Source organism: Ramlibacter sp. MAHUQ-53 (assembly GCF_052600055.1).
Genome location: NZ_JBQWTS010000005.1, coordinates 215,899 through 270,494, shown reverse-complemented (window position 1 = coordinate 270,494; position 54,596 = coordinate 215,899). Strand labels below are relative to the sequence as shown.

The following is a 54,596-nucleotide window of genomic DNA, read 5'->3' as shown; positions in this document are numbered from 1 at the left end:
CTGGTCGATCGGCATGGCAGCCTCAGCGCTGGTCCAGGAAGTTCTTCAGCATCGCGTGCCCGTGCTCGGTGAGGATGGACTCGGGATGGAACTGCACGCCCTGGATGGGGAGCTCGCGATGGCGCACGCCCATGATCTCGCCGTCTTCGGTCCAGGCGGTGGTCACCAGCTCCTTGGGGCAGGTGCTGCGCTCGATGGCCAGCGAGTGGTAGCGGTTCACGGTGAAGCGCGCCGGCAGGTCGGCGAAGACGCCTTCCTGCGTGGTCGTGATCTCGCTGGTCTTGCCGTGCATCAGCTGCTGCGCGCGAATGATGTTGCCGCCGAAGGCCGCGCCGATGCTCTGGTGGCCCAGGCACACGCCCAGGATCGGCAGCCTGCCGGCGAAGTGCCGGATCGCCTCGACCGAGATGCCGGCCTCGGCGGGCGAGCAGGGCCCGGGGGAGATCACGAGGCGGTCGGCGCCGCGCGCCGCGACGCCCTCGAGGGTGATCTCGTCGTTGCGGAACACCTCCACCTGCGCGCCGAGTTCGCCGAAGTACTGCACCAGGTTGTAGGTGAAGCTGTCGTAGTTGTCGATCATCACGAGCTTCATGGCGTCACTCCAGTCCTTCTTCCACCAGCTCCGAGGCGCGCAATAGCGCCCTCGCCTTGGCCTCGGTCTCCTTCCACTCCAGCTCGGGGACGGAGTCGGCGACGACGCCGGCGGCGGCCTGCACGTAGAGGGTCTGGTCCTTGACGATGCCGGTGCGGATCGCGATGGCCACGTCCATGTCGCCCGCGAAACTGAGGTAGCCGCAGGCGCCGCCATACAGGCCGCGCTTGCTCGGCTCGAGCTGGTCGATCAGCTCCATCGCGTGCACCTTGGGCGCGCCGGTGAGCGTGCCCGCGGGGAAGGTGGCGCGCAGCACGTCCATGTTGCTCATGCCGTCATTGAGCAGGCCCTCGACGTTGCTCACGATGTGCATCACGTGGCTGTACCGCTCGACGACGAAAGCCTCGGTGACCTTGACGCTGCCGGTCTTGGCGATGCGGCCGATGTCGTTGCGGGCCAGGTCGATCAGCATGACGTGCTCGGCACGCTCCTTGGGGTCGGCCAGCAGCTCGATCTCGGTGGCCTTGTCGGCCTCGGGCGTGGCGCCGCGCGGGCGGGTGCCGGCCAGCGGGCGGATGGTGACCTTCTGCCCCTCGGGCACCTGCTCCTGGCGCACCAGGATCTCGGGCGAGGCGCCGACCACGTGGAAGTCGCCGCCCTGGCCGTCGTAGCCCGTGAAGTTGTAGTAGTACATGTACGGGCTGGGATTGAGCGAGCGCAGCGCGCGGTACAGCGACAGCGGCGACTCGGTGTAGCGCTTCTTCAGGCGCTGGCCCACCTGCACCTGCATGAAGTCGCCGGCGGCGATCAGCTCCTTGGAGCGCTCCACGGCCGCCAGGTAGTCGGCCTTGGCGAACTCGCGCTCGACGGGGTAGGACTGGGTCTGCTTCACCGTGGGCGCGCTGACCGAGTACTTCAGCAGGTCCTTCAGCTCGCGCAGGCGCTTCTTGCCGTTGGCGTAGGCCTCGCCCTGCGACGGGTCGGCGTAGACGATCAGGTACAGCTTGCCCGAGAGGTTGTCGATGACCGCCAGTTCCTCGCACTGCAGCAGCAGGATGTCGGGGCAGTGCAGCGTGTCGGGCGGACAGGTGGCCGCGAGCTTCTTCTCGATGTGGCGCACCGTGTCGTAGCCGAAGTAGCCAGCCAGGCCGCCGCAGAAACGCGGCAGTCCGGGGCGCAGGGCCACCTTGAAGCGCTGCTGGTAGGCCTCGATGAAGTCCAGCGGGTTGCCGCGGTTCGTCTCGATGACGATGCCGTCGCGCACCACCTCGGTCTTCGCCTCGGCGCCGAAGCCGCTGGCGCGCAACAGGGTGCGCGCGGGCAGGCCGATGAAGCTGTAGCGGCCGAAGCGCTCGCCGCCGACGACGGACTCCAGCAGGAAGGACAGGCGCCCGTCGCCCTTGGCATGGGCCAGCTTCAGGTACAGGGACAGGGGGGTTTCCAGGTCCGCGAAGGCCTCGGCGATGAGGGGGATGCGGTTGAAGCCTTGCTGGGCCAGGCTTTTGAACTCGAGTTCAGTGATCATGGGTGAGCCTCCACAAGCTCGGCGGCACGGGGCCGCGGATTCGATCGGTGTGCCCCGCGCATGGCAACGACGCGGGGCGCGGGGGCACGGGTGGCCCCGTGCAATCAGGCGCGCACGTTCACTGGCTTACGCCAGGGCCAGGCTCCCCGGTCGGAGCAACCTGTGATCGTGGTGCGGTGGATGAACATGACGGGCCAGTGTAGCAAACGGCCGTGGCGCGCGGACCACGGCCAGTCAAAGCTGGTCGATCGCGTCGACCCAGGCGTCGGCATCGACCGCGGTCACCGGCTCGCCGTGGTTGTAGCCGTAGGTGACGAGGGCCACCGGGCATCCGGCGGCGCGCGCGGCCTGGGCATCGTTGCTCGAATCGCCCACCATCAGCGTGCGCGCCGGCTCGCTGCCCAGCGCGCGGCAGGCCATGAGCAATGGCAGCGGGTCGGGCTTCTTGCGCTCGAAAGCGTCGCCGCCGAAGACCTGCTCGAACGGCTCGAGCAGTCCCTTGGCCTCCAGCAGGTCACGGGCGAAGCGGCCCGGCTTGTTGGTGACGCAGGCCAGGCGCAGGCCGGCCTCGCGCAGGCGCCGCAGGCCCTCGGCGGCGCCGGGGTAGACCTCGGCATGGCGGCCGTTGGTGGCGTCGTAATGGCGCTGGTAGGCCTCCCAGGCGTCGCGGAAGCGGTCAGCGTGCGCACCGACGGCATGCAGGGCGCTGCGAATCAGGTGCTCGGAACCCTTGCCGACCATGCGCTCGATGGCGGCGCGCTCCAGCGTGGGCAGGGCGAGTTCGGCGAGGGTGCCGTTGAGGGCGACGGTGAAGTCGCCGAGGGTATCGACCAGGGTGCCGTCGAGGTCGACGATGGCAGCCTGGAAGGAGGACAGCGGGGGAAGGCTCATGCGCCGAGTGTGCCCGAGCCCGAGGGGGGACTCACCCCCGCGGCCTCAGGGCGCCACGGGCTCCATGCCCTTGGCCCGCACCGTCGCAGCCGCCTGCGGGGCGGCCAGTTCGGCCAGGAAGGCGCGGGCCGCCGCGGGCACCGCGGTGCGGGCGCTGACCGCGCCGGCGTAGGTGGTGTAGTTCTGGATCGCCTCGGGCAGCGTGCCGACCAGGCGGGCCTCGGGCACGGCCAGGATCTCGCTGACCTGGTGGATCGCCAGGTCGGCCTCGCCGGTGACCAGGCGCTGCGCCACCAGGCCGCCCGGCACCAGGACGGCCTTGGCCCGCACCGCCTCGGCCAGGCCCATGCGCTGGAACAGGCCGTCGAGGTAGATGCCGCTGGAGCCGCCGGCGGCCGGGTCGATGTAGGCGACGCGCCGCGCCGCCAGCACGGCCTGCCGGAACTCGTCGACCGTGCCGAGCGCGGGCGCAGGATCGCCGGCCTTGACCGCGACACCGATGGCCACGCGCGCCAGCGGCCGGATGCTGGCCGCCTCCACCCGGCCCTCGGCCCCCAGCGGCTGCAGGCCGGCGGGGGTGAGCACCAGCACGTCGAAACCCTCGCCCCCGGCGATGCGGCGGATGATGGCGCCCGCCGTGTCGTTCACGACCTCGACGCGGTGGCCGGTGCGGGCCTCGAAGGCCGGCACCAGCGCACTGACCACGGGCTTGAAGGCCCCGGTGGTCAGGACCTTGACCGTATCGGCATGGACGGCGGCGGACAGCGCGAGGAGCGCGGTCGCCAGGAGGCGGGCGGGCAGGGACATGGCGCGACTTCCGGGAAGTGGAAACCGCGCCATCTTAGGGGCCACGCGCGGCCCCTTGCCGGTGCCGGCCTTCAGCGGTTGCGGTCGCTGCCTCCCTGGCCGCCCTGGCTGCCGCCGCGGTTGCCGCCGCCGCTGGCCTCGCCGCCCTTGCGTCCGGCCTCGCGCGCCTCCTCGGAGGTGAACTCGTGGGCAGTACCCTTTTCATGGGCGGCCTTGCCGCCCTTGCTGCCGGCCTCGCGCGCCTCCTCCGGCGTGAATTCGTGGGCCGTGCCCTTCTCGTGGGCAGCCTTGCCGCCCTGGCTGGCGATCTCGCGCTGGCGGTCGGGATCCATGGAGGCAAAGCCGCGGTTGGAGCCGCCCTGCTCGTTCTGGCTGGCCTGTCCGCCTTGCTGGCCCTGCTTGCCTTGGTTGCCTTGGTTGCCTTGATTTCCCTGGTTGCTGGATGCCATGGTGATGCTCCTGTGGATGCAGGCGGCCGGCCCCATGCCGGCCCCATGGGCGCCATTGGGAGCCGCGGGCGCCGCAACGTGCGTCGGCACGACGGCGCAGCCCGCGTAGGAGGGGGCGGGCGCCGAGCCGGCGGCCGGCACCAGGCTCAGGCCGGTACGGCCTCGGCCCCGGGCCGTCCCCAGTGCCGGTGCCGGGCGATCGCCTGCATGAACTCCTGCGCCATCGGCAGCCGGGTGGCCGGGTCGTTGCGGCCGGTGACCACGCCGGGGGCGGAGGCGGCCTCCCCGCCCGGCGCCCGCAGCAGTTGGGCCCCCTCGCCGATCAGGCACAGGGCCTTGCCGTGGCGGAAGGCCTCGAGCACGAAATGCACCGCGTCGCCGCTGGCCGCGAGCGCCTGCGCGCTGGACGCGCCGGCGGGGACCATGACCGCGTCGAACAGCACCGAGGGCGCGGCGGCCAGGGCGTGGTCGACCGCCAGCTGCTGCCCCGAGGAGGTGGAGACGAAGCCCAGGTGCGCGGCGACCACCCGCGTGACCGCGCCGGCGTCGTGCAGGGCCTGCTGCAACACCCGCATGGCGCCGATCTCCACCCCGTGCGCGACGAGGATGGCGATGCGCCGGCTCGCGATGCCCGGGGCCGGCGCGTCCAGGCTCAGGGAGGGCGAGCGCTCCAGCGGCTCGCCGCGCGCGGGCGGCGCCTCGCGGAAGCCGGCGCGGCCTGCGGCGGCGCGCGGGTCGGGGGTGCCCAGCCCCAGGGGCTCGGCCACCTTGCGGGCCAGGCGGGCGTCGACATGGGCCAGGTTGTCGACCACGCGCTGGCGGATCGCCACCGCCTCCACCTGGGCCAGCTCCCACTGGAAGGCGGCGACGAGCTGCTCCCTCTCCATCGGGCTCAGGCTGTTCCAGAGCAGGGTGGCCTGGCTGAAATGGTCGTCGAAGCTGGCCGGGCGGCACCGCAGCTTGGCGGCGCCCGCGACGGCATCGGCGCCGCGGAACCCCTGCTGCCCGCCGTCGACCCGGAACTCGCCGCCCTGGGCCAGGGTGTTGGGCTCGTAGTGCGCCACGCCCTGCGCGATGGAGATCCGGCCGGCGCCATCGCGGTGCAGCGCATGGACCGGGCACACCGGCCGGTTGACCGGCAGCTCGCTGCCGTTGGGCCCGCCGAGGCGCGAGACCTGCGCGCCGGTGTAGGCCGCCAGCCGCCCCTGCAGCAGCGGGTCGTGGCTGAAGTCGATGCCGGGCACCAGGTGGCCGGGGTGGAAGGCCACCTGCTCGGCCTCGGCGAAGAAGTTGTCCGGGTTGCGATGCAGCACCAGCTTGCCCACGGCCTGCACAGGCAGCACCTCCTCGGGCACCAGCTTGGTGGGGTCGAGCAGGTCGATGCCCAGGCCGCCGGCGCGGTCCTCCTCGATCAGCTGCAGGCCCAGTTCCCACTCGGGCTGCGGGCCGCGCGCCACCGCCTCCCACAGGTCGCGGCGCAGGAAGTCGGGGTCGCGACCGGCGATGCGGCGCGCCTCGTCCGCACCGAGCGCGTGGCGGCCCAGGCGCGGGCGCCAGTGGAACTTGGCGAAGTGCGGGGTGCCATGCGCGTTCACCAGGCGGAAGGTGTGCACGCCGTAGCCGGCCATCATGCGCAGGCTGCGGGGCAGCGCGTGCCCCGACATCAGCCACATCAGCGCATGGGTGGTCTCCGGCATCAGCGAGCAGAAGTCCCAGAAGCCGTCATGCGCGCTGGACGCCTGCGGCATGCCGTGGTGAGGCGCGGGCTTGAGGGCGTGGGCGAAGTCGGGGAACTTCATGGCGTCCTGCACGAAGGCCACCGGGAAGCTGGCGCCCACCAGGTCGAAGTTGCCCTCACGCGTGTAGAACTTCACCGCGAAGCCGCGCAGGTCGCGGACGGTGTCGGCCGAGCCGCGCTCGCCGGTGAGGTTGGAGAAGCGCACGAACACCGGCGTTCGCCCTCCCGGCTCCTGCAGGAAGTCGGCGCGGGTGAAGGCCGAGAGGCTGCGGTAGGTCTCGAACCAGCCATGGGCGGCGCATCCCCGCGCGAACACCACCCGCTCGGGGATGCGCTCGTGCTCGAAGTGCGCGAGCTTCTCGCGCAGGATGAAGTCCTCGAGCAGGGTGGGGCCGCGCTCGCCGGCGCGAAGCGAGCCGTGGTTGTCGGGGATGACCACGCCCTGGTCGGTGGTGAGCGGCCCCTCGGGGGCGGCGCTGAAGGCGTCGAGCTGGCGCTGGCGCGCGGCGACCGCATCGGCCGGCCGGGCCTTGCGCGGGAGGTCGGGGCGGGCCTGCGGCATCCCGGGCCTCAGGCGCGGTCCAGGTCCAGCCTGGCCTCGACCAGGTAGACCACGACCGCCACGACGAGGATGCCGCCGGCGCTCGCGGCGCACCACACCAGCCACTCGGGCCAGCCAACGAGCTCGGCCAGCATGTGCATGTCGATGTCCCTCCCTGCCTTGGATCCGGTTGCAGCCGGCAAGGGTAGGAAAGCTCATGGGCGTGACCCGTCATCGCCCGGCGGGCCCGCGTGTGGGAGCAGACGGCCGGGCCGGGTAGGAGGGCACCGACGGCGGCCGCGGTGATGTCCGATGGCGGGCGCGGCACGCGGCGCGCACGCTGGCCGCATCATGCGCATCCGACGACGTGGACATGTCCCCGGGGTCTCCGGGCCCGCGGCGCCCGCGCAGGGCGAGACCTCGCCGGCGCAGGGAGAGACCCAGCAGCCGGTGCCTCGGCTGCCGCACGAGCGGGACGAATCAAGCGACGATCAGGCCCCCCGCAGCCCCTCGATGGAGCGGGTCGGGCGGCAGGCCCACGAGGACCTGGAACGGGGCGTCCCCGATACCTCGCGCAGCGTCGAGACCGACGCGACCTACCACCGGCTGCGCGAGCCGGCGCCGCCCGGCGAGGTGGAGCGCGAGGAGAAAGCCGGGGGAAGAACCGGGGAGGACGGCGAGGCGAAGCCGGTCAGCCCGCCAGCGCCGCCCGCATCGCGTCAATGACGCCGCGGTAGTCGGGCTTGCCGAAGATGGCGCTGCCAGCCACGAAGGTGTCGGCGCCGGCGGCGGCGACGCGGGCGATGTTGTCGGCCTTGATGCCGCCGTCCACCTCGAGGCGGATGTCACGGCCGCTGGCGTCGATGCGCTTGCGCGCCTGCTCGATCTTGCGCAGGGCCGAATCGATGAAGCCCTGGCCGCCGAAGCCGGGGTTGACGCTCATGATCAGGATCAGGTCGATCTCATCGATCATGTGATCCAGCACCTCGAGGGACGAGGCCGGGTTGAACACCAGGCCGGCCTTGCAGCCGCGCGCCTTGATCGCCTGCACGCTGCGGTGCACGTGGGTCGAGGCGTCGGGGTGGAAGCTGATGAAATCGGCGCCGGCGTCTGCGAAGAGCTGGGCCAGCGCGTCGACCGGCTGCACCATCAGGTGGACGTCGATGGGCACGGGCGTGCCGTCGGGCTTCTTCGCGTGCGGCTTGAGCGCCTGGCACACCATCGGGCCGAAGGTGAGGTTCGGCACGTAGTGGTTGTCCATCACGTCGAAGTGGATCCAGTCCGCGCCGGCGGTGATCACGTTGCGCACTTCCTCGCCCAGGCGGGCGAAGTCGGCCGACAGGATGGAGGGGGCGATGCGATGGGTTTGGGTCATCGCGCGATTCTCGCAAATCGCGCGGGCGCTACCATCGGCCCATGGCCAAGTACCAGTTCCAGGTGGAAGCGCAGCCCGAATACCTGCCCGACGAGTCCGACCCGTCGCATGGCGTCTACAGCTTCGCCTACACCATCACCCTCACCAACACCGGCGAGGTGCCGGCGCAGCTGATCTCGCGGCACTGGCACATCACCGATGCCACCGGCCAGGTCGAACAGGTCCGCGGGCTCGGCGTGGTGGGCCACCAGCCCCTGCTCAAGCCGGGCGAGTCGTTCCAGTACGCCAGCGGCTGCCGCCTGCGCACGCCCACCGGCACCATGCACGGCGCGTACTTCTTCGTGGCCGAGGACGGCGAGCGCTTCGAGTGCGAGATCCCGCTGTTCGTGCTCGACGACGGCTCGCGCCGCGTCCTGCACTGAGACGGCATCCGGGCGCGGCTCAGCCCCAGTCCTACAGACTCATCAGGAGGTCGTCGATAAAGTCCCGCAACGGGAACTCTGCATGATCGACGTCCTGTACGCCTTGCGCGACGCACTGCGCGACACCTTCGACCTCACCCTCCTCCAATGGCCGCTGCTGCTGGCGCTGGCGGCCGCCGCCGGCCACCTGGTGCAGCGGCGACTGGGCCTGCCCCAGGTGGTGGGCTACTCCGTGGTGGGCGCCGTCGCCGGCCTGGCGGGCTTTTCGGGGGCGGTCTGGCCGCTCGAGGGCACGGGCCTGCTGCTGCTGCAGCTGGGCGTGGCGATCGTGCTGTTCGAGGCCGGCGGGCGCATCGCGCTGCGCTGGTTCCGGCACAACCCGATGGTGCTGCTGCAAAGCCTGCTCGAGGCCACGCTCACCTTCGCCCTCGTCTACTTCACCATGCGCAAGCTGGGGATGGCCGCCACCGTCAGCGAGGCGCTGGCCGCGATCGCGGTGACGGGTTCGCCCGCACTCCTGAACCGGGTGGTGCGCGACACCCGCGCCACCGGCGCCGTGACCGAACGCGCCCTGGTGCTCACCACGCTGGGGGCGCTCTACGCGCTGGCGCTGGTCAGCGCGCGCACCCACGTGATCCACCGCCACCGCGAGACGCTGGGGGACACGCTGTGGCCGATCCTGCTCGTGCTGGGCCTGTCGGTGCTGGTGGGCCTGGGCCTGGCGCTGGCGCTGCGGGCGGCGCTGCGCGTGATGAGCCCGACCAGCGAGAACACCTCGATCGTCCTGATCTGCGGCATCGCCGCCAGCGCCGTGCTGGTCGACGACCTCGGCGGCTCGGCGCCGCTCGCTGCGCTGCTCGGGGGCATCTTCCTCAAGCAGATGCACCCGCGCCCCTGGTCCTGGCCGAACCAGCTGGGGACCGCGGCGTCGTTGCTGGTCATGTTGAATTTCGTCCTGGTGGCGGTGGTGGCGGCGCAGGCGCCCTGGAACCCCGCCGTCGCCGGCCTGGTGCTGGCGCTGCTCGCCGCGCGCATGGCCGGCAAGGTGCTGGGCGTGGGCCTGGCCAACGCGGGCAGCGGCCTGGGCTGGCGGCAGGCGCTGTGGACCGCCTGCGCCATGTCGCCGATGGCCTCGGTGGCGCTGCTGCTGGTGTCCGAGTTCGCGGCGGCCTCCCCCAGCCTCGGCCCCCCGGTGGCCAGCGTGGCCCTGCCCGCCATCCTGCTGATGGAGGTGGTGGGCGCCATCGTCGCCACCTTCGCGATCTACCGCGCCGGCGAGACCTCGCGCGAGGCGGCGACCGAGGCACGGGAGCGCCATGCCTGAAGCCCTCTCTCTGGAGCCTTTCAGCCGGTCCGACGCCCTGACGCTGGGCGTGGAGCTGGAGCTGCAGCTGGTCAACACCCACGATTACGACCTCGCGCCCTACGCCGAGGAGATGCTACGGCTGATGCAGCGCCACGCCATCCCGGGCAGCGCGGTGCCGGAGATCACCTCCAGCATGATCGAGGTCTCCACCGGCATCTGCCGCAGCGCGCGCGAGGTGGCCGCGCAGCTGCGCGTGACGCGCGACGCCCTGGTGCACTGCGCCGACCGCCTCAACATCGCGGTGGTGGGCGGCGGCACCCACCCGTTCCAGCGCTGGCACGAGCAGCGCATCTACGACAAGCCGCGCTTCCGGCAGCTCTCCGACCTGTACGGCTACCTGAGCAAGCAGTTCACCATCTTCGGCCAGCACGTGCATGTGGGCTGCCCGGACGCCGACGCGGCGCTGCTGATGCTGCATCGCATGTCGCGCTACATCCCGCACTTCATCGCGCTGTCGGCCTCCTCGCCCTTCGTGCAGGGACAGGACACGCAGTTCGACTCGGCGCGCCTGAACTCGGTGTTCGCCTTCCCGATGTCGGGGCGCGCGCCGTTCACGCTGTCGTGGACGGAGTTCGAGGCCTACTTCGCCAAGACCACCCGTACCGGGGTGATCCGCAGCATGAAGGACTTCTACTGGGACATCCGGCCCAAGCCGGAGTTCGGCACCATCGAGATCCGGGTGTTCGACACGCCGCTGTCGATCGAGCGCGCCGCGGCCCTGGCGGGGCTGGTGCAGTCGCTGGCCGCCTGGTTCCTGAAGGAGTCGCCGTTCATGCCCGCGGAGGACGACTACCTCGTCTACACCTACAACCGCTTCCAGGCCTGCCGCTTCGGCCTGGAAGCGGTGTACGTCGAGCCCACCACCGGCGAGCACCTGCCGCTGCGGGACCACATCGCGCTGACGCTGGAGCGCATCGCCGACCATGGCATGGACCTGGGGGCCGACGCCGGCCTCGCCCTGCTCGCCGACGAGGCCGCGCGCGGCCGCAACGACGCGCGCTGGCTGCGCGAGAGCCAGGCCCGCGAGCGGCTGCTGGCGGAGACCGTGCGCCAGGCCGCCGGCCGCCTGAGGGGATCGGCCTAGGGGCCCGGCGCGCGGGCGCTATGCTCGGCGCTCCATGGGTGAATTCGACCTGATCGACCGCTTCTTCAAGCGCCCCGCGCGCCGCAGCCCGCTGGGCGTGGGTGACGACTGCGCGCTGCTCGCGCCCGCTCCCGGCATGCAGCTGGCCGTTTCCAGCGACATGCTGGTCGAGGGCCGCCATTTCCTGTCCACCGTGGACGCGCGCCGCCTGGGCCACAAGTGCCTGGCCGTCAACCTCAGCGACCTGGCCGCGTGCGGCGCCCGCCCGCTGGCCTTCACCCTGGCGCTGTCGCTGCCGCAGGCCGACGCGCGCTGGCTCGAGCCGTTCTCGCAGGGCCTGCTGGCCCTGGCCGACGCGCACGACTGCGAGCTGGTGGGCGGCGACACCACGCGCGGCCCCCTGAACATCTGCATCACCGTCTTCGGCGAGGTGCCGGCGGGGCAGGCCCTGCTGCGGTCCGGCGCGCGCGCCGGCGACGAGCTCTGGGTCAGCGGCCACACCGGCGACGCGCGCCTCGCGCTGGAGGTGTTCCGCGGCCGCCTCTCGGTGCCGCAGGCCGCCTTCGACGCGGCGCGCGAGCGGATGGAGCTGCCGACGCCGCGGGTGGCGCTGGGCCAGGCCCTGCGCGGCATCGCCACGGCGGCCGTGGACATCAGCGACGGCCTGCTCGGCGACCTTGGCCACATCCTCAGGCAGTCCGGCCTGGGGGCGGTGATCGACACCGACGCCGCTGCCACCCTGCCGGCCACCGGCGCAGCGCTCACGCCGGCGCAGCGGCTGGAGCTGGCGCTGGCCGGCGGCGACGACTACGAGCTGGCCTTCACCGCGCCCGCCACGCGGCGCGAGGCGGTCCTGGCCGCGGCCCGCACCGCCGGTACGCGCGTGACCTGCATCGGCCACACCGAGGCCGCGGCGGGCCTGCGCCTGGTCGACGGCCAGGGCCGCGCCGTCGAGGGCCGCTTCGCCTCCTGGGACCATTTCGCCTGAACCCCGCATGACCCCACCTTTGCTGCGGCCCAGCGTCCGCTTCACGTTCTCGCACCCGGCGCATGCCATCGCGCTGGGCTTCGGCACCGGCCTGTCGCCGTTGGCCCCGGGCACTGCCGGCACGCTGTGGGCCTGGCTGGCCTGGCTGGTGCTGCAGCTGTGGCTGCCGGCCGACGCGCTGGGCTGGGTGATCGCCGCCGCCCTGGTGGTGGGCTGGTGGGCCTGCACCCGCACCGCCGACCACCTGGGCCAGCTCGATCCCGGCAACATCGTGTGGGACGAGGTGGTGGCCTTCTGGATCGTGCTGTGGCTGGTGATGCCGGCCGGCTTCTGGGCGCAGCTCGCGGCCTTCGGCCTGTTCCGCTTTTTCGACGCGGCCAAGCCCGGTCCGGTGGGCTGGGCCGACCGCCTGTTCAAGGGCTTCGGCTGGCGCGGCGGCCTGGGCATCCTGCTGGACGACCTGGTGGCCGCGTTCTGCACCCTGTTCGTGATCGCACTGTGGAGGTTCTTCGCATGACAGAGGACGTCACCCGCCTGTCCCGGCTGCTGCTCGATCGCGGCTGGATGCTGACCACCGCCGAGAGCTGCACCGGCGGCCTGGTCGCCGCGGCCTGCACCGAGATGGCCGGCTCGAGCGACTGGTTCGACCGCGGCTTCGTCACCTACTCCAACGAGGCCAAGGCCGACATGCTGGGCGTGGACCCGGCGCAGATCGAGGCCCATGGCGCCGTGAGCGAGATCGTGGCCCGGGCCATGGCCCACGGCGCGGCGCGGCGCTCGCGCGCCCGCGTCGCCGTGGCCGTGACCGGCATCGCCGGCCCCACCGGCGGCAGCGCCGCCAAGCCGGTGGGCACGGTGTGGTTCGGGTTCATGGTGGACGGGCGCCTGTCCAGCCAGATGCTGAAGTTCGACGGCGACCGCGCCGCGGTGCGCGCCGCCACCGTGCGCCACGCGCTGCAGCGGCTGGCGCAGCTGGTGGAAGCCACCGAGGAATGACACCCGTGAAGGAGGAATCCATGGGCTGGTTCGACGGATTCGAGCAGGGCCGCTTCCCGGTCGGCGGCGGCATCGAGATCTTTGCCCGCTTCGGCGGCGACCGCGGCAAGCCGCCGCTGTTGCTGCTGCACGGCTTCCCGCAGACACATGCGATGTGGCACCGCGTGGCGCGGCAGCTGGCCACGCACTACCGGCTGGTGATACCCGACCTGCGCGGGTACGGCGATTCGTCGAAGCCGCCCGGCCTGCCGGACCATGCGAACTACAGCAAGCGGGAGATGGCGCGCGACCTGGTGGCGCTGATGACGGCCCTGGGCCACCCGCAGTTCTTCGTGTGCGGCCACGACCGCGGCGGGCGCGTCGCGCACCGCCTCGCACTGGACCACCCGCAGCGGGTACAGCGCCTGTGCGTGGTCGACATCGCGCCGACGCTGGACATGTTCGCGGCCACCGACATGGCCTTCGCCCGCGGCTACTACCACTGGTTCCACCTGATCCAGCCCTCGCCGTTGCCCGAGACCATGATCGGCGGCGCGCCGCGGCCGTACCTGCATGCCAAGCTGGGCGGCTGGGGCGCGGGCGGCCTGGGCCACATCGAGCCGCAGGCCCTGGCCGAATACGAACGCTGCTTCATGCGCCCCGAGGCGATCCATGCCGCCTGCGAGGACTACCGCGCCGCCGCCTCGATCGACCTGGACCACGACCGCGAGAGCCGCTCGCGCGGCGAGCAGGTCGCCTGCGACCTGCTGGTGCTGTGGGGCGAGCGCGGGCTGGTGCACCGGATGTTCAAGCCGCTGGACCTGTGGCAGGCCCAGTGCGCCGGCCATGTGAGCGGGCAGGCGATGCCCGCCGGCCACTTCATCCCGGAGGAGCTGCCGCAGGAGACGGCGGACGCCCTCTGGTCGTTCTTCCGCTGAGGGGCAGGGGCGTCAGGCCCCGTGGCACTTCTTGTATTTCTTGCCGCTGCCGCAGGGGCAGGGATCGTTGCGCCCGGGTTCCGGCGCCTTGCGCACGGCCTCCACGCGCGGGCCCAGGCTGCGCCAGATCTGGCGGATGTCGTAGACCGACCAGATCGCCTCACCGAAGTCGTTCAGGCGCGCGTCGCTCACGCTGGGCGGGCCGTCCTCGGTGTGCATGTTGATCTCGGGCTTGCCGGTGTCGGGCGAGGCGAGCTGCTCGATCGACTCGATAGCATCGGCCAGCATCTCGGCCACCTCCTTGTCGCGCGGGGGCGCCCAGTCCTCCTCCCAGGCCTGCATCGCATAGAGGAAGCCGTGGGCCCAGGTCTCGGCGAAGGACGGCAGGTCCTCGAGGTCGCCGTCGCCGCGCTCGCCCTCGGGCAGGGCCAGCACCGCGCCGCGCACGTCCAGCACCTCGGGCTGGTAGGCGCGCTCGTCCTCGAGCGTGTCGACCTCGGCGTCGAGGCCGTCGGCGATCTCCTGCCAGCGGCGCTTCCAGCGCCAGACGAACTCCATGTGCTCCATGGGGTTGAACTTCTCCCCCAGGAGCACAGGCCAGTATTCCTGCGGCGGGATCTCGCGGCGGCAGCACACCAGCGCGGCGAGGAAGCCCTCGCAGAACTCCCAGTCGGGCGTGTCCTCGTCCTGCTCGCGCAGCTGGTCGAGGACGGCGTCGAGCGCGTCGAAATCGTCGGAACCCAGGGGGGCGTCGGTCTTGAGGGGGTCGGTCATGGCATCAGGCGTTTTCAAGGGCGGGCTGGGCGCGCACGGACCAGGCGGCCAGGCGCTTCTTCATGGAGAGCACCGCGCGGTCCTTGCTCAGAAGCAGGGCCTGGCGGGCGACGGCGAGGTCGATGAACTTCTGGTCGTCGGGGTCGCTGCAGGTGACGGGGGCCTTGGCGGGCGCCTCGACCAGCGCGGCGTGGCGGTCGAAGCGGGCCAGCACGTCGGCCGGCTGCAGGCCGTAGTGCGCCAGGCGCGGCACGATCTGCGGATAGGCCAGCACGCGCTCGAGCTCCTCGCGCATGGCGGCGGTGGCCAGCCACTGCAGGCGGCCGGCCTCCAGCGCGGGCAGCAGCGGGCGGGCGGCCTCGTCGGCGAAGACGAAGGCGTCCAGCACGATGTTGGTGTCGAGGACGACGGCGGTCATGCGGCGGGCGGAGTCGGAGCCGGGGACGCGGGCGCGCGCTCGCGCGCCGAGCCGGCCACCATGTCGAAACGGAACAGGCGGCACTCGATCGGGCCGTTCCACATCGGGATGCGACGCGACTCCTTCAGGCGCATGCGCGAGGGCAGCTTGAGGTCGGGCGTGAGCACCCAGGCGGTCCAGCCGGGGTAGTGCTTCTTCCAGTGCGCCGAGAGCTGGGCGAAGAAGTCGCCCGCCTCCTCGACCTGGGCGCGCTCGCGGCCGCCCTGGTGGCGGCCGGCCACGCCCGCGGTCTCGATGCGCTCGCCATAGGGCGGGTTCACCAGCAGGATGCCGGGCTGCTCGCTGGGCGGCATGCGTTGCAGCGCGTCGCCGCCGCGGAACTGCACGACGCCGGCCACGCCCGCGCGCTGCGCGTTGCGGTTGGCGAAGTCGACCATCCGGAAGGCCACGTCGGAGCCGTACACCGTGACCTGCGCGGGCTTGCGCAGCGCCTCGGCCTCGGCCTTGACCTGCGACCACACATGCGCCTGGTACGGCAGCAGCTTCTCGAAGCCGAAGCGCCGCAGCAGCCCGGGCGCGATGCCGCAGGCCACCTGCGCCGCCTCGATGGCGATGGTGCCGCTGCCGCAGCACGGGTCGTACAGCGGCACGCTGCCGTCCCAGCCGCTGGCGGCGATCATGGCCGCGGCCAGGGTCTCCTTGAGCGGCGCGTCGCCCTTGTCCTCGCGCCAGCCGCGCTTGAACAGCGGCTCGCCCGAGGTGTCGATGTACAGCGTGCAGTGGCTGGCGGTGAGGTGCACGTAGACGCGCACGTCGGGCCACTGCGTCTCGACGCTGGGGCGCACGCCGGCCTTGTGGCGGAAGCGGTCGGCGATGGCGTCCTTCACCTTGAGCGCGGCGAAGTTCAGGCTCTTGAGCGGGCTGTGCTGCGCGGTGATCTCGATCTTGAAGGTCTGGCGCGGGGTGAACCAGATCTCCCAGGCCACGGCGGCGGCGGCCTCGTAGATGTCGGCCTCGTTGCGATAGGGCGTGTGCGACAGCTGCACCAGCACGCGCTGCGCGAGGCGGCTGTGGAGGTTCAGGCGCAGGGCCTCGCGCCAGGAGGCGGTGGCGACCACGCCGCCGCGGCCCACCATCAGGTCGTGGCCGGCCAGGCCGGTGAGGCGGTGCACCTCGTCGGCCAGCAGGTCTTCGACGCCCGCGGCGCAAGGCAGGAACAGCTGCAGCGAATTCATGGAAAGAGGAAGGTCAGAGCGCCTTGCGCAGGTTCGCCGGCGCGATGCGCAGGGCCTCGCGGTACTTGGCGACGGTGCGGCGGGCGCATTCGATGCCCTGCTCCTTGAGCAGGTCGGAAATCTGGCTGTCGGACAGCGGCTTCTTGGGGCTCTCGGCCGACACCAGCTGTCGAATGAGTGCGCGCACCGCGGTGCTCGAGGCGTTGCCGCCGGTCTCGGTGCCCAGCGCCGAGCCGAAGAAGTACTTCAGCTCGAAGGTGCCGAAGGGCGTGGACATGTACTTGGCCGTGGTCACGCGCGAGATGGTGGACTCGTGCAGGCCGAGCTCGTCGGCGATCTCGCGCAGCACCAGCGGGCGCATGGCCAGCTCGCCGTGGATGAAGAAGTTCTTCTGGCGCTCGACGATGGCGTTGGACACGCGCAGGATGGTGTCGAAGCGCTGCTGGATGTTCTTGATGAACCAGCGCGCCTCCTGCAGCCGCTGCTGCAGCGCCTGGTGGCCCTCGCCCTTGTGCGCCTTGAGGGCGCCGGCGTAGATGTCGTGCACGCGCAGGCGCGGCATGACATCGGGATTGAGCTGCACGCGGAAACGCGGCTGGCCGGCGCGCACGACGCGGGTGACGATCACGTCGGGCACGACGATGTTGCGCTCCACGTCGACGAAGCGGCGGCCCGGCTTGGGCTCGAGCCGCGCGATCAGGCCGATGGCCGCCTTGATGGCGGCTTCGCCCTCGCCCGTGAGCTGCACCAGGCGCTTGACGTCGCGCTTGGCGAGCAGCTCCATCGGGTGGCGCAGGATGGCCAGGGCGGCCGAGACCGGCGAATCGCGCTCGCCACCACGGGCCTCGGCCATCGCCTGCAGCTGCAGGGTGAGGCATTCGGCCAGGCTGCGCGCGCCGACGCCGGCGGGCTCCAGGTGGTGCAGCAGGCGCAGGGCCACGGTGAAGTGGTGGACCAGGTCCTCCTGCTGCTCGAAGTCGCCGGGCGCGAGGGACTCGGCCAGGGATTCCAGCGAGTCCTCGAGGTAGCCGTCGTCGTTGAGGTTCTCGATCAGGAAGCGCAGCGCCGCCGCGTCCTCGTCGCACAGGCGCAGCGCCAGGGCCTGGCGGTGCAGGTGCATCTGCAGCGACTCGGTGCCGCGGGCCAGCTCGGTGGCGTCGGCCTCGTCGCCGTCGCCGGCGTTGCTGCTGGTGTGGTTGCGGGCGGGAGCGTCGCCGCCCCATTCGCCGTCGTCGGGCACGACCTCGGTGGTGCCGTCGCCCTCCCAGTCGGAGGGGCCGGCCTCGGCGGGCGGGCCGTCGCCGGCGTCGCTGCCCTCGGAGGAGGCGCGCACGTCGGAGACGCCGCCGAAGTCACCGCTGAAGCCGTCGCCGGCCTCGGCGGCATCCGCCGCCACCGGCGCGTCGGATTGCGCCAGGCCGAACTCCTCGCGCGCGGCGCTGTCGTCGGTGACCTCGAGGAACGGGTTGTCGCCCAGCATCTGCTCGACTTCCTGCGACAGCTCGAGCGTCGACAGCTGCAGCAGGCGGATCGACTGCTGCAGCTGCGGCGTGAGCGCCAGGTGCTGCGAGACGCGGAGCGAGAGGCCTTGTTTCACCGGGCCCGCCTTACATGCGGAAATGCTCGCCGAGGTAGACGCGGCGCACGTCGGCGTTGTTCACGATCTCGTGCGGCGTGCCCTGCGCCAGCACATGGCCGTCGCTGATGATGTACGCGTGGTCGCAGATGCCCAGGGTCTCGCGCACGTTGTGGTCCGTGATCAGGACCCCGATGCCGCGGGACTTGAGGAAGCTGATGATGCGCTGGATCTCGATGACCGCGATCGGGTCGATGCCGGCGAAGGGCTCGTCCAGCAGGATGAAGCGCGGTTGCGTAGCCAGTGCGCGGGCGATCTCCACCCGCCGGCGCTCGCCACCGGACAGGGCGATGGAGGGCGAGTCGCGCAGGTGGTCGACCCGCAGGTCCTGCAGCAGCTCGGTCAGGCGCTCCTCGACGGCGCGGCGGCCCAGGGGCCTGCCGTGTTCGTCGAGCTGCAGCTCCAGCACCGCGCGCACGTTGTCCGCCACATTCAGCTTGCGGAAGATCGAGGCCTCCTGCGGCAGGTAGGACAGGCCCAGCCGCGAGCGGCGGTGGATCGGCATGTGCTCGACGGACTGGCCGTCGATGGTGATGGTGCCGCCGTCGGCGCGCACCAGGCCCACGATCATGTAGAAGGAGGTGGTCTTGCCCGCGCCGTTGGGGCCCAGCAGGCCGACGACCTCGCCCTTGGACACGCCCAGGGAGACGTCCTTGACGACCTTGCGGCTGCCGTAGCTCTTTTGCAGGTGCAGCGCTTCGAGCCGGCTCGGCTTCGCGCCGGCCACGGGAGCCTCCACCCGGTCCGCGGCTTCCATCACCGCCGTCACTTGCGCTCCCCGCCCAGCGTGGTGGAGGGACGCAGCGGCGCTGCCGGCGCGGCGGGCGCCGAGGCCGCGCCGCGCGGCGCCAGCACCGCCCGCACGCGGCCGCCGGGGTTGCCGGCCTGGGCCTGGCGGTTGCCGAGGGGCGCGCCGTCCACGGTGAAGACGTCGGTGGTGTTCTCGTAGGTGATCACGCTGCCCTGGGTCTCGTCGGCCAGGACGGCACCGCGGTAGCGGCGCAGCTCCGCCCGGCCGTTGAAGCGCACGCGGTCGGCCTTGCCGTCGTATTCGATGGTGTCGCCCTCGCCTTCGACGTATTCGTCCACGCCCTCGCGCTTCTGGCGCCAGAACGCGCGCTTGCCGGGCTCGGCGGTGACCACGCCGTACTGGTAGCCCTCGGCGTCCTGGCGAACCTCCATGCGGGCGCCGCGAATGACGATGGTGCCCTTGGTGGCGACCACCTGGCCGGTGAACACGCTGACCTGCTTGAGGTCGTCATGGCGCAGGGTGTCGGCCTCGATGTTCATCGGCTTGCTGCGGTCGGCCCGCTCGGCCGAGGCGCTCCCCGCCACGAGCAGGGCCACGAGGGTCAGCGAGAGGGACAGGATGGGGCGCTTCATAGAGGCATGAATCTTGCGAGCATTGTACGCCCCGGATCCGGGTCAACCCGGCGGTGGGGGCGGGAACATCGGGCCGGCCCCGCACCCCGAGCGGGGTCAGCGCCCCTGGCGGACCTGGGCGACCAGGGCGTCGACGATCTGCAGGGCGCGGCCCATGTTGCCGGCGCTCTCGCCGTCCACATAGAAGCGGCCGGCCACGCCCAGGGCGGGCACGCCCTCGACGCGGTAGGCATCCTGCAGCTGCGAGGCGCGGCGGGCCTTGGTCTGCACCGAGAACGACGCGTACAGCTCCTGGAACTTCGCGCGGTCCAGGCCGGACTTCTGCGCCCAGGCCAGGATGGTGTCGTCGCGGTTCAGGGGCTGGCGCTCCTTGTGGATCGCGTCGAAGACCTTGCCGTGCAGGTCCAGGCGGTTCATCGCCTCCAGCGTGTAGAACAGGCGCTGCTGCGGCACGAAGTCGTCGCGGAAGGCCACCGGCACGCGGCGCAGGACCACGTCGGCGGGCAGCTTCTTCGACCAGGCCTCGAGCTGCGGCTCGAAGGCGTTGCAGTGCGGGCAGCTGTACCAGAAGAACTCCACCACCTCGATCTTGCCGGCAGGCGCCTCCACGGGCGCGGACTGCGACAGCACGCGGTAGTCGGTGCCAGCCTTCTGGGCGAAGGCGGCGGGAGCCAGGGACAGGGCGCCGGCGGCCAGCAGGCCGGCGGAGAAATCGCGTCGTTGGATCATGGGGTGGTGAGAGGTTGGGGATTCAGCGCTGCACGCGCACCAGGGCCGCCTCGAAGCCGCCGGACTCCAGCCGCGCCTTGCTGCGGTCGGCATCATCCTTCTTGTCGAAAGGCCCCACGCGCACGCGGAACACCTGGCGGCCGGACTGGTCACGCTCGCTCACGCGGGCCTCCAGGCCCATCAGCGAGAGCTTGGCGCGCTGGGCCTCGGCATCCTCCGGGGTGCGGAAGGCGCCGGCCTGCACGTAGTAGATGAAGGGGTCGGCGCCCGCCGCGGCCGGGGCGTTGGCGCGGGCCGCCGCGAGGTCGCCCAGCGGGTCGGCCGACTTGCCGGCGGGCTTGCTGGCCGCAGCGGCCGGCGCAGGCACCGGGGCGACCGAGCCGCCCAGCGAGGGCAAGGCCGGTGGCGCCGGGGTCGCGGCGGGGGCGGGCGCGCCGGCGGGAGCCGGCGCCGAGGCCGCGCCTTCCGCCGGCGGCTTCACCGGGTTCTTGCCGTACAGGGGGGCGTTGGGATCCCAGTTCTGGTTCTTCTTCGTCTCGGCGGCGTCCTGCTCGGGCGTGCGGGTCTGGGTCTTGTTGACGAATGGGATCGGCACCTTGGTGACGTAGACCGCCACCGCCAGGGCCGCACCCAGGCCCAGCACCAGGCCGATGACGATGCCCACGAGGGTGTTGCCGCGCTGTTGATTCATCTCTGGGATTCCCTGGCTGTCACATCTTCTGCGGGGCACCGACGCCCAGCATGGCCAGGCCATTGTGCAGCACCTGCGCACACGCAGCCACCAGGGCCAGGCGGGCCTTCTTCACGCCCTCGTCGTCGACCAGGATGCGCTCGGCGTCGTAGTACGAGTGGTAGGCCGCGGCCAGCTCGCGCAGGTAGAAGGTGACGTCGTGCGGCGCGAAGTCCTTGGCGGCGGCGGTGAGCATCTCGGGGTACTTGGCCAGCACCAGCATCAGCGCCTGGGCCGCGGGCGAGTCCAGCGGCGACAGGTCGGCGTCCTTCAGGCTGGCGGAGTCGCCGCCCCAGGCCGCCAGCACCGAGCAGATGCGGGCATGGGCGTACTGCACGTAGTAGACCGGGTTGTCGTTGTTCTGGGCGATCGCCAGGTCGACGTCGAAGGTGTACTCGGTGTCGGGCTTGCGAGAGAGCAGGAAGAAGCGGACCGCGTCCTTGCTGGTCCACTCGATCAGGTCACGCAGGGTGACGTAGCTGCCGGCGCGCTTGGAGATCTTCACCTCCTCGCCGCCTCGCACCACGCGCACCATGGTGTGCAGCACGTAGTCGGGGAAGCCCTGCGGGATGCCCAGGCCCACCGCCTGCAGGCCGGCGCGAACGCGGGCGATGGTGCCGTGGTGGTCCGTGCCCTGGATGTTGATGGCCTTGGTGAAGCCGCGCTCGAACTTGGTGATGTGGTAGGCCACGTCCGGCACGAAGTAGGTGTAGGAGCCATCGCCCTTGCGCATGACGCGGTCCTTGTCGTCGCCGTACTCGGTGGACTTGAGCCACAGCGCGCCGTCGTGCTCGTAGGTCTTGCCGGCGTCGCGCAGGCGCTGCACCGCGGCGTCGACCTTGCCGCTGGTGTAGAGGCTGGACTCGAGGTAGTAGTGGTCGAAGCGCACGTCGAAGGCGCGCAGGTCCAGGTCCTGCTCGTGGCGCAGGTAGGCCACGGCGAACAGGCGGATGCCGTCGAGGTCGTCGGGGTCGCCGGAGGCGGTGAACTCGCGGTCGTCGGACTTGACGGTCTTCTTCGCGAGGAAGTCGTTGGCGATGTCCTGGATGTAGTCGCCGTTGTAGGCGGCCTCGGGCCACTCGGCGTCGCCGGGCTTGAAGCCCTTGATCCGGAGCTGGGTCGAGGTGGCCAGGGTGCCGATCTGCACGCCGGCGTCGTTGTAGTAGAACTCGCGGTGCACGCTCCAGCCCTGGCTGGCGTAGAGGTTGCAGATCGCGTCGCCCAGGGCGGCCTGGCGGCCGTGGCCCACGTGCAGCGGGCCGGTGGGGTTGGCGGAGACGAACTCCACCATCATGCGCTGGCCGTTGGCAGGCTGCTGGCCGAAGGCCGCGCCGGCGGCGAGCACCTCGCGCACCACCTGCTGCTTGGCGGCGGGCTTGAGGCGGATGTTGATGAAGCCGGGGCCGGCGATCTCGATCGCGTCGACCCAGCGCTGGAAGGCCTCGCTCGCCAGCAGGGCGGCCTTCAGGGCCTCGGCCACCTGGCGGGGGTTCTGCTTGAGGGGCTTGGCCAGTTGCATGGCCGCGGTGCAGGCGAGGTCGCCGTGGGCGGCGGCCTTGGGGGATTCGAACGCCGCCTTCGCGCCCGCGCCGGGCTGCAGCTGTTCGAGCCCGGACGCGAGCGCGCCGAGCAGGTCTTGGGTGACTTGGAGCATCGGCGGATTTTACGGGCCGCCCCTCGAGCTTTCGCGCTACAAGGCCGCGATGGGCCGGCCCAGCCCCGACAGGCTGAACTGGTGGCGCAGGTAGTCGATCCACAGGCGCACCCGCAGCGCCAGGTGCTTGCGCTGCGGAAACACGGCGTAGATGCCATTGGGCGGGGCGGCGTAGTCGGCCAGCACCTCCACCAGCCGGCCGGCCGCGATGTCGGCCTCCACCTCCCAGGTGCTGCGCCAGGCGATGCCCCGGCCCTGCAGGCACCAGTCGTGCAGCACCTGGCCGTCGGAGCAATCGAGCGGGCCGGCGGGGCGCAGGTACAGCACCTCGCCCGCGTCGCGGAAGGCCCAGCCCCGGGTCTGCGAGGCCTCGCTCGAAAGCACCAGGCAGTCGAAGCGGGCGAGGTCGTCGGGATGCGCCGGCGAGCCGTGCCGACGCAGGTACTCCGGCGTGGCCACGCACAGGCGGCGGTTGTCGGCCAGGCGGACGCTGACCAGGGAGGAGTCGGGGAAGTCGCCCACCCGCACGCCGCAGTCGTAGCCTTCGGCGGCGAGGTCGACCACGCGATCGCTCAGGTTCAGGGACAGCGTGACGTCGGCATGCAGCTCGCGGAATCCCGGCACCAGGGGCGCCACATGGCGCCGCCCGAAGCCGGCCGGCGCGGTGACCCGCAGGTGGCCGCTGGCCTTGACCCCGCCGGCGCTCACGCTGGCCTCGGCATTCGAGAGGTCGGCCAGCACGCGCTGGCAGTCCTCCAGGAAGGCGCTGCCCTCGTGGGTGAGGGAGAGGCGGCGGGTGGTGCGCACCATCAGCTTCACGCCCAGGCGCTCCTCCAGCGCGTCGAGCCGGCGGCCCATGATGGCCGGGGCCACACCCTCGGCCCGGGCCGCCGCGGTGAGGCTGCCGCGGGTGGCGACGGAGACGAAGGATTCGAGCTGCTTGAGCTTGTCCATGGCGAAATTACCTAACAAAAAGTCAAAGACGACTTGATTTTTGGCATGTTAATCGCCCGAGAAGTATCAAATAAAGTCGCGGGATGGAACATCCGCGCGCCGTGCTCTTTGACGCCTACGGCACCCTCTTCGACGTCTACAGCGTCGGCCTGCTGGCCGAGCAGCTGTTTCCCGGCCAGGGCCAGGCCCTGTCGGTGCTGTGGCGTGACAAGCAGATCGAGTACACCCGCCTGGTCACCACCAGCAACGACGGCGCGCACTACCGCCCCTTCTGGGACCTGACCCAGGCCGGCCTGCGCTATGCCTGCAAGCGCCTGGGCCTGGACCTCACGCCGGCCCGCGAGCAGCAGCTGATGAACCAGTACCGGCACCTGTCCGCCTTCCCCGAGGACCGTGAGGTGCTGCAGGCGCTGCGCGATCGCGGCGTGGCCACCGGCATCCTGTCCAACGGCGACCCGCAGATGCTGGGCGTGGCCGTGCGCAGCGCCGGCCTCGACGGGCTGCTGGACCACGTGCTCAGCGTGGACGGCATCCGCAAGTACAAGACCCACCCGCAGGCCTACGCGCTGGGCACGCAGGCCACCGGCCTGCCCGCCGCGCAGGTGCTGTTCGTGAGCAGCAACAGCTGGGACGCGCTGGCCGCGACCTGGTTCGGTTACCGCACGCTGTGGGTGAACCGCCAGAATCTGCCCTTCGAGGAACTGGGCACCCCGCCCACCCGCATCGGCCACAGCCTGCGCGACGTGCTTTCCTTTTTTGACTGAGACAACAAACCCCGGAGAACCCATGACGACTGCCCGCACCGCCATCCACGGCCTCAAGGTCGACGCCGCCCTGGCCCGCTTCATCGACGAACAGGTGCTGCCCGGCACCGGCGTCGACCGCGCCGCCTTCTGGCAAGGCTTCGACGCCATCGTGCGCGACCTCGCGCCGAAGAACGCCGCCCTGCTGGCCGAGCGTGACCGCCTGCAGTCCGAGCTGGATGCCTGGCACACCGCCAACCCCGGCCCGATCAAGAACATGAAGGCCTACCGCGCCTTCCTGGAGAAGATCGGCTACCTGGTCACGCCGCCCAAGAACGTGAAGGCCACCACCGCCAACGTCGACGCCGAGCTCGCCAAGCAGGCCGGTCCGCAGCTGGTGGTGCCGATCCTGAACGCCCGCTACGCGCTGAACGCCGCCAACGCCCGCTGGGGCTCGCTGTACGACGCGCTGTATGGCACCGACGCCCTGCCCGAGACCGGCGGCGCCGAGAAGGGCAAGGGCTACAACCCGGTGCGCGGCGCCAAGGTCATCGAGTACGCCCGCTACGTGCTGGATCGCTGCGCCCCGCTGAAGGAGGGCTCGCACATCGACTCCACCGCCTACGCGGTCAAGGGCGGCAAGCTGGTCGTCACGCTGAAGGACGGCACCACCTCCGGCCTCGAGATCGGCAAGCAGTTCGTGGGCTACCAGGGCGACGCCGCCGCGCCCGCCTCCGTGCTGCTGCAGCACAACGGCCTGCACCTGGACCTCCGCATCGACAAGTCGCACCCGATCGGCGCCACCGACCCGGCCGGCGTGTGCGACCTGGTGCTGGAATCCGCCCTGTCCACCATCCTGGACCTGGAAGACTCCATCGCCGCCGTCGACGCCGAGGACAAGCTGCTCGCCTACAGCAACTGGCTCGGCATCCTCAAGGCCACGCTGACCGAGGAAGTCGCCAAGGGCGGCAAGACCTTCACCCGCGGCCTCAACCCCGACCGCGTCTACACCGCGCCCAAGGGCGACGGCGAGGTGCGCCTGCATGGCCGCTCGCTGCTGTTCCTGCGCAACGTGGGCCACCTCATGACCAACCCCGCCATCCTGTGGGGCGACGAGGACAAGGAGATCCCCGAGGGCATCATGGACGCGGTGATCACCACCGCGATCGCGCTGCACGACCTGCAGGGCCACGGCAAGGACGGCATCCGCAACTCGCGCACCGGCTCGGTCTACATCGTCAAGCCCAAGATGCACGGCCCCAAGGAAGTGGCCTTCGCCAGCGAGCTGTTCGGCCGCGTCGAGCAGGTCCTGGGCCTGGCCCCCAACACCGTGAAGCTGGGCATCATGGACGAGGAGCGCCGCACCAGCGTGAACCTCAAGGCCTGCATCGCCGAAGCCAAGGCCCGCGTGGCCTTCATCAACACCGGCTTCCTGGACCGCACCGGCGACGAGATGCACACCGCCATGCGCGCCGGCCCGATGCTGCGCAAGGGCGACATGAAGACCTCCGCCTGGATCCAGGCCTATGAGCGCAACAACGTGCTGGTCGGCCTGACCTGCGGCCTGAGCGGGCGCGCGCAGATCGGCAAGGGCATGTGGGCCATGCCGGACCTGATGGCGGCCATGCTGCAGCAGAAGATCGGCCACCCCAAGGCCGGCGCCAACACCGCCTGGGTGCCCTCGCCCACCGCGGCCACGCTGCACTCGCTGCACTACCACCAGGTCGACGTGTTCGCCGTGCAGAAGGAGCTGGCCAAGACCTCCGCCGACGCCGTGCGCGACGAGATCCTCGACGGCCTGCTGCAGGTGCCGGTGGCGCCCAAGGCCCACTGGAGCGACGAGGAGCGCCAGCAGGAACTGGACAACAACGTCCAGGGCATCCTGGGCTACGTGGTGCGCTGGATCGACCAGGGCGTGGGCTGCTCCAAGGTGCCCGACATCCACAACGTGGGCCTGATGGAAGACCGCGCCACGCTGCGCATCTCCAGCCAGCACATTGCCAACTGGCTGCGCCACGGCATCGTCACCCCCAAGCAGGTCCATGCCACCTTCCGCCGCATGGCCAAGGTGGTGGACAAGCAGAACAAGGGCGACCCGCTGTACCAGCCCATGGCCGGCAACTGGGAGACCAGCTACGCCTACCGCGCCGCGCTGGACCTGGTGTTCAAGGGTGAGGAGCAGCCCGCGGGCTACACCGAGCCGCTGCTGCACGCCTGGCGCCAGAAGGCGAAGGCGAAGGCCTGAGGGAGACGGAAGGTGGAAGGCACCGCGCCCTCCATCGACCCGGGCCGCTGCCCCCTGTGCGGCGGCCCGAATGGCTGCGCCATGGAGGCGCAGCGCGCCACCGGGCAGGAACAGCCGCCGTGCTGGTGCACGCGCGTCGAGTTCACCGAGGCGCTGCTGGCGCGGGTGCCGCAGGAGGCCCGGCGCAAGGCCTGCATCTGCGCCGCCTGCGCGGCGCCGGGGAAGGCGGACGCCGGCTAGTCGAGCCAGTCGTTCAGGTCGTTGACCAGGCCGGCCACCACGCTGGCCAGGCCGACGCCGCGGCCGATGCCGCGGGCTTCCTGGGCCTCGGCCCGGGCCTGGGAGGCGGCGGGCGTGATGGCAATGGCCCGGTCGTCCTCCTCGCGTGACGGCTCCAGCAGCTGCCGGAGGAAGACGTCGCCGCCCCCCGCGGACGCAGCCTTTCCATCCGCGCCCAGGCGCTCCCCGAGGCCCCGCCGGATCTCCGCGATTCCCAGGCCTTGCGGATCGTGGTCACGGAGCGCGCGCTCCGCCTCCCGGAACACCTGGCGGGCCTCATCGATCGTCACGCGCTGGCGATCCCCCTTGGAAATCACCCAGGTGTCATTGCCCCAGACCAGGGCCATCAGGCCCAGGGTGGCGGTCTTGACCGCCTTGACGGACAGCTTGGCGGCGGTGGCCGGCACCTTGATCGCCGCGGTCAGCGCGAACAGGCCCAGGGCGACGGCCGTGGAGCCGTAAGCGGCATAGACCTTGGCCTTGTCATCGCCATAGCGGCCCTTGAGCTTGCCATGCAGCCAGTTGCCCAGCGCATTGGGCCCCAGGGGCGGTGGCGTGCGGTTCTCGCCGCGCAGATTCGCTTCGGCGCATTTCACGCACTCCCGCGCGGCGCGCGCATCCGCGACGGACATCAGCAGCCGCAGCCCGGTGAAGGCCACCAGGGGAGCGGCGGCGCCGCCGGTAGCCACTGTCGCTGCGATGGCCAGGCCCAGCATCACCGAACCCGCCGCGACGCTGCACAGCTTGCCCACGAAGTTCTTGCGGGCCACGTCCACGCCCTGGCGCAAGGCGGTCTCCAGGGCCTGCGCGGAGTCGCGCACACGCTTGACGGCAGCGGCCTGCGCCTCGCCCAGCTCGGGGGCGGCGATCGTGGCCGGCTTCGGGCCGGGGGGTTCAGGCAAGGGGGAGGTGTCGTCCGGGGCCTGCACCTGCGCCTCGGTCTTCGGCTGGAGCGCTGGCAAAGGGACGGGCTGCCAGGACACAGGGGCACCGTCGGGATGCAGGGAGAGGAGCTCCCTCGAGGGCCCGGGCCCGGTGAACGCTGCGGGCAGCGAGGAGGAACGCGGGCGGGCCCCGCCGTCGTTGAACACGCTCATGCAGTCAGCTCCCGTCACTCAAGCGCCCAGCTGGGCGATCTGGTCCAGCCGGCGCTGCGCCGCCGCCCGGACCTCCTCGTACGCCGGGTCCAGCCAGGACAGCTGGATGGCCGTCTCGAAGGCCTCGCGCGCCTCCTCGAAAGACGCCATCGCCCCCAGGCACTCGCCGGCCCGGTAGGCGCAGTGGGCGTCGGTGGCCTGCATCAGCAGGGCCTGCACATAGAAGCGCCCCGCCGCCTCCCACTGGCCCAGGTGCTGCAGCGCCGCCGCCAGCACCAGGTGGTGCCGCCGATCCCAGGGGTCCTGCTCGACGAGCCAGGCCCCGCGGTCGACGGCCTCGTGATAGCGCCCCGCCTCCAGGTCGGCGCAGGCCTGCGCATGGACTTGCGCGAGCTGCTCGGGCGTGAAGCCCTGCACGCGAGCCGGCGCAACGCCATTCAGGACCAGGGCATCGAACAGGCCCTCGGTCGTGGTCAGGTCCAGCGGCGGCTCGGTCATGCATGTCTCCGGATGGTCGAGGCAGCCCATCAGTAACCCGGACGGGCGGTGAGTTCAGGGCCGGCCGGGGCGACAATGGCGCCATGTGCCAGCTCCTCGGAATGAACTGCAACACGCCCACGGACGTGACCTTCAGCTTCACCGGCTTCGCCCAGCGCGGCGGGCGCACCGACCACCATGGGGATGGCTGGGGCATCGCCTTCTTCGAGGGGCGGGGCGTGCGGCACTTCGTGGACCACCTGCCGGCAGCCACCTCGCCGGTGGCCGAGTTGATCCGCAGCTACCCGATCAAGAGCCGCAACGTCGTCGCCCACATCCGCAAGGCCACGGTGGGCGAGGTGGCCCTGGAGAACTGCCACCCCTTCGTGCGCGAGCTGTGGGGGCGCTACTGGGTCTTCGCCCACAACGGCACGCTGAAGGACTTCCACCCCCGCCTGCATGCCGGCTTCCACCCGGTGGGCGACACGGACAGCGAGCGCGCGTTCTGCTGGCTGATGCAGGAGCTGGCCAAGTCGCATGCCGGCGTCCCGAGCATCGAGGAGCTCACCCTGACGCTGCGCGAACTGGCGCCCCAGATCGCGCGGCATGGCACCTTCAACTTCCTGCTGTCCAACGGCCAGGCGCTGTGGGCGCACTGCTCCACGAACCTGTTCTTCGTCGAGCGCAGGCACCCCTTCGCCCACGCGCAGCTGGCGGACGAGGACCTGTCGGTGGACTTCTCGCAGGTCGCCTCGCCGGGCGACCGGGTGGCCGTGGTGGTGACCGCGCCCCTCACGACCAACGAGGCCTGGACGCCCTTCGCCTCCGGCGAGCTGCGGGTGTTCGTGGACGGCCAGGCCGCCGGCTGACCGCTACGCCTTCGACTTCAGCGCCGCCTCGAGGGCGTCGATGAACATCGCCGGCACGTCGAAGCCGGTCTGCTGCGTGATCTCCTGGAAGCAGGTGGGGCTGGTCACGTTGACCTCGGTCAGGCAGTCGCCGATCACGTCCAGGCCCACCAGCAGCAGCCCGCGCGCGGCCAGCACCGGCCCCAGGGCCTCGGCGATCTCGCGGTCGCGGGCGGACAGCGGCTGCGCCACGCCCTTGCCGCCGGCGGCCAGGTTGCCGCGCACCTCGCCGCCCTGCGGGATGCGGGCGAGGCAATAGGGCACCGGCTTGCCGCCGATGACCAGCACGCGCTTGTCGCCGTGCACGATCTCCGGCACGTAGCGCTGCACCATGATCGTGGTGGCGCCGCCGGCGTTGAGCGACTCGACGATGGCCCCCAGGTTCAGACCGTCGTCGCGCACGCGGAAGATGCCCATGCCGCCCATGCCGTCGAGGGGCTTGAGGATGATGTCGCGGTGCTCCGCGTGGAAGCGGCGCACGGCCTGCTCGTCGCGCGTGACCAGGGTGGGGCTGGTGAACTGCGGGAACTGCATGATCGCCAGCTTCTCGGGATGGTCACGCAGCGCCGCCGGCCTGTTGAAGACGCGCGCGCCCTCGCGCTCGGCCTGCTCCAGCAGGTGGGTGGCGTAGAAGTACTCGCTGTCGAAAGGCGGGTCCTTGCGCATCACGATGGCGCCGTACTCGCGCAGGGCCCGCACGCGGGTGTGGCTCTCGACGAACCATTCCTCGTCGGCGCCGGTGAGGGTGACCTCGCGCACCTGCGCCTCCACCACGCCGCCCGAGCGCCACGAAAGGTGGCGCGGCTCGCAGGCCACCACCCGATGGCCGCGGCGCTGCGCCTCGCGCATCATCGCGAAGGTGGTGTCCTTGTAGACCTTGAAGGTCTCCAGGGGGTCGGCGACGAACAGGATCTCCATGCCAGCCTCCTTGGGAATCAGATCGCGACCTTGGAGCCGAGCTCCACGACCGAGTTGTTCGGCAGGTTCAGGAAGTCGGCCGCCGCGCTCGCGTTGTGGTGCATCTGAGCGAACAGCTTCTCGCGCCACGGGGCCATGCCGCCGCCGATGCTGGGGACGACCACGTCGCGCGAGAGGAAATAACTGGTGTTCATGTGGTCCACCTGGCAGCCGTGGGTGCGCACCGCCTCAAGCGCGAGCGGCAGGTCGGGGTCGTCCTTGAAACCGTAATGCACCATCACCTGCCAGCAGTCATTGCCCAGGGCGGTGATCTCGGCGCGCTCGCTCGCCTCGATCCACGGCACCTCGTGGCTGCGGACGGTGACGAACACGTTGTGCTCGTGCAGCACCTTGTTGTGCTTCAGGTTGTGCAGCAGGGCGTTGGGCACCGCGCCGGGTTCGGCGGTGAGGAAGACCGCAGTGCCGGGCACGCGCGAGGGCGGCGCGACGAAGACCGCCTCGAGGAAGCTTTTCAGGTCGATGGCGTCGGTCTTGAGGGCCTGGTTCAGGATGAAGCGGCCCTGCTTCCACGTCATCATCAACGTGAAGATCGCGCCGCCGATCAGGAGCGGGAACCAGCCGCCGTCCAGCAGCTTCAGGAGGTTGGACGCGAAGAAGGTGACGTCGATGATGAAGAACCAGCCGGTGGCGGCCAGGCACAGCCACAGCGGGTACTTCCAGCCGAAGCGGATCACGAAGAAGGTGAGGATGGTCGTGATCAGCATGTCCAGCGTGACCGCGATGCCGTAGGCCGCCGCCAGGTTGCTCGAGGAGCGGAACATCACCACCGCCAGCACGATGGCCACGAACAGGCCCCAGTTCACGAAGGGCATGTAGATCTGGCCGGTATCGCTGACGCTGGTGTGCTGCACGTTCAGGCGCGGCAGGTACCCCAGCTGGATCACCTGCTTGGTCACGCTGAAGGCGCCGGTGATGAGGGCCTGCGAGGCGATCACGGTGGCGGCGGTGGCCAGGAGCACCAGGGGCAGCTGGGCCCAGTCGGGGGCCATCAGGAAGAACGGGTTCTTCACCGCCGCGGGGTTCTCCAGCAGCAGCGCGCCCTGGCCGAAGTAATTGAGCACCAGGGACGGCATGACCACGCCGAACCAGGCCAGGCGGATCGGCCTCTTGCCGAAGTGGCCGAGGTCGGCGTACAGGGCCTCCGCGCCGGTGACGCACAGCACCACCGCGCCCAGGATGATGAAGGTGGTACCCGGGTTGGCCAGGGCGAAGCCGATGGCATGGTGCGGGCTGATCGCCTGCAGGATCTCCGGGTGCAGCAGGATGTTGGACACGCCCAGCAGGGCCAGCACCGCGAACCAGGCCAGGGTGATCGGCCCGAAGAAGCGGCCGATGCCGGTGGTGCCGCGCTTTTGCACGAAGAACAGGCAGAACAGGATGACCAGCGTCAGCGGGATCACCCATCGCTTGAACTGCGGCGAGACCACCTCCAGGCCCTCGACCGCGGAGAGCACCGAGATCGCCGGGGTGATGACGCCGTCGCCGTAGAACAGGCTGGTGCCGAAGATGCCCACCGCCAGCATCGCGGAGCGCAGGCGCGGCTTGTCCTTCACCGCCTGCGAGGCTAGGGCCAGCATGGCCACCAGGCCGCCCTCGCCGTGGTTGTCGGCGCGCAGCACCAGCACCACGTACTTGAGCGAGACGATGATGGTCAGCGTCCAGAAGAAGATGGACAGGATGCCGTAGACATTGCCCGGCGTGAACGGCACGTGGCCCGAGCCGAACACCTCCTTGACCGCATACAGCACGCTGGTGCCGATGTCGCCGTAGACGACGCCGATGGCGCCGAGCGTGAGCGCGGCGAGCGAGGACTTGGAGTGCGACACGGGCTTATTCGTAGGTTTCGGCGTCGGGGTCGGTGGCCTCGAGCTCGTAGCTGGCGGCCAGCATGGCCAGGCGGCCGATGACGCCGTACATGTAGAAGCGGTTCGGCGCACTGGCGCCGGGCTTGGAGCCCGGCTGCGGCAGGCGCGTGCTCTCGGCAAAGGCCAGCGGCACGAAGCCGGCACCCGGCGCGTTGAGGTTCTCGTCGACGCCCCGCTCGGCGTGGACGCGGTAGAAGCCGCCGACCACGTAGCGGTCCATCATGTAGACCACCGGCTCGGCGACGGCATCGTGGATGCGTTCGTTGGTGAGCACGCCTTCCTGGATGATCACCTGCGAGACCTCCTGGCCGTCCTTGATGACGCCCATCTTGTTGCGGGTCTTGCGATTGAGCTGCTCCAGGTCCTTGGCGTCGCGCACGGTCATGATGCCCATGCCGTAGGTGCCGTTGTCGGCCTTGACCACCACGAACGGCTTCTCGTTGATGCCGTAGTCCTTGTACTTGCGGCGGATGCGCGTGAGCAGCGCGTCGACGTTGGTGGCCAGGCAGTCCATGCCCGTGCCATTGGCGAAGTCGACCTCGCCGCAGACGTTGAACATCGGGTTGATCAGCCACGGGTCGATGCCCAGGAGCTTGCCGAAACGCTTGGAGACTTCCTCGTAACTCTGGAAGTGGCGGCTCTTGCGGCGCACGCTCCAGCCCGCGTGCAGCGGCGGCAGCAGGTACTGCTCGTGCAGGTCCTCCAGGATGCCCGGGGCGCCGGCCGAGAGGTCGTTGTTCAACAGGATGGTGCAGGGGTCGAAGTCCTTGAGCCCCAGTCGGTACTTGCTGCGGACCACCGGCTCCAGGGTGATGGACTCGCCACCCGGGAGGTCGATCGGCGTGGGCTCGGTGATGTCCGGGCTGATCGAGCCGATGCGGACGTTCAGGCCCGCCATGTGGAAGATGCGCTGGAGCTGCGCCAGGTTCGACAGGTAGAACGTGTTGCGCGTGTGGTTCTCGGGGATCACCAGCAGGTTCTTGGCCTCGGGGCAGATCTTCTCGATCGCCGCCATCGCCGCCTGCACCGCCAGCGGCAGCATCTCGGGGGTGAGGTTGTTCCAGCCGCCGGGGAACAGGTTGGTGTCCACCGGCGCGAGCTTGAAGCCGGCATTGCGGATGTCGACCGAGCTGTAGAACGGCGGGGTGTGCTCCATCCATTCGAGGCGGAACCAGCGCTCGATGGCGGGCATGGACTCGAGGATGCGCTGCTCGAGCTCGTTGATGGGGCCGCTCAGGGCCGTGATGAGATGGGGAACCATGCTGCAACCCTCTTCAGGGGGTGGGATGAGGCCTCGGCTCCCGATTGTAGGAGTAGGCTTGTGCGCCGCATCAAGACGGGCGCGACAAGGGCAGATTCAACAGCAGGTTCTGCGGCTTGAGCCTGAGAACCTTGGTTGCATCCATGCCCATGGCGAGGTAGACGGGGTGGCCGGCCAGCTCGCGGCGAACCACCGAGGGTTCGTCGAAATCCAGGCGGAACAGGCACAGCATGCGCTCCATCTGCGCGGGCTCAACGTCCTGGCCCTGATAGAGCGCATTGAGGACCGCGCTGGCCTGGGCGTCCAGGCCCACGTGCCAGAGCCACTGCGCGTCGTCGATCTCGCGCTCGACGCGCACCTGCACCGACACGCCGAGCAGGCGCCCCACCCAGCGTTCGATGACCCGGCACAGGCCCTCCAGCGCGGGCTGCCCGTGGTGCAGGGCGACCACCATGTCGTGCGCCTCGCTGCGGGGCCAGTAATCCTCGGCGTTGTCCTCGCGCAGCACGTCGAGTTCGGCCTCGCGCAGCGGCGCGCCGCCCTGCCGCAGCAGCTCGCCGATGGCGCCGAAGGAGCTGGCCACGGCCAGGCGCTCCACGGCCTCGTCGTCGGCCGCCATGACCTGGCCGTCCTCCTGGACGGCGATGCGCTGGGGCCGGAAGAACATCTCGGCGGCGCGCACCTGGAGCGCCGGCGCGGCGTCGCCCAGGGCCTCGCGCAGGATCACCTGCGTGAGCTGGTGCACCAGCAGCGGCGGCACGTCGACCTGGCCGCGGAAGATCTGCAGGTAGCTGGCCTCCAGCGTGGGCTGCGCCAGCAGGCGCTCGCGGAACCGCAGCCAGACCGCGTAGTTCTCACGGGCGTCGGCATCCGCCAGCGCGGCGAGTTCGGCTGCAGGCACCTCGCGCCGGGGCTGCTGCAGCAGGCGCTCGTGCAGGGCGCGTTCGGCGTCGCAGGACTCGGGCACCGGCGCGAGCTCGGGGCGCGCCAGCAGCAGGCGCAGGAAATCGTCGGTGACGACCAGCCGGCCCTGCGGGTCACGGTCCAGGAGGCGCCAGCCGCAGGAAGGCCAGTAATCACGCATGGTGGGCGCCCGCTCAGTTGCGGACTTCGCCGTCGCCGAGCACCACCCACTTCAGGGAGGTCAGGCCCTCGATGCCCACCGGGCCGCGCGCGTGGAACTTGTCGGTGCTGATGCCGATCTCGGCGCCCAGGCCGTACTCGAAACCATCCGCGAAGCGGGTGCTCGCATTCACCATGACGCTGGCCGAATCGACCTCGCGCAAAAAGCGCTGGGCGTGCATGTGGTCCCGGGTGAGGATGGCGTCGGTGTGGTGGCTGCCGTACCGGTTGATGTGGGCGATGGCCTCGTCCAGGCCCTCGACCACCTTCACGCTGATGACGGGCGCGAGGTACTCCTCGTACCAGTCCTGCTCGGTGGCGTCGACCACGTTCGCGCCGGGCACGGCGGCGAGGATGGCCTTGGCCGCCGGGTCGCAGCGCATCTCCACGCCCTTGGCGGCAAAGACGGCGCCGATCTCCGGCAGGAATTCAGCGGCCACGCCGCGCGCGACCAGCAGGCCCTCGCTGGCGTTGCAGGGGCTGTACTTCTGGGTCTTGGCGTTGTCGGTCACCTTGACCGCCATGGCGATGTCGCAGGGGTCGTCGATGTAGGTGTGGCAGTTGCCGTCCAGGTGCTTGATCACGGGCACCTTGGCCTCGCGGCTGATGCGCTCGATCAGGCCCTTGCCGCCGCGCGGGATGATCACGTCCACGTACTGGGGCATCGCGATCAGCTGGCCCACGGCCTCGCGGTCGGTGGTCTGCACCAGCTGCACGGCCTCGGGCGGCAGGCCGGCGTCGGCCAGGGCCTGCTGCACCAGCTTCGCCAGCGCCTTGTTGGACTCGATGGCCTCCGAGCCGCCGCGCAGGATGCAGGCGTTGCCGCTCTTGATGGACAGGCTGGCGGCCTCGATGGTCACATTGGGCCGGCTCTCGAAGATCATGCCGAAGACGCCGATCGGCACCCGCATCTGGCCGACGCGGATGCCACTGGGCTGCTGCTTCATGCCGAGGATCTCGCCGATCACGTCGGGCATGGCGGCGAGCTGCTCGCAGCCTTCGGCCACGGTGTCGATGACCTTGGGGGTGAGGCGCAGGCGGTCGACCATCGGGGCGGCCAGCCCGGCGGCCTCGGCGCGGGCGATGTCCTTGCCGTTGTCCACGGCGAGGGCCGCGGCGTTCTCACGCAGCAGGACGGCCAGGCGCTTGAGAGCCTTGTTCTTGGTGGCGGCATTCGCCTTCGCCATCAGGGCGGCGGCTTGCCGGGCCTGCACACCCAGCGACTGGATGTACTCGGCGACGTTCAGGGCGTTCATCCGCCCATTTTCGCACGCGGGGTATGGCCTTGCGCCTGGGGGGAACAGGCCAGGCACAGGTCCAGGGCCAGCTTGTGCAGGGCCTGCCAGCCGCTGGCGGGCCAGCCGGGGGCCTTGAGGCCCTTGACGATGCCGTCGACCACGTGGGCCGAGTGCAGCAGGCCATCGAGCATGAGGGGGGTCAGGCGCGGCAGCACCCGCTCGAACAGGCGCTCCTTCAGGCCCCAGACGCGCTGCTCGCGCAGCGCCAGGGGCAGGGGCTTGCCGCCGGCCATGGCGTCCTTCACCCGCTTGAGGGCGCGGATGTCCTCGGCCAGGGTGTAGTGCACCAGGACCTCGGCCTCGCCCTCGGCCTGCAGGCCCTCGAGCATGCGCTGCACGCGCTGGGCCTGGCCGGCGAGCACCGCCTCGGAGAGCTTGAAGACGTCGTAGCGGGCCACATTGAGCACCGCCGCCTCCACCTGCTCGAAGGACAGCTCGCCTGCCGGGTGCAGCAGGGCCAGCTTCTGGATCTCCTGGTGCGCGGCGAGCAGGTTGCCCTCGACCCGGTCGGCGAAGAATTGCAGGGTGCGCTGGCCCTCCTCGCCCGCCGCCACGCGCTGGCCGTTGCGCGCCAGGCGCCCGGCGATCCACTGCGGCAGGTGCGCGCGCTCCACCGGGTCGACCTTGACCGTGGCGCCGAAGCTGTCCAGGGCGCCGAACCAGGCGCCCTGCAGGGTCATGCGATCGAGCTTGGGCAGCAGCACCAGGGTCAGCGTGCTGTCGTTGCCCTGGGACTGCTCGGCGATCTGCTGGAGGGCGGCGCTGCCCTCCTTGCCCGGCTTGCCCGAGGGGATGCGGACCTCGACGACCTGCCTGTCCGCGAACAGGCTCAGGGAGCCGCCGGCGGCCAGCACCGCGCTCCAGTCGAAGTGCGCGCCGGCGACGGTGTGGACCGTGCGCTCGGTGTAGCCCTGCGCCCGCGCCGCAGCGCGGATCGCGTCGGCCGCCTCCTGCACCAGCAGCGGCTCGTCGCCGTGCAGGGTGTAGAGGGAGCGCAGCGTCTTCTGCAGGTGCGCCTCGAGCTGGGGCAGGGCCAGTTGCATGGGGTCAGACCGCCCGCACGGCCGCCAGCCGGCGCAGCACCTGCTGCACCAGGTCCGACTGCATGTCGTTGTACAGGAGCACTTCCTCGGCCTCCTTGGCCAGGACGGCGGATTCGTTGAAGCTGATGTCCCTCTGCTGCAGCAGGTCGGTGTCGGAGATCAGCTCGCGCCCGCGCGGGTTGCGCAGGCGGAACTTCAGCGACATGCGAAGCTGGAATTCGCGCACCTGGCCGGTGGAGGTGCGGCCCACCACCACCTTCTGGCGCTGCTCGCCCAGGATGTCCAGAATCACCTGGGCCTGGTCGGGCGGGGTGCGCGCATCGAGCACCCGCAGGCCGGGGACGGACTGCAGGTTGCGGCGCAGCTCGGAGGCCAGCTCCGAGGTGCCGGCGAGGTGGATGCTGTCGAAGGCGAAGCTGGGCGCGCCGCGCATGCGGAAGCCGCAGCCCGCCAGCGTGGCCGCGGCGCCGCCCAGGCTGGCCAGGAGCAGGCCGCGCCGGCGCATCAGATCACCACGTTGACGAGGCGGCCCGGGACCACGATCACCTTCTTGGGTACGGCGCCCTCGGCGAACTTGGTGAAGGCCTCGCTGGCCACGGCCAGGCGCTCGATCTCCTCGCGCGCGGCGCCGGCCGGCACCAGCACGGAGCCGCGCAGCTTGCCATTGACCTGCAGCATCAGCTCGATCTCGTCCTGCTTGAGGGCGGCCTCGTCGACATGCGGCCAGGGCGCGTCGATCAGGTCGCCGTGCAGGGCGGCATAGCCCAGGGCCTGCCACAGGCCGTGCGCGATGTGCGGCGTGGCCGGGTACAGCACGCGCAGCAGGATGCCGAAGCCCTCGGCCAGGGCGGCCTGGGCGCCGGGCTCGTCGACCGCCTTGAAGTCCTCGAGCGCGTTGAGCATCTTCATCGCGCCGGAGACCACGGTGTTGTATTGCATGCGCTGGTAGTCGTAGTCGACCTGGCGCAGCACGGTGTGGATCTCCAGGCGCAGGGCCTTGGCGGCCTTGCCGAAGCCCGCGGCCTGGGCCGTTTCGCGCGAGCGCGCGGCCACCGCCTCGGTGCCGCCGACCTTCATGCCGAAGTTCCAGACGCGGCGCAGGAAGCGGTAGCTGCCCTCCAGCGCGGCGTCGTTCCACTCGAGGGTGGCCTCGGGCGGCGCGGTGAACATGGTGTACAGGCGCGAGGTGTCGGCGCCGTACTGCTCGATCAGGGCCTGCGGGTCGACGCCGTTGTTCTTGGACTTGGACATGGTGGTCCAGCCCTCGTAGGTCACCGGCAGGCCGTCGGCCTTGGAGGTGGCGGAGAGCACCTTGTTGTGCTCGTCGCGCACGATGTCCAGCTCGTGCTGCCAGTAGTACTGCTTGCCGGTGGTGGTGCGCGAGAAGGCCTCGTTCAGCACCATGCCCTGAGTGAGCAGCTTGGTGAAGGGCTCGTCGATCTTCACCAGGCCGAGGTCGCGCATGACCTTGGTCCAGAAGCGCGCGTACAGCAGGTGCAGGATGGCGTGCTCGATGCCGCCGATGTACTGGTCCATCGGCATCCAGTAGTCGGTGCCTTCGGCGACCATCTTCTGGTCGTTGGTGGGATCGCAGTACCGCATGAAGTACCAGGACGAGTCCACGAAGGTGTCCATGGTGTCGGTCTCGCGGCGGGCGGCCTGGCCGCACACCGGGCACTTGCAGGCGAGGAAGTCCTCGCGCTTGTTCAGCGGGTTGCCGGTGCCATCGGGCACGCAGTCGGCCGGCAGCACCACCGGCAGGTCCTGCTCGGGCACGGGCACGGCGCCGTGCTCGGGGCAGTGGATGATCGGGATCGGGGTGCCCCAGTAACGCTGGCGGCTGATGCCCCAGTCACGCAGGCGCCAGGTGGTCTTCTTCTCGCCCAAGCCTTTCTGCTGCAGCGCGTGGGCGACGGCGTCCACCGCCTCCTTGTACTTGAAGCCGCTGAAGATGTCGGAGTTGATGGTGACGCCCTGGAGCTTGTCGGCGTACCACTCCTGCCAGTGCTTGTAGTCGTAGTGCTCGCCATCGACATGCACCACCTGCACGATCGGCAGGTTGTACTTGAGGGCGAAGGCGAAGTCGCGCTCGTCGTGGCCCGGCACACCCATGACGGCGCCGTCGCCGTACGACATGAGCACGTAGTTGCCGACCCAGACCTCGACCTTCTCGTTCGTCAGCGGGTGCGTGACGAACAGGCCGGTGGGCATGCCCTCCTTCTCCTTGAGGGCGAGCTCGGCCTCGGTGGTGCCGCCCTTCTTGCACTCCTCGATGAAGGCGGCGAGGCGCAGGTTGGTCCGGGCGGCATGCGTGGCCAGCGGGTGCTCGGGTGCGACCGCGCAGAAGGTCACGCCCATGATGGTGTCGGCGCGAGTGGTGAAGACGTACATCTTCCCGTCGCCAATGAGCTGCCCGTCATCGCCCGCGATGTCGTGGGTGAAGGCGAAGCGCACGCCCTCGCTCTTGCCGATCCAGTTCTCCTGCATCAGCTTGACGCGCTCGGGCCAGCCGGCGAGGTCGTCCTTCACGAAGCGCAGGAGCTCGTCGGCGTAGTCGGTGATCTTGAGGTAGTAGCCCGGGATCTCGCGCTTCTCGACGACGGCGCCGGTGCGCCAGCCCTTGCCGTCGATGACCTGCTCGTTGGCCAGCACGGTCTGGTCCACCGGGTCCCAGTTCACGACCTGGGTCTTGCGGTAGGCAATGCCCTTCTCGAGCATCTTCAGGAACAGCCACTGGTTCCACTTGTAGTAGGCCGGGTCGCAGGTAGCGACCTCGCGCGACCAGTCGATGGCCAGGCCCATCGACTGCATCTGCTTCTTCATGTACGCGATGTTTTCGTACGTCCACTGGGCCGGCGGCACGCCGTTCTTCAGCGCGGCGTTCTCGGCGGGCAGGCCGAAGGCGTCCCAGCCCATGGGCATCAACACGTTGTAGCCGTTCATGCGCAGGTAGCGCGTGAGCATGTCGTTGATGGTGTAGTTGCGTACATGGCCCATGTGCAGCTTGCCGCTGGGGTACGGCAGCATGGAGCAGGCGTAGAACTTCTTTTTCTTCGGGTCCTCGACGACGCGGTAGGCGTCGCGCGCGGTCCAGTGCGCCTGCGCGTCCTTCTCGATCTCGAGGTGGTTGTACTTGTCTTGCATGATGGGCGAAATTGTAGGGGGCAGCCCGCGGCCGCCGGCCGGTCAGCGCGCCGGGCTCTCGGCCACGAAGCCGACCCGGTTCAGCCCGGCGGCCTGGGCCGCGCCCATGACCTCCACCACCCGGCCGTACGGGACGGACTGGTCGGCGCGCAGCTGCACCTCGGTGGCGGGATTGAGCTTGCCGGCCTGGGCCAGGCGCTCGGCCAGCTGGGCGGGAGTGACGGGGTCGCGGTCGATGAACAGGCCGCCCTGCGGGTCGAGGACGACGGTGATGGCGACGCCAGCCTCGCGGGGCTTGGCGGCTGCGGCCTTGGGCAGGTCCAGCCGGATCGAGTTGGCCAGCAGCGGCGCGGTGACGATGAAGATCACCACCAGCACCAGCATCACGTCGACCAGGGGCGTGACGTTGATGTCCGAGAACGGCTGCGGCGGCGGGGTGCGCTCGAGCCGGCCGAAGCTCATTGCTGCGCCCCGGAGAGCAGGTCGCGCAGGTCGCGGGCGAAGCCTTCGAGGTCGGCCTCGATGCGGGCGATGCGGCGGCTGAAGATGTTGTAGCCCAGGACGGCGGGGATGGCCACGGCCAGTCCGGCGGCCGTCATGACCAGGGCCTCGCCCACCGGGCCGGCGACCTGGTCGATGCCGACCTGGCCGCTGCCGGCGATGCCGGTGAGCGCATGGTAGATGCCCCAGACCGTGCCGAGCAGGCCCACGAAGGGCGCGGTGGAGCCCACGGTGGCCAGCATCACCTGGCCGAACTGGAGCTTGTCGATGATGTCGTGCAGCGCGTCCCGCAGGCCGCGCGTGAGCTGCTGCGACCGGTCGCCGGCGGCGGCCAGGCCGCCGGGCGCGGGCGGGGCGGTGGCCTCGACCAGGGGCAGGACCAGGCCCACGCGGTCGAAGGCCGGCAGGCGGGCGCGGGCTTCATCGAGGCTGGCGGCCTGCCAGAACGCGGCGACGCCGCGGGCCACGCCGGCCGAGGCCTGGCGCAGCAGCCAGGCCTTCCAGACGATGGCGACCCAGCTCGCCACGGACATCGCCAGGAGCAGCAGCGCCACACCCTGCGTGATCGCATCCCCCTGGCGCAGCAGCTGCAACAGGTTCATACCCGTGCCCCCACGCTCGGCACTTCGTGTCCTTCGCTGCCCCCCGAGGGGGCGCGACCTTGCTTGGGGCGGCCCGGCGCGGCGGTCATTGAGGCCCCCACGCTCGGCACTGCGTGTCCTTCGCTGCCCCCCGAGGGGGCGCGACCTTGCTTGGGGCGGCCCGGCGCGGCGGTCATTGAGGCCCCCACGCTCGGCACTGCGTGTCCTCGCTGCCCCCCGAGGGGGCGCGACCTTGCTTGGGGCGGCCCGGCGCGGCGGTCATGCTCCGCGCTATCGCAGTCCCAGGACATCGAACATGTCGTACAGACCGTTCTTCTTGTCCGCGAGGAAACGCACGGCGCGCAGGCTGCCCTGGGCGTACGTGGCGCGGCTGGACGACTTGTGGGTGATCTCGATGCGCTCGCCCGTGCCGGCGAACAGCACGGTGTGGTCGCCGACGATGTCGCCGCCGCGGATGGTGGAAAAGCCGATGGTGGACGGGTCGCGCTCGCCAGTCACGCCCTCGCGGGCGTAGACGCCGCATTCCTTCAGGTCGCGGCCGATGGCGTCGGCGATGACCTCGCCCATCTTGAGGGCCGTGCCCGAGGGGGCATCGACCTTGTGGCGGTGGTGGGCCTCGATGATCTCGATGTCGTAACCGGTGGCCAGGGCCTTGGCCGCCATCTCGAGCAGCTTGAGCGTGACGTTCACGCCCACAGACATGTTGGGGGCCATCACGATCGGGATCACCTTGGCGGCCTCGGCGATCTCGGCCTTCTGCGCCTCGGAGAAGCCGGTGGTGCCGATGATCAGGGCCACGCCATGCGCGCGGCAGGCGGCCAGGTGGGCCATCGTGCCCTCGGGGCGGGTGAAGTCGATCAGCACACGGGCATTGGCCAGGCCGGCGGCCAGGTCGGCGGTAACGGCGACGCCGCTGGCGTGGCCCAGGAAGGCGCAGGCGTCGTTGCCGATGGCGGGGCTGGCGGGCACGTCCAGCGCGCCGGCGAGCTGGCAGTCATCACTGGCGCGGATGGCCTCGATCAGCATGTGGCCCATGCGGCCGGTGGCGCCGGCGACGGCGACGCGGTGGGGGGTGTTCAGGGAAGGCATCGGGTCAGCGGGACGGCGGTTCGAGCGGGGGGTAGCTGGCGGCGGCGGGCGGCAGCGGCGCCTCGGGCGCGGCGGGCGCCGGCGCGGGAAAGCGTTTGAGCTGGGCCTCGGTGGCCTCCAGCGGGGGCACCGGGCGGTTGCGGCGCGCGACATCGAGCAGCGCCACGAACTCGGCCTCGGTGGGCATGGTGTCGCCCTCGAAGCGCTCGAGCGCGTCGCCCTTGAACTGCACGGTCAGGCGGTAGGCCTGCGGCGGCACGCCCTGACGGCGCAGGGTGAAGACGTAGTCCCAGCGGTCGGCGTGGAAGACGCTCGCCAGGAGGGGCGTGCCCAGGATCTCGCGCACCTGCTGGCGGCTCATGCCCGGCTTGAGGACGGCGACCTGCTCGCGCGAGACGAAGTTACCCTGCACGATCGGCATCTTGTACGGCGTGACGGCGCCGGCGACGCGGGCGCTGGCGCCGTCGAGGCTGCCGCAGCCGGCGGCCAGGGCGCAGGCGGCCAGCACGAGGGCGAGGCGGCTGCTGCGAAGGGGGATGGCGGGCATCAGGCGGGCGTGGCGTATATGATCGAACGATTGTAGCGGCGGGCCCCTCTCGGCGAGGCCGCCCCGACAGGCACCATGGCGAACATCGACGAACTCAAAAGCACCGGCCTGAAGGCGACGCTGCCCCGGCTGAAGATCCTGGACGTATTCCACAAGGGTTCGCAGCGCCACATGACCGCGGAGGACGTGTTCCGCGTGCTGCTCGAGGAGCGCTCGGACATCGGCCTGGCCACCGTCTACCGCGTGCTGACGCAGTTCGAGCAGGCCGGCATCCTCTCGCGCAGCCACTTCGAGAGCGGCAAGGCGGTCTACGAGCTCAATGAGGGCCAGCACCACGACCACCTGGTGTGCCTGGACTGCGGACGGGTCGAGGAGTTCTACGACGCCGAGATCGAGAAGCGCCAGAACGCGGTGGCCCAGGCCCAGGGCTTTCGCATCGCCGACCACGCCCTGAGCCTGTACGCGAACTGCGTCAAGGAAGGCTGCCCGCACCGGCCCGCCGGCCGCGGCAACTGAGTCCCCGGCCCGCGGGGACCCCGGGCAGTCAGCCCTCGCTCTCCATCGCGCGGCGATGCCGCTCGACGAACTCCGCGTAGGTGTCCACGCCCCGCAGCTGCAGGATGGTGTTGCGCACGGCGGCTTCCACCAGCACGGCGATGTTGCGACCGGCCACCACCTGGATGACGGCCTTGCGAATCGGCACGCCCAGCACGTCCTGCGTGAGCGGCTCGTAGGGCAGGCGCTCGTACTCGCGCTCCAGCGTCTCGCGCCGCACCAGGTGCACGATCAACTTCAGCCGCATCTTCCGGCGCACCGCGGTCTCGCCGAAGATGGCGCGGATGTCCAGCAGGCCGATGCCGCGCACTTCCAGCAGGTTCTGCAGCAGCTCGGGGCAGCGGCCCTCGATGGTGGTCTGGTTGATGCGGTACAGGTCCACCGCGTCGTCGGCCACCAGGCCGTTGCCACGGGAGATCAGCTCCAGGCCCAGCTCGCTCTTGCCCAGGCCGGACTCGCCGGTGATCAGGACACCCAGGCCCAGGATGTCCATGAACACGCCGTGCATGGAGGTGCGCTCGGCGAAGTGCTTGGACAGGTAGGCGCGCAGCACGTCGATCACGAAGGCCGACGACTCGCGCGTGGCGAACATGGGAATCTGCGCGCGCTCGCACATGGCCACCAGCGCGTCGGGCGCGACCTGGCCGTCGGCCAGCACCAGCACCGGCGGCTCCAGCGTGACGATGCGCGCGATGCGGCGGGCGCAGTCGTCGGCGGTGGCGTTCTGCAGGTAGGCGATCTCGCGCTCGCCCAGGATCTGCACCCGGTACGGGTGGATGTAATTGAGGTAGCCGACCAGGTCGGCGCCGGAGCGCGCGGCGCGGATGGCCACTTCGTCGAAGCGGCGCTCCGAGGCGCCCAGGCCGGCGACCCACTCCCACTTCAGCGTGCTGCGATGGTCCTCGAACAGGACATCTGCGCTGACGACGGTGGGTTTCACGAAGCGCGCTTCAGGCCGGCTGGGCCGACTGCCAGTTGGCGATCAGGCCGTGCAGCGCCTCGGCGCTGGCAGCGGTCTTGATCTTTTCCCGCAGGACGGCGTCGCTCAGGAGCTCGGCGATCTCGGACAGGATCTCCAGGTGCTTCTGGGTCGCGGCCTCGGGCACGAGCAGGAAGATCAACAGACCCACGGGCTGTTCGTCGGGCGCGTCGAAGCCGATCGGCTGGGCGAGCTGGAACAGGGCAGCCATCGGGGCCTTGAGGCCCTTGATGCGGCCGTGGGGAATGGCGACGCCGTGGCCCAGGCCGGTGGAGCCGAGGCGTTCACGGGCGAACAGGCTGTCGGTGATCAGGGCACGCGAGAGGCCGTGCAGGTTCTCGAACAGCAGCCCGGCTTCTTCGAAAGCCCGTTTCTTGCTGGTGGCGTCGACGCTCACCAGAACCTGGGAGACGGGCAGGATGGACGCAAGGCGGTTCATGGTTGGGGAGTGGATTATGCACCCGCCCCCAACCCCGCAACGCAGGGGCCGCGCCCGCCGTGTTCCCAGCACCACAACGCGCCGGGAGGCAGGTCCCTGAAATGGAAAGGCGCCCGAAGGCGCCTCGTGTCACGCGCCGGCCGCCTGGCCGGCCTCGGCGGGGAGCCCGCCGTCCACAGCCATCAGGCGTTTCGCCGAGTGATGGTTGTGGTCCTGCAGGCGCGTCTTGTGGCGGGAGACCTGGCGGTCGAGCTTGTCGACGAGTTCGTCGAAGGCCGCGTACAGGTCGGCGTGGGCGCTTTCGGCGAACAGGTCATTGCCCTTGACGTGGATCCTGCATTCAGCGCGCTGGCGTCTTTCCTTCTCCGTCTGGTTTTCAACCGTGAGCAGTACCTTGATGTCCACCACCTGGTCGAAGTGCCGGGTGATGCGATCGAGCTTGGTGGTCACGTAATTGCGAAGGGCGGGAGTGACTTCGAGGTGGTGACCGCTGATCGTCAGGTTCATGAGTGAGTCTCCTGTGTTGCACGGGTTGAATGGGCTGCCAACCTGGAGTGCAGCAGCCCGGGTGAGGATCACTGGTCGGGTTCACTATGCGCGGGCATGCCGCGAAAAGCAATGGGTTTGAGCCGCCGGGCGCGGGGACTCACGCCGCGGAATTGACAAAGCGCAACGAGTTATGCCACGAAGGTGCTGGTCGATCGATCAGTCGATTTCTTATGGACTATCTCCAGGTGCTCCAGGCCGCGGGGCCGGCGCCGTGGCGGCTCCATCCCCCATTGCAAGCAGGGGCTTGCGCGGCATGCGGGTGCCGGCGCGCATGGGCCCGTTCGAGGTTGCCGTGCTCGGTGCGGTCGACCTGGGGCTTGTCGCGGACCGCTTCCGGGGGGCGACGCGGGGGACGGGTGTCGAGGGACATGGGAAAAGGCTCCGTGCGGCAGGTCAGCTGCCGCTGTCATTGCGGGGGGATGGCGACGGGCCCTGCACGGCGGGCCCGGTCACCGGACGGCTCAGGAAGGGCCACGCATGCGAGGCGACACGCGGACTGCCCGGGGCCTGCGCCTGCGGACGGGCCGCGGGGCCGGGGCGCCAGCCGGGACGGCCGGGGCGTGATTCGGAGGCAAGGTGGATCATGCGGGACTCCTGCGAATGGCCGGGAACGGCGCCGCCGGGGGCGTCGGTGCAGAACCGATGGACCGAATGTAGGGGCCTCGCCTCAGCCGACCTGTCGGACGTGTCGGCTCGGGCGTGTAGGACTCATCCTGCCGCTTCCGGCCCGGCGGGCCTTGCTCTAGGATGAGCCGGACGGAGGAATTCCCGCCATGTCGCTGGCGACCATGCTCGGCACCCTGCAGGCCTCGGCACCGGCGCACGTCCACGCCCTGGTGCTGATGGGGGGCGGCGCGCGCACGGCCTACCAGGCGGGCGTGCTGCGCGCCCTCGGCAGCATGCTCGGGCTGCGCTCGCCCGGCGCCGCGGCGCCGTTCCCGTTCGAGGTGCTGGTGGGCACGTCGGCGGGCGCCATCAACGTGGCCAGCCTGGCCGGCCATGCCACCTCCGGGCTGGCGGCGTTCGACCACCTCGCCCGGTTCTGGGGCCGCCTGCACTGCGAGGACGTGTACGCGCTGAAGATCCCGCACTGGGTGCGGGTGTCGCGGCTGCTGGCGGCGGTTCGGCTGTGGAGCGCGACGCGGCGCGAAGGCGCCCTGCTGGACACCATGCCCCTGGTGGACACGCTGCACCAGGGCATTTCGCTGGCGGGCATCGAGCAGGCCCTCGCCCAGGGCGCGATCCAGGCGCTGGCGGTGACGGCCTCCAGCTACACCACAGGCACCCACTGGACCTTCTGCCACACCGCGGCCGACACGGGCCACCAGCCCTGGAACCGGCCCGGGCGGCGCGCGGAGTTCCAGCCGGTGACCATCGAACACCTGATGGCCTCCAGCGCCCTGCCGTTCCTGTTCCCGCCGACGCCCCTGTGGGTGGACGGCCGCCGCGAATACTTCGGCGATGGCGCGATGCGCCAGGTCTCGCCGCTGTCGCCCGCGGTGCACCTGGGGGCCGACCGGATCCTGGTGGTGGGCGTGGGCCAGCCGCAGCGCACCGCGGCCAACGGCACCCCGGCCGCCGAGCCCCGGCTGGGCGCGATTGCGGCCCATGCGCTGGCCAGCGTGTTCCACGACACCCTGCAGGCCGACGTGGAGCAGGCCCAGCGCGTGACCCAGACCCTGCGCCAGCTGCCGCGGGAAGTGGCGGGGATGCTGCCGTACCGCCCGGTCGAGGTGCTGGCGATCCAGCCGAGCCAGTCACTCGACGCGCTCGCCATGCAGCATGCCAGCGCCCTGCCGCGGCCGGTGCGCCGCGCCCTCGGCGGGCTGGGCGCGATGCGCAGCGGCGGCCCCCTGGCCAGCTACCTGCTCTTCGAGCCCGGCTTCACGCAGGCGCTGATCGCGCTGGGCGAACAGGATGCCTACGCCCGCCGGGCCGAGTTGCTCTCATTTTTCGAGCACCGAGAGCACGCCCACGCGGTCTGACGGCCGAGTGGCGCGGCATAATCGACGGGTCGAAATTACCGGAGGCCCACGCCTTGGAAACCTACCCGAGTCGGTAGCTTTCGACGCCCGTGACAAGAGGCCGCGGGGCGTCGGAAGCTCCCCATTGCCCCGCACCGCCGAACCCCCTGTCACGGAGTGAGCCATGCTCAACATCTTCACGCTCGCCAACGGGCGTCTGTTCCAGGAAGAAATCGAGTCCCTGGAGGAGCTGTCCAAGTTCCAGCCGATCTGGGTCGACCTGGAATCACCCACGCCCGAGGAAAAGCGCTGGGTCAAGCAGTACTTCGGCCTGTCCATCCCCGACGACGCGATGGACGAGGACATCGAGGAATCCGCCCGCTTCTACGAGGAAGACAACGGCGACCTGCACATTCGCAGCGACTTCCTGATCGCCGGTGACGACGAGCCGCGCACCGTCCGCGTGGCCTTCATCCTGAACCTGGTCAACGACAGCCTCAAGAGCAAGGGCGTCCTGTTCTCCATCCACGACGAGGACGTGCCGGTGTTCCGCCTGCTGCGCATGCGCGCACGTCGGGCCCCGGGCCTGATCGAGGATGCCAAGGAGGTGCTGCTCAAGCTGTTCGACGCCGACGCCGAGTACTCGGCCGACACGCTCGAGGGCATCTACGACGAGCTCGAGGAGGTCTCCAAGCAGGTGCTGTCCGGCGAGGTGACCGACGCCCTGGCCGGCGAGGTGCTGGGCGCGATCGCGCGCCAGGAGGACCTGAACGGCCGCATCCGCCGCAACATGATGGACACCCGCCGCGCGGTGAGCTTCATGATGCGAAGCCGCATGCTGTCCGCCGAGCAGTTCGAGGAGGCGCGGCAGATCCTGCGCGACATCGAGTCGCTGGACAACCACACGGCCTTCCTGTTCGACAAGATCAACTTCCTGATGGACGCCACCGTCGGCTTCATCAACATCAACCAGAACAAGATCATCAAGATCTTCTCGGTGGCCAGCGTGGCGCTGCTGCCGCCGACCCTGGTGGCCAGCCTCTACGGCATGAACTTCAAGTACATGCCGGAGCTGGAGTGGCAGGGCGGCTACCCGCTCGCACTGGCGCTGATGGTGGCCAGCGCGGTGGTGCCGATGTGGTACTTCCGCAAGCGCGGCTGGCTGCGCTGACCCGCCCCCCGCACGCGCCGTGACAGGACGCCGCGCCCGCAGGCGCGGCGCCGGCCTCAGTGGCCGCCCTTGGGCAGCGGCAGCGGGTGCTGCTTCTCGCGGCCGAACCAGGCCACGTACAGCACCGGCAGCACCACCAGCGTGAGCAGCGTGGCGGTGAATAGCCCGCCGATCACCACGATGGCCAGCGGCCGCTGGGTCTCGGCGCCGATGTCCTGCGACAGCGCCATGGGCAGCAGCCCCAGCGCGGCCAGCAAGGCCGTCATGAGCACCGTGCGCAGGCGCTGCATCGAGCCCTCGCGCACCGCGTCCACCACCGACATGCCGCGCGACTGCAGCTGCTGGAACACCGAGAGCATCACCACGCCATTGAGCACCGCCTGCCCCGACAGCGCGATGAAGCCGATGGCGGCCGAGACCGACAGCGGGATGCCGAAGATCCACAGCGCGACGAAGCCGCCGATGAGGGCCAGGGGCACGTTCATCAGGATCAGAGCGGCGCGCTTGAGGGAGCCGAAGGCGTCGAACAGCAGCACGAAGATCAGCAGCAGCGAGACCGGCACCACCAGGGACAGCCGCTTCATGGCCCGCTCCTGGTTCTCGAACTCGCCCGACCAGCTCACGGTGTAGCCGGCCGGCAGGGTGACCGCGCCGTCGGTGCGCTGCTTCATGTCGGCCACCACCGAGCCCATGTCACGGCCCTTGATGAAGATGCCGATGGCCATGGTGCGGCGGCCGGCCTCACGGGCGATGTTCATCGCGCCGCTGACCTCGCGGATGTCGGCCACGCTGGACAGGGGCACGTAGCCGCCGTCGGGCGTGGGGATCAGGGTCTGCGGCAGCGCCCCGAGCTGGCGGCGCTCGCCGGCCAGGCGCACCGCCACCGAGAACTTGCGCTCGCCCTCCCAGATCTGGGTGGCGGCCTTGCCGGCCAGGGCGGCCTCGACCACGTCCTGGATGTCCTGAACGTTCAGGCCCAGGCGCGCGGCGCGGTCGCGGTCGATGTCGATGACCAGCTGCGGCAGCTCGCCGAAGCGGTCGATCTCGGCGCGGTAGACGCCGGGCACCTGCTTGACCTGCTGCTCGATGGCCTGGGTCACGCGTTTGAGCTCGCCCAGGTCGTCCCCGGCGACCTTGATCACGATCTGGCCGTCGATCTGCGAGATGGATTCCAGCACGTTGTCCCGAATGGGCTGCGAGAACACCGGCTCCATGCCCGGGATGGCGGAGACCGCGCGGTCCATCTCGTCGAGCAGCTGCGCGCGGGTGAGGCCCTTGCGCCACTCCTCGGGCGGCTTGACGTCGACGAAGACCTCGGCCATCGAGATGGTCTTGGGGTCGGTGCCGTCCTCGGGCTGGCCGGCCTTGGAGACCGTGGTGCGCACCTCGGGCACCGTGAGCAGCGCCTGGCGGATGGAACGCAGGGTGCGGGCCGCCTCGTCGTTGGAGATGCTGGAAGGCAGGCGGACGTTGACCCAGATCGTGCCCTCGTTCAGCTCCGGCAGGAATTCCGAGCCCAGGCGGGTGGCCACGCCCATCGCCGCGACGAAGGCGACGACGGCCAGCGCCATGACCGCGCGGCGGCGCGCCAGGGCCCAGGCCAGCACCGGCGCATAGGCGCGCTTGCAGGCGGCCAGCAGGCGGTTGTCGCCATGCGGCAGCTTGCGCCGCAGCATCCAGTAGGCCATGAGCGGCACCAGCATCAGCGAGAAGATCAGGGCGCCGATCAGCGCCGAGGTGACCGACAGCGCCATCGGCTGGAAGATGCGGCCCTCATGGCGCTGCAGCGCGAAGATGGGGATGTGCGCCGCGATGATGATCAGCATCGAGAACAGCGTCGGCCGGCCGACCTCGGTGGTGGCGTCCAGGATCACCTGGCGGCGCTCGTTGTCCTTCATGTCCTCCCCGCGTTCGGAGAGGCGGTGCAGGATGTTCTCCACCACGATCACCGCGCCGTCGACGATGATGCCGAAGTCCATCGCCCCCAGCGACAGCAGGTTCGCCGGCACGCCCATGAACTTCAGGCCCAGGAAGGTGGCCAGCAGGGACAGCGGGATCAGCGCCACCACCGCCAGCGTAGCGCGCAGGTTCGACAGGAACAGGTACAGGACGATCGAGACCAGCAGCGCGCCTTCCACCAAGTTGCGGAAGACGGTGGACAGGGTCTTGCCCATGAGCCAGGTGCGGTCGTAGTACGGCACGATCTTCACGCCCTGGGGCAGCACCCGGGTGTTGAGGTCGTCGATGCGGTCCTTGACCGCCTTGAGCACCACGCTGGGGTTCTCGCCCTTGCGCATGATGACGATGCCGGTGACGACGTCGTCGTCCAGGTCCTGGCCGACCACGCCCAGGCGGGGTACCGCGCCCACCTTCACCTGCGCGACGTCGCGCACCAGGATCGGCGTGCTGCCCCGGTTGGCGACGACGATGCGGCCGATGTCCTCGGGCGACTTGAGCAGGCCGATGCCGCGGATCGCGTACTGCTGCTGGCCCTGGGCCACGTAGCTGCCGCCGGCGTTGGCGTTGCCGCGGCCCAGCGCGTCGAGCAGCTGCTGGAAGTTCAGCTTGGCGGCGCGCAGCTTCTCCAGGTCGGGCTGCACCTCGTACTGCTTGATGAAGCCGCCCAGGGCCACCACGTCGGCCACGCCGGGCACCTGGCGCAGCGAGCGCTCGACGGTCCAGTCCTCGATGGCGCGCAGCTCGGTGGTGTCCAGGGCGTCGCCGCGCACCCGGTAGCGGAGGATCTCGCCCACCGGCGTGGCGTTGGGCGCGATGTGGGTCTCCACCCCCGGCGGCAGGTCCACCGAGCGCAGGCGCTCGTTGACCTGGGCGCGCACGGTGGGCACGTCGGCCTTGTCGTCGTAGGTGACGACGGTGAAGGACAGGCCGAACTGCGTGTGCGAGAACACGCGGATCGAATTGGGCAGGCCCGACAGCGCCACCTCCACGGGCAGCGTGACCTGCTTTTCCACCTCCTCGGCGGCGCGCCCCGGGTACAGGGCGATGACGGTGACCTGGGTGTCGGTCACGTCCGGGAAGGCCTCGACCGAGAGGTTGCTGAAGGCGAACAGCCCCGACAGCGCGAACAGCACCGTGCCCAGGACGACGAACAGCGGGCGGTGCAGGGCGAAATGGATCAGGCGCTTCACCGCGAGGCCCCCGCAGCGGCAGGCGAGGCGGCCGGGGCCGCGGAGGCCGCCGGGGCGGCCTTGGCGGCGCCCGATCCCTGGTGGTCATCGAGGGCGATGCGGTGCTGGCGCGAAAGCAGCAGCATGTTCTGCGAGACCACCTTCTCGCCGGCGGCCAGGCCGCGGGAGATGAAGACCTCGCCCTGGTTCTGGGTGGCAACCTCGACCTGGCGCGGCTCGAAGGCGCCCGGCGCGGCTTCCACCATCACGGTGTGGGTGCTGCCCTCGAGCTTCACCGCCGCGGCCGGCACCACCACCGTGCCCGGGGCGGGCTGGCGCGTGACGCGCGCGCTGGCGAGCATCTCGGCCTTCAGCAGGCGCTGGGGGTTGTCCACCACGGCGCGCACGCGCAGGCGGCGCGTGGCCGGGTCGATGAAGTCGCCGGCGGCCATCACCCGGGCCTCGAAGGCCTGGCCCGGCAGGCCGGGCACGGACAGCGCGAGCTTCACGCCCGGGCGCAGCAGGCCGGCCTCGCGCTCGGGCGCGTCGACCAGCACCCACAGCGTGGCGGGGTCGCTGACGGTGAACAGCGGGGGCACGCCATTGCCGCCGGCATCCGGGCGCAGCTCCTGGCCCGGGTTGAGGTTGCGCTCCACGACCATGCCGGCGATGCCGGACGACAGGGCCAGGCGCTGGTCCACGCCGGCGCCGGCGCCGCCGTACAGGCGGGTGCGGGCCTCGGCCCGCTGCAGCTCGGCGCGGGCGCGGGCGGCGTCGGCCTCGGCCTGCTCCAGGTCCTTGCGCGCGACGATGCCGGCCTCGAACAGCTCGCGCTGGCGGGCGAGCGCGCGCTGGGTCAGCTGCGCGTCGGCCTGGGCCTTGGCGGTCTCGGCCTGCGCCACGCCGAAGTCGGGCGAGGCGAGCAGGGCCAGGGGCTGCCCCGGCTTCACCACCTGGCCCACGTCGGCCACGATGCGCTCCACCCGGCCGGCGAAGGCGGGGTAGATGCGCTGGGTGCGGTCCTCGTTCCAGACCAGGCGGGCCGGCAGTTCGACGGTGATGGCGCTGGCCGGGGCGGCGGCCACCAGGCCCAGCTTCGCAAGCTGCGGGTGGCCGGGTGGGAAGCGCAGTTGCTGGCCCTGGACCACGGGGTCGGCGGGCGCGGGCGCGGCGGGCGCAGCGGCCTTGTCGCCGCAGGCGGCGAGCGCGAAGGCGGCTGGGATCAGGAGGGAAATCAGGCGCAGGTTCACGGCAACGGGATCAGTTCGTGGGCGGGGCCAGGCGCAGCTGCCAGGCGGAGGCGGCGCGCGCATGCTCGGCGCGGGCGGCGAGTTCGTCGACCAGGACGGCGCGCAGGGTGCGGCGCGCCTCGACCAGGTCGGTCAGGGACAGGGCGCCCCGGGTGTAGGCGAGTTCGGCCATCGCGGCGACCTGGCGCGCGCGCGGCACGATGTCCGACTGGAAGTCGGCGGCGCGGGCGGCGGCGGCGCGCAGGTCCTCGCGCAGCCGGCCGGTGTCGGCCAGGGCGTCGCGGCGGGCCATCTCCAGCTGGTCCTGCGCCTGCTCCAGCGCGGCGCGGGCCCGGGCGATCTCGCCCTCGTAGCCGTAGGTGCCCAGCACGCCGGCCAGGGGCATCTGCAGGCGCAGCTCGAGCTGGCGGCGCGAGGTGCCGGGGATGTGGTCCACCGAGGCGCCGACGGTGACGTCGTTGCGGCGCAGCGCCAGGGCGCCGTCGTAGGCGGCCTGGGCGGCCTGCACCCGCTCGCGGGCGGCCAGCACCGCGGGGCGCTGCTCGATGTCGGGGCCGTCGCCCGCCAGGGGCCCGGCCGCGGGCCAGGCCACCTCGGCGCGCAGATCGCCGCGCAGGCCGGTCACCTGGGCCAGGGCCAGCACCGCGCGCTGGCGGTCGGCCTGGGCGCCGCGCAGCTCGGCCTGGGCCCGGCGCGCTTCGATCTCGGTGCGCAGCGCGTCCTGCTGGGAGAGGTCACCCGCGCGCAGGCGGCGCTGGGCAGCGGCGGCCAGGTCGGCGGCGCTGCGCGCCAGCGCCTCGACCTGGCCCACGCGCTCCTGGGCGGCGAGCAGGTCGTAGTAGGCGGCCGCGGCGGCGGCCTGCTGCTGCACCAGCACCTCGGCCAGCTCCAGGCGCGCAGCCTGGGCGTTGCGCTCGGCCGCCCGGGTGCGCAGGGCGCGCTTGTCGCCACGCTCCACGGTCCAGTCCAGGCCGAGGCCCTTGTCGATTCGTTTCTCGCGCAGGGCGTTGCCGGGGCCGATGCCGTGCTCCAGGTCCATGGAGCCGGCCTTGGCCGACAGCACGGGCGTGGGGCGCCGGTCGGCGGCCACCACGTCGGCCTGGGCGCCGGCCAGGGCGCGTCGCGCCAGGGAGACGTCGAGGTTGTCACGGGCGGCCTGCAGCACCTGGGCCAGGGTCAGCGGCGAGGAGGCGTCCGCGGGCGCGGCGGCGGGCTGGCCATGGGCCAGGCCGGCGGCCAGCAGCGCGGACAGGAGGAACAGGGAAAGACGGTGCATGGGAATTTTCCGATGCTACCGAGTAGATACGCGCTCAGCCGGAAAAAGCGTGCGTACCAACACGTACCCACCCCCGGGGAAACCCCCGGGCCGGGTTCAGGCGCCGGCGAGCAGGGCGCGGACGATGGCGGCCGAGTGCCGGCTGGCCACCTGTTCGATGAAGGTGGTGAAGTCGCCATGGGCCGCGTCGTCGGCCCGGTCGGAGATGGTGCGCACCGCGGCATACGGCACCCCATAGTCCAGGCAGACCTGGGCGATGGCGGCGCCTTCCATTTCCACGGCCAGCGCCTCGGGCAGTTCGGCCTGCAGGGCGCGGGCCTCAGCGGTGGTGGCGACGAAGCGGTCGCCGCTGACGACCAGGCCGCGGTGGAAGCCGGCCCCGGGCAGCGCCGCGCGGGCGGCGGCGGCGAGGCGGTCGGTGAGCACCGGGTCGGTGGCGAAGCGCGACATGCCGTACAGCGGCACCTCGTGGCGCGGGAACAGCGGCGAGGCGTCCATGTCGTGCTGCAGGAAGCTGTCGGCGACGACGACATCGCCCACCTTCACGCCCGGGCCGAGGCCGCCGGCGACGCCGGTGAAGACGATGCGGCTGGCGCCGAAGCGCTCGATCAGCGCGGTGGCGGTGGTGGCCGCGGCCACCTTGCCGATGCGTGAAAGCACCGCCACCACCTCCTGGCCGTGCAGGTGGCCGACCCAGAAGTCGCGGCCGGCCACGCGGGTCTTGCGCTCGTCGGGCAGGAGGTCCAGGACGGCGGCCAGCTCCTGGTGCATGGCCGAGACGAGGGCGAGGGTCATGGGCCGGATTATTTCCGGTCCCGCAGCTCCCGGCGCAGGATCTTGCCCACGGGCGTCTTGGGCAGGTCGTTGCGGAACTCGATGACC

General features: G+C 70.9%; 56 protein-coding genes (2 of these 56 only partly in view). 15 read left to right on the top strand and 41 right to left on the bottom strand.

From position 1 onward, the window contains the following. The 8 genes from ACT80S_RS10265 to ACT80S_RS10230 form a co-directional block, all read right to left on the bottom strand. Positions 1-15 carry the 5' portion of a LysE family translocator gene (locus ACT80S_RS10265; protein WP_377415532.1) on the bottom strand. 633 nt of this gene lie to the left of the window's left edge, so 15 of the gene's 648 nt are visible here — the first part of the coding sequence; the start codon lies at positions 13-15; its stop codon lies off the left edge, out of view. A 7-nt stretch (positions 16-22) separates the two neighbouring features. After that, positions 23-592: an anthranilate synthase component II gene (locus tag ACT80S_RS10260; RefSeq protein WP_377415531.1), complete on the bottom strand. Its 570-nt coding sequence runs from the start codon at positions 590-592 to the stop codon at positions 23-25. A gap of 4 nt (positions 593-596) precedes the next feature. Then, the gene (trpE, locus tag ACT80S_RS10255; RefSeq protein WP_377415530.1) at positions 597-2,117 is read right to left on the bottom strand and encodes an anthranilate synthase component I; all 1,521 of its coding nucleotides are present in this window, start codon (positions 2,115-2,117) and stop codon (positions 597-599) included. Positions 2,118-2,351: 234 nt separating this feature from the next. Next, complete coding sequence (gene gph / locus ACT80S_RS10250) at positions 2,352-3,008, bottom strand: phosphoglycolate phosphatase (RefSeq protein WP_377415529.1); 657 nt, start codon at positions 3,006-3,008, stop codon at positions 2,352-2,354. 45 nt (positions 3,009-3,053) lie between these two features. Continuing rightward, positions 3,054-3,815: a molybdate ABC transporter substrate-binding protein gene (locus ACT80S_RS10245; RefSeq protein WP_377415528.1), complete on the bottom strand. Its 762-nt coding sequence runs from the start codon at positions 3,813-3,815 to the stop codon at positions 3,054-3,056. 71 nt (positions 3,816-3,886) lie between these two features. Beyond that, a complete protein-coding gene (locus ACT80S_RS10240) occupies positions 3,887-4,264 on the bottom strand; it encodes a KGG domain-containing protein (protein ID WP_377415527.1) in 378 nt (125 codons plus the stop codon). A 146-nt stretch (positions 4,265-4,410) separates the two neighbouring features. Next, complete coding sequence (locus ACT80S_RS10235; protein WP_377415526.1) at positions 4,411-6,564, bottom strand: catalase; 2,154 nt, start codon at positions 6,562-6,564, stop codon at positions 4,411-4,413. Positions 6,565-6,572: 8 nt separating this feature from the next. Further along, on the bottom strand, positions 6,573-6,704 hold the full coding sequence (locus ACT80S_RS10230; RefSeq protein WP_377415525.1) for a hypothetical protein: 132 nt from the start codon (positions 6,702-6,704) through the stop codon (positions 6,573-6,575). A 190-nt stretch (positions 6,705-6,894) separates the two neighbouring features. Between ACT80S_RS10230 and ACT80S_RS10225 the strand changes: the two genes are divergently transcribed. Next, on the top strand, positions 6,895-7,269 hold the full coding sequence (locus tag ACT80S_RS10225) for a hypothetical protein (protein WP_377415524.1): 375 nt from the start codon (positions 6,895-6,897) through the stop codon (positions 7,267-7,269). Here the strand turns inward: ACT80S_RS10225 and rpe are convergent. Further along, positions 7,235-7,918, bottom strand: coding sequence for a ribulose-phosphate 3-epimerase (gene rpe / locus ACT80S_RS10220; protein ID WP_377415523.1), 684 nt, complete (start codon positions 7,916-7,918; stop codon positions 7,235-7,237). The two genes, ACT80S_RS10225 and rpe, sit on opposite strands and share 35 nt — an antisense overlap. Positions 7,919-7,959: 41 nt before the next feature. Between rpe and apaG the strand changes: the two genes are divergently transcribed. The 7 genes from apaG to ACT80S_RS10185 all read left to right on the top strand — a co-directional run bounded on the left by apaG (position 7,960) and on the right by ACT80S_RS10185 (position 13,691). Further along, on the top strand, positions 7,960-8,340 hold the full coding sequence (apaG, locus tag ACT80S_RS10215) for a Co2+/Mg2+ efflux protein ApaG (RefSeq protein WP_377415522.1): 381 nt from the start codon (positions 7,960-7,962) through the stop codon (positions 8,338-8,340). Positions 8,341-8,422: 82 nt separating this feature from the next. Further along, positions 8,423-9,664, top strand: a complete 1,242-nt coding sequence (locus ACT80S_RS10210) for a cation:proton antiporter (protein ID WP_377415521.1) — start codon at positions 8,423-8,425, stop codon at positions 9,662-9,664. Next, a complete protein-coding gene (locus ACT80S_RS10205; protein ID WP_377415520.1) occupies positions 9,657-10,790 on the top strand; it encodes a YbdK family carboxylate-amine ligase in 1,134 nt (377 codons plus the stop codon). Before ACT80S_RS10210 ends, ACT80S_RS10205 begins: the two co-directional genes overlap by 8 nt. Positions 10,791-10,824: 34 nt before the next feature. Further along, positions 10,825-11,778, top strand: a complete 954-nt coding sequence (thiL, locus tag ACT80S_RS10200) for a thiamine-phosphate kinase (protein WP_377415519.1) — start codon at positions 10,825-10,827, stop codon at positions 11,776-11,778. A 7-nt stretch (positions 11,779-11,785) separates the two neighbouring features. After that, positions 11,786-12,295 carry a phosphatidylglycerophosphatase A family protein gene (locus ACT80S_RS10195; RefSeq protein ID WP_377415518.1) on the top strand — a complete coding sequence of 170 codons (510 nt, stop codon included), beginning with the start codon at positions 11,786-11,788 and terminating at the stop codon, positions 12,293-12,295. Next, positions 12,292-12,774 carry a CinA family protein gene (locus ACT80S_RS10190; protein ID WP_377415517.1) on the top strand — a complete coding sequence of 161 codons (483 nt, stop codon included), beginning with the start codon at positions 12,292-12,294 and terminating at the stop codon, positions 12,772-12,774. Before ACT80S_RS10195 ends, ACT80S_RS10190 begins: the two co-directional genes overlap by 4 nt. 20 nt (positions 12,775-12,794) lie before the next feature. Next, positions 12,795-13,691: an alpha/beta fold hydrolase gene (locus tag ACT80S_RS10185; protein ID WP_377415558.1), complete on the top strand. Its 897-nt coding sequence runs from the start codon at positions 12,795-12,797 to the stop codon at positions 13,689-13,691. A 12-nt stretch (positions 13,692-13,703) separates the two neighbouring features. On the opposite strand, the gene ACT80S_RS10180 is transcribed toward ACT80S_RS10185, so the two are convergent. The 10 genes from ACT80S_RS10180 to ACT80S_RS10135 form a co-directional block, all read right to left on the bottom strand. Further along, positions 13,704-14,465, bottom strand: a complete 762-nt coding sequence (locus ACT80S_RS10180; RefSeq protein ID WP_377415516.1) for a UPF0149 family protein — start codon at positions 14,463-14,465, stop codon at positions 13,704-13,706. A gap of 4 nt (positions 14,466-14,469) precedes the next feature. After that, positions 14,470-14,883 carry a putative toxin-antitoxin system toxin component, PIN family gene (locus tag ACT80S_RS10175; RefSeq protein WP_377415515.1) on the bottom strand — a complete coding sequence of 138 codons (414 nt, stop codon included), beginning with the start codon at positions 14,881-14,883 and terminating at the stop codon, positions 14,470-14,472. After that, on the bottom strand, positions 14,880-16,118 hold the full coding sequence (locus ACT80S_RS10170; protein ID WP_377415514.1) for a THUMP domain-containing class I SAM-dependent RNA methyltransferase: 1,239 nt from the start codon (positions 16,116-16,118) through the stop codon (positions 14,880-14,882). The genes ACT80S_RS10175 and ACT80S_RS10170 overlap by 4 nt, the downstream gene beginning before the upstream one ends. Before the next feature lie 13 nt (positions 16,119-16,131). After that, a complete protein-coding gene (locus tag ACT80S_RS10165; protein ID WP_377415513.1) occupies positions 16,132-17,715 on the bottom strand; it encodes an RNA polymerase factor sigma-54 in 1,584 nt (527 codons plus the stop codon). A gap of 10 nt (positions 17,716-17,725) precedes the next feature. Beyond that, the gene (gene lptB, locus ACT80S_RS10160; RefSeq protein ID WP_377415512.1) at positions 17,726-18,511 is read right to left on the bottom strand and encodes an LPS export ABC transporter ATP-binding protein; all 786 of its coding nucleotides are present in this window, start codon (positions 18,509-18,511) and stop codon (positions 17,726-17,728) included. Between the two features lie 8 nt (positions 18,512-18,519). After that, entirely contained in the window at positions 18,520-19,137 is a 618-nt protein-coding gene (gene lptA, locus ACT80S_RS10155) for a lipopolysaccharide transport periplasmic protein LptA (RefSeq protein ID WP_377415511.1), read from the bottom strand. Positions 19,138-19,233: 96 nt separating this feature from the next. Beyond that, entirely contained in the window at positions 19,234-19,863 is a 630-nt protein-coding gene (locus ACT80S_RS10150; protein ID WP_377415557.1) for a thiol:disulfide interchange protein DsbA/DsbL, read from the bottom strand. Positions 19,864-19,888: 25 nt separating this feature from the next. Continuing rightward, positions 19,889-20,557, bottom strand: a complete 669-nt coding sequence (locus ACT80S_RS10145; protein WP_377415510.1) for an SPOR domain-containing protein — start codon at positions 20,555-20,557, stop codon at positions 19,889-19,891. A gap of 19 nt (positions 20,558-20,576) precedes the next feature. Further along, complete coding sequence (gene argS, locus ACT80S_RS10140; RefSeq protein ID WP_377415509.1) at positions 20,577-22,250, bottom strand: arginine--tRNA ligase; 1,674 nt, start codon at positions 22,248-22,250, stop codon at positions 20,577-20,579. A gap of 36 nt (positions 22,251-22,286) precedes the next feature. Further along, positions 22,287-23,204 (bottom strand): LysR family transcriptional regulator, encoded by a 918-nt coding sequence (locus tag ACT80S_RS10135; protein WP_377415508.1) that lies wholly within the window; start codon positions 23,202-23,204, stop codon positions 22,287-22,289. A gap of 83 nt (positions 23,205-23,287) precedes the next feature. Here ACT80S_RS10135 and ACT80S_RS10130 point away from each other — a divergent pair, with 83 nt between their 5' ends. The 3 genes from ACT80S_RS10130 to ACT80S_RS10120 are packed head-to-tail and all read left to right on the top strand — an operon-like array spanning position 23,288 to position 26,432. Then, positions 23,288-23,968, top strand: a complete 681-nt coding sequence (locus ACT80S_RS10130) for a haloacid dehalogenase type II (RefSeq protein WP_377415507.1) — start codon at positions 23,288-23,290, stop codon at positions 23,966-23,968. Between the two features lie 22 nt (positions 23,969-23,990). Beyond that, positions 23,991-26,192 carry a malate synthase G gene (locus ACT80S_RS10125; protein ID WP_377415506.1) on the top strand — a complete coding sequence of 734 codons (2,202 nt, stop codon included), beginning with the start codon at positions 23,991-23,993 and terminating at the stop codon, positions 26,190-26,192. Between the two features lie 12 nt (positions 26,193-26,204). Beyond that, positions 26,205-26,432, top strand: a complete 228-nt coding sequence (locus ACT80S_RS10120) for a cysteine-rich CWC family protein (RefSeq protein ID WP_377415505.1) — start codon at positions 26,205-26,207, stop codon at positions 26,430-26,432. On the opposite strand, the gene ACT80S_RS10115 is transcribed toward ACT80S_RS10120, so the two are convergent. Together ACT80S_RS10115 and ACT80S_RS10110 are read right to left on the bottom strand one after the other, a co-directional pair. Beyond that, positions 26,429-27,373 (bottom strand): hypothetical protein, encoded by a 945-nt coding sequence (locus tag ACT80S_RS10115; protein WP_377415504.1) that lies wholly within the window; start codon positions 27,371-27,373, stop codon positions 26,429-26,431. The two genes, ACT80S_RS10120 and ACT80S_RS10115, sit on opposite strands and share 4 nt — an antisense overlap. A 213-nt stretch (positions 27,374-27,586) precedes the next feature. Beyond that, positions 27,587-28,066 carry a BTAD domain-containing putative transcriptional regulator gene (locus ACT80S_RS10110; RefSeq protein ID WP_377415503.1) on the bottom strand — a complete coding sequence of 160 codons (480 nt, stop codon included), beginning with the start codon at positions 28,064-28,066 and terminating at the stop codon, positions 27,587-27,589. A gap of 83 nt (positions 28,067-28,149) precedes the next feature. Here ACT80S_RS10110 and ACT80S_RS10105 point away from each other — a divergent pair, with 83 nt between their 5' ends. Then, on the top strand, positions 28,150-28,914 hold the full coding sequence (locus ACT80S_RS10105; RefSeq protein ID WP_377415502.1) for a class II glutamine amidotransferase: 765 nt from the start codon (positions 28,150-28,152) through the stop codon (positions 28,912-28,914). A 3-nt stretch (positions 28,915-28,917) separates the two neighbouring features. Here the strand turns inward: ACT80S_RS10105 and gshB are convergent, their stop codons facing one another. The 12 genes from gshB to ACT80S_RS10045 all read right to left on the bottom strand — a co-directional run bounded on the left by gshB (position 28,918) and on the right by ACT80S_RS10045 (position 42,403). Continuing rightward, positions 28,918-29,871, bottom strand: coding sequence for a glutathione synthase (gene gshB, locus ACT80S_RS10100; RefSeq protein ID WP_377415501.1), 954 nt, complete (start codon positions 29,869-29,871; stop codon positions 28,918-28,920). Positions 29,872-29,888: 17 nt separating this feature from the next. Next, the gene (locus ACT80S_RS10095; RefSeq protein WP_377415500.1) at positions 29,889-31,757 is read right to left on the bottom strand and encodes a potassium transporter Kup; all 1,869 of its coding nucleotides are present in this window, start codon (positions 31,755-31,757) and stop codon (positions 29,889-29,891) included. Positions 31,758-31,761: 4 nt separating this feature from the next. Next, a complete protein-coding gene (gene gshA, locus ACT80S_RS10090; protein WP_377415499.1) occupies positions 31,762-33,057 on the bottom strand; it encodes a glutamate--cysteine ligase in 1,296 nt (431 codons plus the stop codon). Between the two features lie 70 nt (positions 33,058-33,127). Then, positions 33,128-34,141, bottom strand: coding sequence for a DUF6352 family protein (locus ACT80S_RS10085; protein ID WP_377415498.1), 1,014 nt, complete (start codon positions 34,139-34,141; stop codon positions 33,128-33,130). 13 nt (positions 34,142-34,154) lie between these two features. Continuing rightward, positions 34,155-35,435 (bottom strand): glutamate-5-semialdehyde dehydrogenase, encoded by a 1,281-nt coding sequence (locus ACT80S_RS10080; RefSeq protein ID WP_377415497.1) that lies wholly within the window; start codon positions 35,433-35,435, stop codon positions 34,155-34,157. Continuing rightward, complete coding sequence (gene holA, locus ACT80S_RS10075) at positions 35,432-36,520, bottom strand: DNA polymerase III subunit delta (RefSeq protein ID WP_377415496.1); 1,089 nt, start codon at positions 36,518-36,520, stop codon at positions 35,432-35,434. Before holA ends, ACT80S_RS10080 begins: the two co-directional genes overlap by 4 nt. 4 nt (positions 36,521-36,524) lie before the next feature. Beyond that, complete coding sequence (locus ACT80S_RS10070; protein ID WP_377415495.1) at positions 36,525-37,025, bottom strand: LPS-assembly lipoprotein LptE; 501 nt, start codon at positions 37,023-37,025, stop codon at positions 36,525-36,527. Next, complete coding sequence (leuS, locus tag ACT80S_RS10065) at positions 37,025-39,664, bottom strand: leucine--tRNA ligase (RefSeq protein ID WP_377415494.1); 2,640 nt, start codon at positions 39,662-39,664, stop codon at positions 37,025-37,027. The genes ACT80S_RS10070 and leuS overlap by 1 nt, the downstream gene beginning before the upstream one ends. A gap of 42 nt (positions 39,665-39,706) precedes the next feature. Continuing rightward, complete coding sequence (locus ACT80S_RS10060) at positions 39,707-40,126, bottom strand: ExbD/TolR family protein (RefSeq protein WP_377415493.1); 420 nt, start codon at positions 40,124-40,126, stop codon at positions 39,707-39,709. Beyond that, a complete protein-coding gene (locus ACT80S_RS10055) occupies positions 40,123-40,767 on the bottom strand; it encodes a MotA/TolQ/ExbB proton channel family protein (RefSeq protein ID WP_377415492.1) in 645 nt (214 codons plus the stop codon). The genes ACT80S_RS10060 and ACT80S_RS10055 overlap by 4 nt, the downstream gene beginning before the upstream one ends. 270 nt (positions 40,768-41,037) lie before the next feature. Continuing rightward, positions 41,038-41,856, bottom strand: a complete 819-nt coding sequence (dapB, locus tag ACT80S_RS10050) for a 4-hydroxy-tetrahydrodipicolinate reductase (RefSeq protein ID WP_377415491.1) — start codon at positions 41,854-41,856, stop codon at positions 41,038-41,040. Positions 41,857-41,860: 4 nt separating this feature from the next. Further along, positions 41,861-42,403: an outer membrane protein assembly factor BamE gene (locus ACT80S_RS10045; protein ID WP_377415490.1), complete on the bottom strand. Its 543-nt coding sequence runs from the start codon at positions 42,401-42,403 to the stop codon at positions 41,861-41,863. Positions 42,404-42,478: 75 nt separating this feature from the next. Between ACT80S_RS10045 and fur the strand changes: the two genes are divergently transcribed. Continuing rightward, a complete protein-coding gene (gene fur / locus ACT80S_RS10040) occupies positions 42,479-42,919 on the top strand; it encodes a ferric iron uptake transcriptional regulator (protein WP_377415489.1) in 441 nt (146 codons plus the stop codon). 28 nt (positions 42,920-42,947) lie between these two features. Here the strand turns inward: fur and hprK are convergent, their stop codons facing one another. The 3 genes from hprK to hpf all read right to left on the bottom strand — a co-directional run bounded on the left by hprK (position 42,948) and on the right by hpf (position 44,883). After that, positions 42,948-43,898 (bottom strand): HPr(Ser) kinase/phosphatase, encoded by a 951-nt coding sequence (gene hprK, locus ACT80S_RS10035; RefSeq protein WP_377415488.1) that lies wholly within the window; start codon positions 43,896-43,898, stop codon positions 42,948-42,950. 10 nt (positions 43,899-43,908) lie between these two features. Then, positions 43,909-44,376, bottom strand: coding sequence for a PTS sugar transporter subunit IIA (locus ACT80S_RS10030; protein WP_377415487.1), 468 nt, complete (start codon positions 44,374-44,376; stop codon positions 43,909-43,911). A gap of 129 nt (positions 44,377-44,505) precedes the next feature. Then, on the bottom strand, positions 44,506-44,883 hold the full coding sequence (gene hpf / locus ACT80S_RS10025) for a ribosome hibernation-promoting factor, HPF/YfiA family (RefSeq protein ID WP_377415486.1): 378 nt from the start codon (positions 44,881-44,883) through the stop codon (positions 44,506-44,508). A gap of 815 nt (positions 44,884-45,698) precedes the next feature. Here hpf and ACT80S_RS10020 point away from each other — a divergent pair. Then, a complete protein-coding gene (locus ACT80S_RS10020) occupies positions 45,699-46,910 on the top strand; it encodes a patatin-like phospholipase family protein (protein WP_377415485.1) in 1,212 nt (403 codons plus the stop codon). A 163-nt stretch (positions 46,911-47,073) separates the two neighbouring features. Further along, on the top strand, positions 47,074-48,060 hold the full coding sequence (gene corA / locus ACT80S_RS10015) for a magnesium/cobalt transporter CorA (RefSeq protein WP_377415484.1): 987 nt from the start codon (positions 47,074-47,076) through the stop codon (positions 48,058-48,060). A gap of 56 nt (positions 48,061-48,116) precedes the next feature. On the opposite strand, the gene ACT80S_RS10010 is transcribed toward corA, so the two are convergent. From ACT80S_RS10010 to ACT80S_RS09990, 5 genes are all read right to left on the bottom strand, one after another. Beyond that, positions 48,117-51,209, bottom strand: coding sequence for an efflux RND transporter permease subunit (locus ACT80S_RS10010; protein ID WP_377415483.1), 3,093 nt, complete (start codon positions 51,207-51,209; stop codon positions 48,117-48,119). After that, positions 51,206-52,438, bottom strand: coding sequence for an efflux RND transporter periplasmic adaptor subunit (locus ACT80S_RS10005; RefSeq protein ID WP_377415482.1), 1,233 nt, complete (start codon positions 52,436-52,438; stop codon positions 51,206-51,208). The genes ACT80S_RS10010 and ACT80S_RS10005 overlap by 4 nt, the downstream gene beginning before the upstream one ends. Before the next feature lie 10 nt (positions 52,439-52,448). Then, positions 52,449-53,714 (bottom strand): TolC family protein, encoded by a 1,266-nt coding sequence (locus tag ACT80S_RS10000; protein ID WP_377415481.1) that lies wholly within the window; start codon positions 53,712-53,714, stop codon positions 52,449-52,451. A 96-nt stretch (positions 53,715-53,810) separates the two neighbouring features. Continuing rightward, positions 53,811-54,509, bottom strand: coding sequence for a 5'-methylthioadenosine/adenosylhomocysteine nucleosidase (locus ACT80S_RS09995; RefSeq protein WP_377415480.1), 699 nt, complete (start codon positions 54,507-54,509; stop codon positions 53,811-53,813). Positions 54,510-54,517: 8 nt separating this feature from the next. Then, on the bottom strand, positions 54,518-54,596 hold the 3' end of the coding sequence (locus tag ACT80S_RS09990) for a long-chain-fatty-acid--CoA ligase (RefSeq protein WP_377415479.1). The gene runs 1,598 nt beyond the window's last position; the window shows 79 of its 1,677 coding nt (coding positions 1,599-1,677); its start codon lies beyond the right edge, outside the window — the gene reads right to left on this strand; the stop codon is at positions 54,518-54,520.

What these genes read in the sequence shown, in the direction of transcription:
- ACT80S_RS10260 (WP_377415531.1), bottom strand. Translation starts at nt 592, where the DNA reads ATGAAGCTCGTGATGATCGACAACTACGACAGCTTCACCTACAACCTG.
- trpE (WP_377415530.1), bottom strand. Translation starts at nt 2,117, where the DNA reads ATGATCACTGAACTCGAGTTCAAAAGCCTGGCCCAGCAAGGCTTCAAC.
- gph (WP_377415529.1), bottom strand. Translation starts at nt 3,008, where the DNA reads ATGAGCCTTCCCCCGCTGTCCTCCTTCCAGGCTGCCATCGTCGACCTC.
- ACT80S_RS10245 (WP_377415528.1), bottom strand. Translation starts at nt 3,815, where the DNA reads ATGTCCCTGCCCGCCCGCCTCCTGGCGACCGCGCTCCTCGCGCTGTCC.
- ACT80S_RS10240 (WP_377415527.1), bottom strand. Translation starts at nt 4,264, where the DNA reads ATGGCATCCAGCAACCAGGGAAATCAAGGCAACCAAGGCAACCAAGGC.
- ACT80S_RS10235 (WP_377415526.1), bottom strand. Translation starts at nt 6,564, where the DNA reads ATGCCGCAGGCCCGCCCCGACCTCCCGCGCAAGGCCCGGCCGGCCGAT.
- ACT80S_RS10230 (WP_377415525.1), bottom strand. Translation starts at nt 6,704, where the DNA reads ATGCACATGCTGGCCGAGCTCGTTGGCTGGCCCGAGTGGCTGGTGTGG.
- ACT80S_RS10225 (WP_377415524.1), top strand. Translation starts at nt 6,895, where the DNA reads ATGCGCATCCGACGACGTGGACATGTCCCCGGGGTCTCCGGGCCCGCG.
- rpe (WP_377415523.1), bottom strand. Translation starts at nt 7,918, where the DNA reads ATGACCCAAACCCATCGCATCGCCCCCTCCATCCTGTCGGCCGACTTC.
- apaG (WP_377415522.1), top strand. Translation starts at nt 7,960, where the DNA reads ATGGCCAAGTACCAGTTCCAGGTGGAAGCGCAGCCCGAATACCTGCCC.
- ACT80S_RS10210 (WP_377415521.1), top strand. Translation starts at nt 8,423, where the DNA reads ATGATCGACGTCCTGTACGCCTTGCGCGACGCACTGCGCGACACCTTC.
- ACT80S_RS10205 (WP_377415520.1), top strand. Translation starts at nt 9,657, where the DNA reads ATGCCTGAAGCCCTCTCTCTGGAGCCTTTCAGCCGGTCCGACGCCCTG.
- thiL (WP_377415519.1), top strand. Translation starts at nt 10,825, where the DNA reads ATGGGTGAATTCGACCTGATCGACCGCTTCTTCAAGCGCCCCGCGCGC.
- ACT80S_RS10195 (WP_377415518.1), top strand. Translation starts at nt 11,786, where the DNA reads ATGACCCCACCTTTGCTGCGGCCCAGCGTCCGCTTCACGTTCTCGCAC.
- ACT80S_RS10190 (WP_377415517.1), top strand. Translation starts at nt 12,292, where the DNA reads ATGACAGAGGACGTCACCCGCCTGTCCCGGCTGCTGCTCGATCGCGGC.
- ACT80S_RS10185 (WP_377415558.1), top strand. Translation starts at nt 12,795, where the DNA reads ATGGGCTGGTTCGACGGATTCGAGCAGGGCCGCTTCCCGGTCGGCGGC.
- ACT80S_RS10180 (WP_377415516.1), bottom strand. Translation starts at nt 14,465, where the DNA reads ATGACCGACCCCCTCAAGACCGACGCCCCCCTGGGTTCCGACGATTTC.
- ACT80S_RS10175 (WP_377415515.1), bottom strand. Translation starts at nt 14,883, where the DNA reads ATGACCGCCGTCGTCCTCGACACCAACATCGTGCTGGACGCCTTCGTC.
- ACT80S_RS10170 (WP_377415514.1), bottom strand. Translation starts at nt 16,118, where the DNA reads ATGAATTCGCTGCAGCTGTTCCTGCCTTGCGCCGCGGGCGTCGAAGAC.
- lptB (WP_377415512.1), bottom strand. Translation starts at nt 18,511, where the DNA reads ATGGAAGCCGCGGACCGGGTGGAGGCTCCCGTGGCCGGCGCGAAGCCG.
- lptA (WP_377415511.1), bottom strand. Translation starts at nt 19,137, where the DNA reads ATGAAGCGCCCCATCCTGTCCCTCTCGCTGACCCTCGTGGCCCTGCTC.
- ACT80S_RS10145 (WP_377415510.1), bottom strand. Translation starts at nt 20,557, where the DNA reads ATGAATCAACAGCGCGGCAACACCCTCGTGGGCATCGTCATCGGCCTG.
- argS (WP_377415509.1), bottom strand. Translation starts at nt 22,250, where the DNA reads ATGCTCCAAGTCACCCAAGACCTGCTCGGCGCGCTCGCGTCCGGGCTC.
- ACT80S_RS10135 (WP_377415508.1), bottom strand. Translation starts at nt 23,204, where the DNA reads ATGGACAAGCTCAAGCAGCTCGAATCCTTCGTCTCCGTCGCCACCCGC.
- ACT80S_RS10130 (WP_377415507.1), top strand. Translation starts at nt 23,288, where the DNA reads ATGGAACATCCGCGCGCCGTGCTCTTTGACGCCTACGGCACCCTCTTC.
- ACT80S_RS10125 (WP_377415506.1), top strand. Translation starts at nt 23,991, where the DNA reads ATGACGACTGCCCGCACCGCCATCCACGGCCTCAAGGTCGACGCCGCC.
- ACT80S_RS10110 (WP_377415503.1), bottom strand. Translation starts at nt 28,066, where the DNA reads ATGACCGAGCCGCCGCTGGACCTGACCACGACCGAGGGCCTGTTCGAT.
- ACT80S_RS10105 (WP_377415502.1), top strand. Translation starts at nt 28,150, where the DNA reads ATGTGCCAGCTCCTCGGAATGAACTGCAACACGCCCACGGACGTGACC.
- gshB (WP_377415501.1), bottom strand. Translation starts at nt 29,871, where the DNA reads ATGGAGATCCTGTTCGTCGCCGACCCCCTGGAGACCTTCAAGGTCTAC.
- gshA (WP_377415499.1), bottom strand. Translation starts at nt 33,057, where the DNA reads ATGGTTCCCCATCTCATCACGGCCCTGAGCGGCCCCATCAACGAGCTC.
- ACT80S_RS10085 (WP_377415498.1), bottom strand. Translation starts at nt 34,141, where the DNA reads ATGCGTGATTACTGGCCTTCCTGCGGCTGGCGCCTCCTGGACCGTGAC.
- ACT80S_RS10080 (WP_377415497.1), bottom strand. Translation starts at nt 35,435, where the DNA reads ATGAACGCCCTGAACGTCGCCGAGTACATCCAGTCGCTGGGTGTGCAG.
- holA (WP_377415496.1), bottom strand. Translation starts at nt 36,520, where the DNA reads ATGCAACTGGCCCTGCCCCAGCTCGAGGCGCACCTGCAGAAGACGCTG.
- ACT80S_RS10070 (WP_377415495.1), bottom strand. Translation starts at nt 37,025, where the DNA reads ATGCGCCGGCGCGGCCTGCTCCTGGCCAGCCTGGGCGGCGCCGCGGCC.
- leuS (WP_377415494.1), bottom strand. Translation starts at nt 39,664, where the DNA reads ATGCAAGACAAGTACAACCACCTCGAGATCGAGAAGGACGCGCAGGCG.
- ACT80S_RS10060 (WP_377415493.1), bottom strand. Translation starts at nt 40,126, where the DNA reads ATGAGCTTCGGCCGGCTCGAGCGCACCCCGCCGCCGCAGCCGTTCTCG.
- ACT80S_RS10055 (WP_377415492.1), bottom strand. Translation starts at nt 40,767, where the DNA reads ATGAACCTGTTGCAGCTGCTGCGCCAGGGGGATGCGATCACGCAGGGT.
- dapB (WP_377415491.1), bottom strand. Translation starts at nt 41,856, where the DNA reads ATGCCTTCCCTGAACACCCCCCACCGCGTCGCCGTCGCCGGCGCCACC.
- ACT80S_RS10045 (WP_377415490.1), bottom strand. Translation starts at nt 42,403, where the DNA reads ATGCCCGCCATCCCCCTTCGCAGCAGCCGCCTCGCCCTCGTGCTGGCC.
- fur (WP_377415489.1), top strand. Translation starts at nt 42,479, where the DNA reads ATGGCGAACATCGACGAACTCAAAAGCACCGGCCTGAAGGCGACGCTG.
- ACT80S_RS10030 (WP_377415487.1), bottom strand. Translation starts at nt 44,376, where the DNA reads ATGAACCGCCTTGCGTCCATCCTGCCCGTCTCCCAGGTTCTGGTGAGC.
- hpf (WP_377415486.1), bottom strand. Translation starts at nt 44,883, where the DNA reads ATGAACCTGACGATCAGCGGTCACCACCTCGAAGTCACTCCCGCCCTT.
- ACT80S_RS10020 (WP_377415485.1), top strand. Translation starts at nt 45,699, where the DNA reads ATGTCGCTGGCGACCATGCTCGGCACCCTGCAGGCCTCGGCACCGGCG.
- corA (WP_377415484.1), top strand. Translation starts at nt 47,074, where the DNA reads ATGCTCAACATCTTCACGCTCGCCAACGGGCGTCTGTTCCAGGAAGAA.
- ACT80S_RS10000 (WP_377415481.1), bottom strand. Translation starts at nt 53,714, where the DNA reads ATGCACCGTCTTTCCCTGTTCCTCCTGTCCGCGCTGCTGGCCGCCGGC.
- ACT80S_RS09995 (WP_377415480.1), bottom strand. Translation starts at nt 54,509, where the DNA reads ATGACCCTCGCCCTCGTCTCGGCCATGCACCAGGAGCTGGCCGCCGTC.